Annotated in this window: 48 protein-coding genes and 3 pseudogenes; 24 read left to right on the top strand and 27 right to left on the bottom strand. The window is 56.1% G+C overall.

Annotation, left to right across the window (positions count from 1 at the left end):
- The 14 genes and pseudogenes from D1646_RS09540 to D1646_RS09475 all read left to right on the top strand — a co-directional run.
- On the top strand, positions 1-1,272 hold a 1,272-nt coding region (locus D1646_RS09540), incomplete at its 5' end, for a recombinase family protein (RefSeq protein ID WP_160636239.1).
- A gap of 97 nt (positions 1,273-1,369) precedes the next feature.
- Positions 1,370-1,447 (top strand): annotated as a pseudogene (locus D1646_RS09535) (Maff2 family protein); the annotation flags it as partial.
- A 12-nt stretch (positions 1,448-1,459) separates the two neighbouring features.
- On the top strand, positions 1,460-2,326 hold the full coding sequence (locus tag D1646_RS09530) for a VirB6/TrbL-like conjugal transfer protein, CD1112 family (RefSeq protein ID WP_160636238.1): 867 nt from the start codon (positions 1,460-1,462) through the stop codon (positions 2,324-2,326).
- 53 nt (positions 2,327-2,379) lie between these two features.
- Positions 2,380-3,168, top strand: coding sequence for a septation protein SpoVG family protein (locus D1646_RS09525; RefSeq protein WP_160636237.1), 789 nt, complete (start codon positions 2,380-2,382; stop codon positions 3,166-3,168).
- A complete protein-coding gene (locus D1646_RS09520; RefSeq protein ID WP_160636236.1) occupies positions 3,158-3,952 on the top strand; it encodes a site-specific DNA-methyltransferase in 795 nt (264 codons plus the stop codon). The genes D1646_RS09525 and D1646_RS09520 overlap by 11 nt, the downstream gene beginning before the upstream one ends.
- Positions 3,949-4,504: pseudogene (locus D1646_RS09515) on the top strand (MT-A70 family methyltransferase); the annotation flags it as partial. The gene D1646_RS09520 and the pseudogene D1646_RS09515, both read left to right, overlap by 4 nt.
- Positions 4,505-4,519: 15 nt before the next feature.
- Positions 4,520-4,894, top strand: a complete 375-nt coding sequence (locus D1646_RS09510; RefSeq protein WP_160636234.1) for a PrgI family protein — start codon at positions 4,520-4,522, stop codon at positions 4,892-4,894.
- A gap of 40 nt (positions 4,895-4,934) precedes the next feature.
- Positions 4,935-7,205: a DUF87 domain-containing protein gene (locus D1646_RS09505; RefSeq protein WP_347565174.1), complete on the top strand. Its 2,271-nt coding sequence runs from the start codon at positions 4,935-4,937 to the stop codon at positions 7,203-7,205.
- Between the two features lie 79 nt (positions 7,206-7,284).
- The gene (locus D1646_RS09500; protein ID WP_347565173.1) at positions 7,285-8,883 is read left to right on the top strand and encodes a C40 family peptidase; all 1,599 of its coding nucleotides are present in this window, start codon (positions 7,285-7,287) and stop codon (positions 8,881-8,883) included.
- Between the two features lie 14 nt (positions 8,884-8,897).
- Positions 8,898-9,155 carry a DUF4315 family protein gene (locus tag D1646_RS09495; RefSeq protein ID WP_035296263.1) on the top strand — a complete coding sequence of 86 codons (258 nt, stop codon included), beginning with the start codon at positions 8,898-8,900 and terminating at the stop codon, positions 9,153-9,155.
- Positions 9,152-9,826 (top strand): CD1107 family mobile element protein, encoded by a 675-nt coding sequence (locus D1646_RS09490; RefSeq protein ID WP_160636231.1) that lies wholly within the window; start codon positions 9,152-9,154, stop codon positions 9,824-9,826. Before D1646_RS09495 ends, D1646_RS09490 begins: the two co-directional genes overlap by 4 nt.
- Before the next feature lie 174 nt (positions 9,827-10,000).
- Entirely contained in the window at positions 10,001-10,354 is a 354-nt protein-coding gene (locus D1646_RS09485; protein ID WP_160636230.1) for a cysteine-rich VLP domain-containing protein, read from the top strand.
- Positions 10,355-10,478: 124 nt separating this feature from the next.
- Positions 10,479-11,021, top strand: a complete 543-nt coding sequence (locus tag D1646_RS09480) for a hypothetical protein (RefSeq protein WP_160636229.1) — start codon at positions 10,479-10,481, stop codon at positions 11,019-11,021.
- Between the two features lie 2 nt (positions 11,022-11,023).
- On the top strand, positions 11,024-11,374 hold the full coding sequence (locus D1646_RS09475) for a plasmid mobilization relaxosome protein MobC (RefSeq protein ID WP_160636228.1): 351 nt from the start codon (positions 11,024-11,026) through the stop codon (positions 11,372-11,374).
- A 145-nt stretch (positions 11,375-11,519) separates the two neighbouring features.
- Here the strand turns inward: D1646_RS09475 and D1646_RS09470 are convergent, their stop codons facing one another.
- The gene (locus tag D1646_RS09470) at positions 11,520-12,281 is read right to left on the bottom strand and encodes a hypothetical protein (RefSeq protein WP_160636227.1); all 762 of its coding nucleotides are present in this window, start codon (positions 12,279-12,281) and stop codon (positions 11,520-11,522) included.
- A 192-nt stretch (positions 12,282-12,473) separates the two neighbouring features.
- Between D1646_RS09470 and D1646_RS09465 the strand changes: the two genes are divergently transcribed.
- Entirely contained in the window at positions 12,474-13,820 is a 1,347-nt protein-coding gene (locus tag D1646_RS09465) for a relaxase/mobilization nuclease domain-containing protein (RefSeq protein WP_160636241.1), read from the top strand.
- A gap of 186 nt (positions 13,821-14,006) precedes the next feature.
- On the opposite strand, the gene D1646_RS09460 is transcribed toward D1646_RS09465, so the two are convergent.
- On the bottom strand, positions 14,007-14,363 hold the full coding sequence (locus tag D1646_RS09460; protein WP_160264207.1) for a helix-turn-helix domain-containing protein: 357 nt from the start codon (positions 14,361-14,363) through the stop codon (positions 14,007-14,009).
- A 207-nt stretch (positions 14,364-14,570) separates the two neighbouring features.
- On the opposite strand from D1646_RS09460, the gene D1646_RS09455 reads away from it, so the two are divergent.
- The 6 genes from D1646_RS09455 (at position 14,571) to D1646_RS09430 (ending at position 20,661) form a co-directional block, all read left to right on the top strand.
- Complete coding sequence (locus D1646_RS09455) at positions 14,571-15,245, top strand: response regulator transcription factor (RefSeq protein ID WP_160636226.1); 675 nt, start codon at positions 14,571-14,573, stop codon at positions 15,243-15,245.
- Positions 15,223-16,677: a HAMP domain-containing sensor histidine kinase gene (locus D1646_RS09450; RefSeq protein WP_160636225.1), complete on the top strand. Its 1,455-nt coding sequence runs from the start codon at positions 15,223-15,225 to the stop codon at positions 16,675-16,677. The genes D1646_RS09455 and D1646_RS09450 overlap by 23 nt, the downstream gene beginning before the upstream one ends.
- A gap of 154 nt (positions 16,678-16,831) precedes the next feature.
- Positions 16,832-17,260: a hypothetical protein gene (locus D1646_RS09445; RefSeq protein WP_160636224.1), complete on the top strand. Its 429-nt coding sequence runs from the start codon at positions 16,832-16,834 to the stop codon at positions 17,258-17,260.
- A gap of 481 nt (positions 17,261-17,741) precedes the next feature.
- The gene (locus D1646_RS09440; protein WP_160636223.1) at positions 17,742-18,164 is read left to right on the top strand and encodes a sigma-70 family RNA polymerase sigma factor; all 423 of its coding nucleotides are present in this window, start codon (positions 17,742-17,744) and stop codon (positions 18,162-18,164) included.
- Between the two features lie 428 nt (positions 18,165-18,592).
- Positions 18,593-18,859 carry a DUF6870 family protein gene (locus D1646_RS09435; RefSeq protein WP_044919915.1) on the top strand — a complete coding sequence of 89 codons (267 nt, stop codon included), beginning with the start codon at positions 18,593-18,595 and terminating at the stop codon, positions 18,857-18,859.
- Positions 18,860-18,975: 116 nt separating this feature from the next.
- A complete protein-coding gene (locus D1646_RS09430; RefSeq protein ID WP_160636222.1) occupies positions 18,976-20,661 on the top strand; it encodes a recombinase family protein in 1,686 nt (561 codons plus the stop codon).
- A gap of 72 nt (positions 20,662-20,733) precedes the next feature.
- Here D1646_RS09430 and D1646_RS09425 read toward each other — a convergent pair whose 3' ends face one another.
- The 17 genes from D1646_RS09425 to D1646_RS09345 form a co-directional block, all read right to left on the bottom strand.
- A complete protein-coding gene (locus tag D1646_RS09425) occupies positions 20,734-20,943 on the bottom strand; it encodes a hypothetical protein (protein ID WP_160636221.1) in 210 nt (69 codons plus the stop codon).
- Positions 20,944-20,955: 12 nt separating this feature from the next.
- Positions 20,956-22,050, bottom strand: coding sequence for a DNA polymerase III subunit beta (locus D1646_RS09420; protein ID WP_160636220.1), 1,095 nt, complete (start codon positions 22,048-22,050; stop codon positions 20,956-20,958).
- On the bottom strand, positions 22,047-22,820 hold the full coding sequence (locus D1646_RS09415; RefSeq protein WP_160636219.1) for a ThiF family adenylyltransferase: 774 nt from the start codon (positions 22,818-22,820) through the stop codon (positions 22,047-22,049). Before D1646_RS09415 ends, D1646_RS09420 begins: the two co-directional genes overlap by 4 nt.
- Positions 22,817-24,208 carry a hypothetical protein gene (locus D1646_RS09410; RefSeq protein ID WP_160636218.1) on the bottom strand — a complete coding sequence of 464 codons (1,392 nt, stop codon included), beginning with the start codon at positions 24,206-24,208 and terminating at the stop codon, positions 22,817-22,819. Before D1646_RS09410 ends, D1646_RS09415 begins: the two co-directional genes overlap by 4 nt.
- Before the next feature lie 280 nt (positions 24,209-24,488).
- On the bottom strand, positions 24,489-25,241 hold the full coding sequence (locus D1646_RS09405; protein ID WP_347565172.1) for a Fic family protein: 753 nt from the start codon (positions 25,239-25,241) through the stop codon (positions 24,489-24,491).
- Between the two features lie 62 nt (positions 25,242-25,303).
- Entirely contained in the window at positions 25,304-26,884 is a 1,581-nt protein-coding gene (locus D1646_RS09400; RefSeq protein ID WP_160636217.1) for a hypothetical protein, read from the bottom strand.
- 69 nt (positions 26,885-26,953) lie between these two features.
- Complete coding sequence (locus D1646_RS09395; RefSeq protein ID WP_160636216.1) at positions 26,954-27,232, bottom strand: DUF4160 domain-containing protein; 279 nt, start codon at positions 27,230-27,232, stop codon at positions 26,954-26,956.
- On the bottom strand, positions 27,225-27,494 hold the full coding sequence (locus D1646_RS09390; RefSeq protein ID WP_160573385.1) for a hypothetical protein: 270 nt from the start codon (positions 27,492-27,494) through the stop codon (positions 27,225-27,227). The genes D1646_RS09395 and D1646_RS09390 overlap by 8 nt, the downstream gene beginning before the upstream one ends.
- 86 nt (positions 27,495-27,580) lie before the next feature.
- Positions 27,581-28,036, bottom strand: coding sequence for a single-stranded DNA-binding protein (locus tag D1646_RS09385; protein ID WP_160636215.1), 456 nt, complete (start codon positions 28,034-28,036; stop codon positions 27,581-27,583).
- A gap of 22 nt (positions 28,037-28,058) precedes the next feature.
- Positions 28,059-28,577: a hypothetical protein gene (locus tag D1646_RS09380; RefSeq protein WP_160573358.1), complete on the bottom strand. Its 519-nt coding sequence runs from the start codon at positions 28,575-28,577 to the stop codon at positions 28,059-28,061.
- Positions 28,578-28,634: 57 nt separating this feature from the next.
- Entirely contained in the window at positions 28,635-29,972 is a 1,338-nt protein-coding gene (locus tag D1646_RS09375) for an AAA family ATPase (protein ID WP_160636214.1), read from the bottom strand.
- The gene (locus D1646_RS09370; protein ID WP_160636213.1) at positions 29,962-30,489 is read right to left on the bottom strand and encodes a hypothetical protein; all 528 of its coding nucleotides are present in this window, start codon (positions 30,487-30,489) and stop codon (positions 29,962-29,964) included. The genes D1646_RS09375 and D1646_RS09370 overlap by 11 nt, the downstream gene beginning before the upstream one ends.
- A gap of 9 nt (positions 30,490-30,498) precedes the next feature.
- On the bottom strand, positions 30,499-30,858 hold the full coding sequence (locus D1646_RS09365) for a sigma factor (RefSeq protein WP_160636212.1): 360 nt from the start codon (positions 30,856-30,858) through the stop codon (positions 30,499-30,501).
- Positions 30,859-30,862: 4 nt separating this feature from the next.
- Positions 30,863-31,048, bottom strand: coding sequence for a hypothetical protein (locus D1646_RS09360; RefSeq protein WP_160636211.1), 186 nt, complete (start codon positions 31,046-31,048; stop codon positions 30,863-30,865).
- Entirely contained in the window at positions 31,045-31,443 is a 399-nt protein-coding gene (locus tag D1646_RS09355; RefSeq protein ID WP_160636210.1) for a zinc-finger-containing protein, read from the bottom strand. The genes D1646_RS09360 and D1646_RS09355 overlap by 4 nt, the downstream gene beginning before the upstream one ends.
- Positions 31,444-31,456: 13 nt before the next feature.
- Positions 31,457-32,599, bottom strand: coding sequence for a hypothetical protein (locus tag D1646_RS09350; protein WP_160636209.1), 1,143 nt, complete (start codon positions 32,597-32,599; stop codon positions 31,457-31,459).
- A 14-nt stretch (positions 32,600-32,613) separates the two neighbouring features.
- Positions 32,614-35,706, bottom strand: a complete 3,093-nt coding sequence (locus D1646_RS09345; RefSeq protein ID WP_160636208.1) for a helicase-related protein — start codon at positions 35,704-35,706, stop codon at positions 32,614-32,616.
- Between the two features lie 427 nt (positions 35,707-36,133).
- Here D1646_RS09345 and D1646_RS09340 point away from each other — a divergent pair, with 427 nt between their 5' ends.
- Positions 36,134-36,451 (top strand): helix-turn-helix transcriptional regulator, encoded by a 318-nt coding sequence (locus D1646_RS09340; RefSeq protein WP_160636207.1) that lies wholly within the window; start codon positions 36,134-36,136, stop codon positions 36,449-36,451.
- 31 nt (positions 36,452-36,482) lie between these two features.
- Here D1646_RS09340 and D1646_RS09335 read toward each other — a convergent pair whose 3' ends face one another.
- Complete coding sequence (locus D1646_RS09335; RefSeq protein ID WP_160636206.1) at positions 36,483-37,520, bottom strand: hypothetical protein; 1,038 nt, start codon at positions 37,518-37,520, stop codon at positions 36,483-36,485.
- 146 nt (positions 37,521-37,666) lie between these two features.
- Between D1646_RS09335 and D1646_RS09330 the strand changes: the two genes are divergently transcribed.
- Entirely contained in the window at positions 37,667-37,972 is a 306-nt protein-coding gene (locus D1646_RS09330) for a helix-turn-helix domain-containing protein (protein WP_160636205.1), read from the top strand.
- A 38-nt stretch (positions 37,973-38,010) separates the two neighbouring features.
- Here D1646_RS09330 and D1646_RS09325 read toward each other — a convergent pair whose 3' ends face one another.
- The 3 genes from D1646_RS09325 to D1646_RS09315 are packed head-to-tail and all read right to left on the bottom strand — an operon-like array spanning position 38,011 to position 40,875.
- Complete coding sequence (locus D1646_RS09325) at positions 38,011-39,306, bottom strand: hypothetical protein (protein ID WP_160636204.1); 1,296 nt, start codon at positions 39,304-39,306, stop codon at positions 38,011-38,013.
- Between the two features lie 25 nt (positions 39,307-39,331).
- Complete coding sequence (locus D1646_RS09320) at positions 39,332-39,865, bottom strand: hypothetical protein (RefSeq protein ID WP_160636203.1); 534 nt, start codon at positions 39,863-39,865, stop codon at positions 39,332-39,334.
- A 2-nt stretch (positions 39,866-39,867) separates the two neighbouring features.
- A complete protein-coding gene (locus D1646_RS09315; RefSeq protein ID WP_160636202.1) occupies positions 39,868-40,875 on the bottom strand; it encodes a replication initiator protein A in 1,008 nt (335 codons plus the stop codon).
- A 96-nt stretch (positions 40,876-40,971) separates the two neighbouring features.
- Between D1646_RS09315 and D1646_RS09310 the strand changes: the two genes are divergently transcribed.
- Positions 40,972-41,166, top strand: coding sequence for a hypothetical protein (locus D1646_RS09310; protein WP_160572318.1), 195 nt, complete (start codon positions 40,972-40,974; stop codon positions 41,164-41,166).
- A gap of 49 nt (positions 41,167-41,215) precedes the next feature.
- Here D1646_RS09310 and D1646_RS09305 read toward each other — a convergent pair whose 3' ends face one another.
- From D1646_RS09305 to D1646_RS09290, 4 genes and pseudogenes are all read right to left on the bottom strand, one after another.
- Positions 41,216-43,294 carry a VirD4-like conjugal transfer protein, CD1115 family gene (locus D1646_RS09305; protein WP_160636201.1) on the bottom strand — a complete coding sequence of 693 codons (2,079 nt, stop codon included), beginning with the start codon at positions 43,292-43,294 and terminating at the stop codon, positions 41,216-41,218.
- Complete coding sequence (locus D1646_RS09300) at positions 43,224-44,357, bottom strand: hypothetical protein (protein WP_160636200.1); 1,134 nt, start codon at positions 44,355-44,357, stop codon at positions 43,224-43,226. The genes D1646_RS09305 and D1646_RS09300 overlap by 71 nt, the downstream gene beginning before the upstream one ends.
- Before the next feature lie 273 nt (positions 44,358-44,630).
- Complete coding sequence (locus D1646_RS09295) at positions 44,631-45,311, bottom strand: hypothetical protein (RefSeq protein WP_160636199.1); 681 nt, start codon at positions 45,309-45,311, stop codon at positions 44,631-44,633.
- Positions 45,308-45,665, bottom strand: a pseudogene (locus tag D1646_RS09290) (type IV secretory system conjugative DNA transfer family protein); the annotation flags it as partial. The pseudogene D1646_RS09290 and the gene D1646_RS09295, both read right to left, overlap by 4 nt.

The following is a 45,665-nucleotide window of genomic DNA, read 5'->3' as shown; positions in this document are numbered from 1 at the left end:
GTTGAGAATGAGATAACCCCGTTTCGCTCGCTCCTGAACGAGATGTATAGCCGGGATGTGAGCAAGAAAGTCCATTCCTCCTACCTGACAAAAGCCAAGTCCGGCAAGTTTACCGGCTGTCTGGCCCCGTTCGGCTACCGCAAAGACCCGGAGGACAAAAACCATCTTCTCATTGACGAGGACACGGCCTGGATCGTCCGCAGGATTTTTGAGTGGGCGAAGAACGGCAGCGGCCCCAACCGCATCCGCCGCAGGCTGGAAGATGAAGAAATCCCCTGCCCCGCGTGGTGGAACCGTCAGAAGGGATTGCGCGATCACATCACCAAGTTTGAGCGCGAGAACCCGGAGCGCGGGCGGTTCATGTGGGACTTCACTACCATCAAGGAGATTCTGGCTAACCCTGTTTACATCGGCGCTATCGCCTCTCAGAAGGTTAATTACCGCTTCAAAATCGGCTGGATGGGAGACAAACGGCGCGAGGACTGGATCATCGTTGAGGGGATGCACGAGGCCATCATTGACCGGGACACCTACGACATTGTGCAGGAGAAGGTCAAGAGCCGGAAACGTGCCGATGCCTGGGGAAATTTCAGCCTGTTCGCTGGACTGGTAAAGTGCGGACAGTGCGGCAGCACCATGAACATCCGCCGCGCCAATCAGAAGGGTAATGACAGGATTTACACCTGCTCCCGGTACAACAAGTACGGCAAGGCCCACTGTACCCAGCACCGCATCAAGTACGACACCCTCTATGGCATCGTGCTGGAGCAGATTAGAAGCTGTGCGGAAAAGGCCCTGGCCGATGAACAGGAGGCCGCCGCCCAGCTTCGGGAGAACTGCCAGGCGGACGAACAGGCCGAGCGGCTTCTGATTGAGCAGAGCATAGCCGAGGACAGCGAACGGATTGACGCGCTGGAACGCATCATCAGCCGTGTGTATGAGGATATGGTTGCGGGCCGCATCACCGAGGACAACTTCAACCGTATCTTGGAGCGCAGCCAGACAGAGCAGACCACGCTGAAAAACCGTGTAATGCTCAACCGCCAGCGGCTGACCCAGCAGAACCAGGAGCAGGAGGACAACACCCGCTGGCTGGAAATCATCAAGGACTATGCGGACATTCAAGAGTTGGACGCTGTGACGCTGAACCGGCTTGTGCAGAAGATCGTCATTCATGAGGACATAGATAGTGATACCACCCGGCAGACTGTGGAGATTCATTTTAACTTCAACAACCAGGCGGACAAACGCCGGATTGTGCGAGAAAAGTAACTAAATATCGCCTTTTTCACCTGGACAGCAGGGGAATCAAGGGTAAACCGTAAGGGTCATGCCGCCGCCCGCCGTGGGCTGTTTCATTAACTTTGAGATGAAACAGCTCATGGCCGGGGGCGGCATCATCGTCATCGGCACGACCCTCATCCCCCTGCTGTCGGGGCTGTTTTAAGGGCGGCGGCTTATGGACTTTCTCACCGACTGGCTTGAGGACTGGCTGCGGGAGCTGCTGATCGGCGGCATCATGGGGAACCTTGAGGGGCTCTTTGATACCGTCAACGCCAGAGTCGGAGAGATTGCGGTGCAGGTAGGGACGACCCCGGCGGCATGGAACGCCGGGGTTTTCTCCCTCATCCGCCAGCTTTCCGAGACGGTGATTTTACCCATCGCCGGGCTGGTGCTGACCTTTGTAGCCACCTATGAGCTCATCCAGATGCTCCTTGAAAAAAACAATATGCACGAGGTTGACGTGGCGAACCTCTACAAATGGATGTTCAAGACCGCGTGCGCGGTGCTGATACTTTCCAACACATTCAATATCGTGATGGCCGTCTTTGACGTGTCGCAGAGCGTGATTTCCCGTTCTGCCGGGCTGATACAGGGCTCCACGGCGGTTTCCCCGGATATGTTGAGCAACCTCCAGACCACGCTGGAGGGGATGGATTTGGGGCCGCTTCTGGGGCTGTGGCTCCAGTCCTCCGTTGTTGGCCTTACCATGCAGGCGCTGGGCATCATCATTTTCGTGCTGGTGTACGGAAGAATGATAGAAATATATCTGCTGACCAGCCTTGCGCCCATCCCCGTTGCCACCCTCTCCAACCGGGAGGTGGGCGGCATGGGCCAGAACTACTTAAAATCCCTTTTTGCCGTGGGCTTTCAAGGGATGCTGATTTTAGTCTGTGTCGGCATCTATGCGGTGCTGGTGCAGGGCATCGCCACCGGGGGCGACCCCATCGGCGCGATATGGGGAACCGTGGGCTATACGGTGCTCCTCTGCTTCATGCTGTTTAAGACCGGGACAATCGCCCGGAGCATCTTCGGGGCCCACTGATTTAGCGGCACTTCGGGACATTTTGTCCCAAAGGCCCGGAGGGGAGGTGTGCTGTGCCAAGGCGTTATAAGCTGGGCCCGGAGGGTGAGATGCGCCGGGCATGGGGCGGAAAGCTCCCGGAGGAATTTGACCAGCGGGATATGCTGGCGTTCATGGCTGAAACCGACCTGCAACTGCAAGGGGCGGTATCAGCGGAAACACTGTCCGCGATACACGCGGCAGGCTATGACTATGAGGGCGGGGCGGTCATCCCCCGGCCCGGAAAGGAGGATTTATCTATGGCGAACACACAGACGGCGGTGCAGACCGCTGAAATGGCGGAGGCCGCCCAGGAGGAAATGCGCCGTCTGATTTTCGAGGCCCCCATCGCGGAGCTGGCCGAGCACCAGGGCATCACCATTGACGAGGCCGTGGCCCTGCGGGTGGAGCAGAACCTTGCCGCCGCCACTATCCCCATCGAGGTGACGGTGCGCCCCATTGAGCCCCAGAACAAACTGATAGGCTTTGCCAGCGTCAATTTCGGCGGCGTGGTGGTGGACGATTTCAAGGTGGTGAACGGGCAGAACGGCATTTTCTTAGGTGCGCCCTCAAAACCCGACCCCACCAGCAGGACGGGCTACCGGGCCACGGTGCGTATCAATGACCGGGCCACCCAGGAGCGGCTGAACGCGGCGGGGGTGGAGGCGTACCATTCGGCGGTTGAGAAACTTATCGCCCGGGCCGAGGCGGTGCGCCCCGCGCCCATCCGGGAGCAGATGGACAAGGCGGGAAAGGAGGCCGCTCAGAAAAATGCCGCCCGCTCCGCCCCGGCAAAGGGAAAGGAGGGACGGGATGGCAGATAGCCCGGCTTTGGGACAAAATGTCCCGAACCTTAACCCGGAACCCTCCGGGCTCTACCTTATGGACGGCATCGCGGGCCTGCGCTCCCTCCCGGAGCACTCGGTTGATATGCTTCTGACCGACCCGCCCTACGGCACGACCCGCAACTACTGGGACGTGCCTTTGCCCCTCCCGGAGCTGTGGGAGGCGGTGCGCTGGGCGGTCAAGCCCTCCGGGGCGGTGCTGTTCTTCGCACAGTGCCCCTATGACAAAATCCTCGGCGCATCCAACCTCTCCATGCTCCGCTATGAATGGGTGTGGTATAAGAGCCGCTGTACGGGATTTCTCAACGCCCGCCGCGCCCCGCTGAAAAAGACGGAGAACATTCTGGTATTTTACCAAAAGCTCCCCTTATACAACCCGCAGTTTGAGCAGGGCAAGCCTTATAAGAAAATCGCATCCCACCGCGACCAGAGCCCCAACTATGGGAAGTTCGTCCGCTCCGGCAGCGGCTCGGAGGACGGGCGGCGGTTCCCGGGGAACCTGCTTTCATTCCAGACCGTGGCCCATACCGTCCACCCCACCCAGAAACCCGTGGAGCTGTGCGAGTATCTGATAAAGACCTACACCAGCCCCGGCGAGGTGGTGGCAGACATCTGCGCGGGCTCTGGCACAACGGCCATCGCCGCGCTGAATACGGGCCGGGAGTTTATCTGCTTTGAGACGGCCCCGGCCTTTTTCGGCCCGGCCACGGAGCGCATCTCGCAGGCGCGGGCGGCTGTGGCCGCTGGCGGAAAGGGGGTGTGACTATCGGTAAATATAACGTGATATACGCCGACCCGCCGTGGCGGTACGCCCAAAAGGGCCTGCAAGGTGCGGCAGAGCGGCACTACCCCACAATGGGGATTGAGGAATTATGCGCGTTGCCCGTGGCGGATTTGGCCGCCCCGGACAGCGTTCTTTTTCTGTGGGCCACGTTCCCCCAGCTCCCGGAGGCCCTGCGGCTCATCAAGGCGTGGGGCTTTCACTATAAGTCCGTGGGCTTTGTCTGGCTGAAAAAGAACAAAAAGGCGGACAGTTGGTTTTACGGGCTGGGCTTTTGGACGCGGGCCAACGCGGAGGTGTGCCTGCTGGCGACCCGTGGGCATCCCCGGCGCAAGGCCCCCAACGTCCACCAGTTCATCATCTCCCCTATCGAGGGCCACAGCAAAAAGCCGGACGAGGCCCGGGAGAAAATCGTGGCCCTTATGGGGGACGTGCCCCGGGTGGAGCTGTTTGCCCGCCAGACGGCCCCCGGCTGGGACGTGTGGGGGAACGAGGTGGAGCCCACGGCGGGACTTCGGGACATTTTGTCCCAAAGAAAGGAGGCTTGAAATGCCCTATGTGAATGTACCTAACGACCTATCCAAAATCAAGACAAAGATTGCTTTCAATCTGACGAAACGCCAGCTTGTGTGCTTTGGCGGCGCGGCCCTTGTGGGAGTCCCCTCCTACCTGCTGGCCCGGAATACCTTTGGGAACACGGCGGCGCTGTTTCTGATGCTGGGCATCATGCTCCCGGCGTTCCTGCTGGCGATGTATGAGAAAGACGGCCTGCCGCTGGAAAAGGTGGTGAAGAACATCATCCGGGCCCGGTATCTGCGGCCCGGGGTGAGGCCCTACAAGACCGGGAATATCTACGCGCCCTTTACCGGGCAGGCGGGAAAGGAGGCAGTGAATGGAAAACCGAAAAAGCAGGCGAAAGAATAAGGCGGCCTTATCCGCCCAGCAGTCCATCCCCTATGTGGCGATGCACCCGGACGGGGTGTGCCAGCTCCCCGGAGGGCTCTACACAAAGACCGTGGAATATGAGGACATCAATTATTCCGTGGCATCCACCGAGGATCAGTCCGCGATTTTCAGCGGGTGGAGCTCGTTCCTCAACTACTTCGACAGCGCGCTCCCCGTCCAGCTCTCCTTTATCAACCGCCGCTCCCACTCCACCAGCCGCTACCATGTGAACATCCCCGCCCAGGCGGACGATTTTGACAGCATCCGGGGCGAGTTCGTGGGGATGCTCAAACGGCAGATTGCCCGCTCCAACAACGGGATTGAACGCTCCAAATATATCACCTTTGGCGTGCCCGCCGAGGGCATCGCCGCCGCCCGGCCCCGGCTTGACCGGGTGGAGGCGGACGTGATGGGCAACCTCCACCGGCTGGGCGTGCCCTCGTCCCCGCTGGACGGGCGGGAGCGGCTGGCCCTCTTACACGGGCAGATGCACCCCGGACGGCGGGAGCCGTTCCGCTTTTCATGGGGCGATATTTCCAAAACGGGCATGGGGACAAAGGACTTCATCACCCCCAGCGGCGGCTTTGACTTTAGGGGCTCCCGGTTCTTTAAGGTGGGCGGCTTCTGGGGCGCGGCGTCCTATCTCCAGATTTTGGCGTCCGAGCTCTCTGACCGTCTTTTGCGGGAGGTTCTGGAGCTGGACGCGGAGCTCACCGTCACCATGCACATCCAGACCGTTGACCAGTTAAAGGCAATAAAGACCATCAAGGGGAAAATCTCGGACATTGACAAGATGAAAGTGGAGGAGCAGAAAAAAGCCGTCCGCGCCGGGTACGACATGGATATTCTTCCCCCCGACCTTATCACGTTCAGCAAGGACGCGGCGGAGCTCTTGGGGGATTTGCAGTCAAGGAATGAGCGGATGTTCCTTTTGACGTTCACCGTCATCAACCTCGCCCCCACCCGCCAGCGGCTGGAAAATGACGTGTTCACCGTCTCCGGCATCGCGCAGAAATACAACTGCGCCTTAAAGCGGCTGGACTGGCAGCAGGAGCAGGGCTTTATGTCCTCGCTGGCCCTCGGCTATAACGAGGTGCAGATACAGCGGGGCATGACAACCAGCTCCACCGCGATTTTCATTCCCTTTATGACGAGGGAGCTCCGCATGGGCGGGCAGGCCCTCTACTACGGCATGAACGCCCTTTCCCACAATGTCATCATGGCAGACCGGAAAAAGCTGAAATCCGCCAATGGGATGTACCTCGGCTCCACAGGCTCCGGCAAGAGCTTTGCCGCCAAGCGGGAATTGATAAACGTCTTTCTTGCCACAAGTGACCGCATCGTTATCGTTGACCCGATGGGGGAATATTCCCCGCTGGTGCGGCGGCTGGGCGGGCAGGTGATAGAGATTGCCCCGGACAGCCCCCACCATATCAACCCGATGGATATTGAAATCGGTTTGAATGACGAGGACAGCCCTCTTTCCATGAAAGCGGATTTTCTGCTTTCCCTCTGTGAGCTGGTGGTAGGCGGTAAGGACGGCCTGCAACCCATAGAGAAAACCGTCATCGACCGCTGTGTGCGGCTGGTGTACCGGGAGCTTGCGCTGGGGCTGGAGGGCGCGAAAATGCCCCTGCTCCAAGACTTGTATGAGGAGCTCTTGAAACAGCCGGAGCCGGAGGCGAAACGTGTGGCAACTGCGCTGGAGCTCTACTGTACGGGCTCCCTTAATCTTTTCAACCACCCGACCAACGTGGACTTGAGCTCCCGGGTGGTGTGCATCGTGCTGAAAGGGCTGGGGGAGAACCTCCGCAAGATTGCGATGCACGTCACCAACGAGTTTGTCACCTCGGCGGTGAATACCAACTATCAAAACGGCGCGGCGACATGGTGCTACTTTGACGAGTTCCACATCCTCCTGCGCGACCCGCTGACCGCCAGCTACTTTGTGGCGGTGTGGAAGATGCTCCGCAAAAAGGGCTGTGTGCCCTCGGCCCTCACCCAGAACGTGAAAGACCTTTTGGCCAGCCGGGAAATCGAGAACATACTGGATAACACCGATTTTCTTGTTCTGCTCTCCCAGGCCCAGAGCGACCGGGCCATCATCGCAAAACAGCTCGGCATTTCCGAGCACCAGCTTTCCTATATCACCCACAGCAACAGCGGCGAGGGCCTGCTGTTCTATGGGAATGTGACGATACCCTTTGTTGACCGTTTCCCCAAGGGGGAGATTTACAACCTGCTCACCACCCGCCCGGAGGACATAGCCAATGACCAGAGGAACGAATAACGCCGGGGACAAAGGCACTTCGGGACAAAATGTCCCAAAGTCCCCGAAAGGGCCCAAAACCAAAAAATCGAAATTCCGCATGGAAAGCGAACAAGAAAAAATCAGCAAGTCCAAGCTCCGCATGGAGACGCGGGAGGACAAGCTGAACCGGGCCCGGAAAAAGCTGGAGGGCAAAAAGCCGCCAAAACCCAGGGGCCCGGTGCGCCGGGCGCTGGGGGCCGCCGGGTGGAGCGCACACGGTTTTGTGCATGGCAAGGTTTATGAGGTGGAGCATGAAAACGTGGGAACCGAGGGGGCCCACCGCTCCGAGCTTTTGGGCGAGGCCGCCCTCCGGCATGGGACGCGGTATGCGAAAAAGCGCATCCGGGAGCACCCGGCCCGGGCCGTCCACAAGGCCGAGGCGCAGTACATCAAGGCCCGGGCGGACTACCAGTTCCGCATGGCCGCCCAGGAGAACCCGGAGCTTGCAAAAAATGCAGTTACCCGCTATTGGCACAAGCAGAAATTAAAAAAACAATACGCCAAACAAGCGCGGCAGGCGGCGAAACAGACCACGAAACAAGGGGCCAAGGCCGCCGGGAAAACCGCCGCCGCCACGGAAAAGCTGGCGGAGCGGGCCGTGGCTTTCGTGAAGCGGCATCCCGTGGGGGCGCTTATCGCGCTGGCCTGCGTGGTGCTCGTTTTATCCCTCCAGTCCTGCGCGTCCTCCCTTATCACTTTGGGGAACGCCGCCGCAGGCGCGGTTGGGGCCACCACCTACCCCGCCCAGGACGGGGATATGCTGGGGGCCGAGGCCGCCTACTGTTCACTGGAGGCGGAGCTCCAGCATTATCTGGATACCTACGAAAGTACCCACGACTATGACGAGTACCATTACGATTTGGACGCTATCGAACATGACCCCTATGTGCTGGTTTCCATTCTGAGCGCATGGCACGAGGGGGAATGGACGCTGGCGGATGTCCAGCCTACCCTGCAGATGCTCTTTGACCGCCAGTACACGCTGACAGAGAACGTGGTAAAGGAGCGGCGGTACTACATCGAAACGGATACATGGACGGACGAGGACGGCAATACCCACACCGACAGCTACCGGGTGTATTACGATTACTACATCTGTACTGTGACACTGGATAACTTCAACCTTTCCCATCTCCCTATCTACATCATGGGGGAAGACAAGGTTTCCCGGTATTCCCTCTATATGGCTACGCTGGGGAACCGCCCCGACCTCTTTCCCGGCTCGTCCTATGTGGGGAAATACACCAGCCCGCCGGAGGGCTACGAAGTGCCGGGGGAATATCTGGACGATGAAACATTCGCGGCGATGCTCTCCGAGGCGGAAAAATACCTCGGCTATCCCTATGTATGGGGCGGGAGCTCCCCGGCCACGTCCTTTGACTGCTCCGGCTTTGTTTCGTGGGTAGTCAATCATTCCGGCTGGAACGTGGGGCGGCTGGGGGCCCAGGGGCTTTACAACATCTGCACCAGAACCAGCTCCCCCCGCCCCGGCGACCTTGTTTTCTTCAAGGGAACCTATGACACCCCGGGAGTCTCCCACTGTGGCATCTATGTGGGGGACGGGATGATGATACACTGTGGCGACCCCATCAGCTACGCCAACTTAAACAGCAGCTACTGGCAGGCCCACTTCTACGCCTACGGGCGTTTACCGTGAAAAGGAGGTTTCCAATGGCGATTAGCAAGAGCGCAAAAATCATGGCCGAAATCGAAAAGGTCAAGGGCAAAATCAGCGACCAGCAGGCCCGGCTGAAAGAGCTGGAACAGAAACACAAGGAGGCCGAGAACGAGGAAATCGTGGACATCGTGCGGGGCATGAGCATTTCCCTTGAGGAGCTCCCGCTGGTGCTCCAGCGCATCAAGGCCGGGGACACTTTGGGACAAAATGTCCCGAAGTCTGCCGGGCCGGAAAAGGAGGACGCGGAATGAAACTGAAAAAATATCGTGTAGTGGCGGCGGCTCTGTGCGCCGCTTTTTTGCTGTGCGGCATCACCACCACGGCCTACGCCGGGGGCGGTGAGGAATGGGAGGACGGTACGGGCGGCCCGGAATGGGAGGGGCTTGACCCCGTGGAGCCCCCGGCCACCCCGGAGCCGGAACCCGAGCCCAACCCGTTCACCCCGGACGGGCAGGGGACGATGGTGGATAACGCCACGGACGGGGACGGCAAGGAATTTTTCACTATCATGGCGGCGGACGAGTCCGTGTTCTATCTGGTGATTGACCGCCAACGGGAGACTGAAAACGTGTACTTCTTGAACGCCGTCACCGTGGCTGATTTGATGGCCCTTGCGGAGCCCTCCCCGGAGGCCGTACCCGAACCGCTCCCGGAGCCGGAGCCTGCTCCCACCCCGGAGCCGGAACCGGAACCCGAGCCGGAAAAATCCGGAGGGGCGGGGACGCTCCTGCTGGTGCTGGCGGTGCTGGCCCTCGGCGGCGGGGCCGGGTGGTATTTCAAGATTTACCGCCCCAAACAGCAGGAGGCCGCCGCTCCCGGTGAGGACTTTGACGAGGCTGGGGAATACGGCGAGGACTATGGCGGCGGTGAATATGACGACCTCCCCCCGTGGGATGAGGAAGAAACGGAGGGCGGAGAATGAATTTCACAAACAACCCTTTGGAACGGGAAATGAAACGCCGCCCACGGCCCCAGCCCCCGCGCCCGGATAAGCCCCCCGAGGGCTCCCGGTGCTGTGGCTGCCCCTACTGGCGCGGCATCCCCTGCGGCTCCTGCTTTCAGAGCCTTTTGAAAAAAACGGGCGGGAGGTGATACTTTGCGCGAGCTGACCCGTGAGGAAAAGGCCGCTATCCGTTCCCTTGTAGTGAAATGGTGCGCCAACTATGACCGGGAATACGGCTGTCTGCCCCTCGACTGTGAGTGCTATATGCTGGGGAAGTGCTGGACGGGGGCTTACTGCCGCTACTTCCGGGAGGCGGTGCTCCCCTTAAACCCTGCGCTGGAGGCCGCGCTGACTGACGGCCCGGCTCCCGACCTGCGGCCCTGCGCCGTCTGCGGGCGGCTCTTTGCGCCGGAGGGGAAAAAGGCGTTCTGTTCGGCGGCCTGCGCCGAAAATGCGCGGCGGAAACGCCAGCGCGGCTATATGCGGAAAAGGCGGCTGGACTGTTAGCTTTTGCCGCTTGAAAACCCGCTTGTATCAAGGCTTTCCGGGCGCGGTTCACGGGGGCCCGGTATGTTTCTATGTCCGGCCCCCGTTTCCCGGCCCAAAAGCTAACATCTGAGAGGAGGTAACTTTGGAAAAAGCGCAGGAATACAAGTATTATTCTACCCAGCGGCCCGTTGACATCGGCACATTCCCCAAGGATAAGGACAACCCGCCCATCCGGATCGAAAACTACGAGGGCCGGATTTGGGTGGAGCATGATACCCGGCTTGCGTGGGGCGAGCTGGCCTATGCCCGGCCGCTCTCGGAAAAGGAGCTCTATAACTACGAGCTCAAGCCCTCCCGTGATAACCCGGATATGCGGCGGCTGATGGACGCGCAGGCCCAGGTGGTGGGGAAATGGGAGGATACGGGCCGGGTTCCCGAGGCCCAACGGCTCACATGGTTTTACCCGGATTTTGGGAGCTATGTGGTGAAAGAATTTGTTTCCCCGGAACGGCTGGCCGAGTGTGCCCGTGGGGTGGAGCTTCAGCAGGAGGCCACTGGCCGCAAACGGGCCCGGCAGGAAAAGGCCCCGATTGCCGCCCAACTGCGGGAGGCCGGGAAACTGGCTGGGGAACGGCAGGCCCCCGCCGCACCCAAACGGAACGCGCCCGACCGGGGCGATAGGTAGGCATGGCCGGAAAAAAGCGCCGCCGCCCCGTCCATCTCCATGTGATGGTGTCCGAGGAAGAGCAGGAGCTTATCCGGGAACGCATGGCCCAGGCGGGCATCCGCAACATGGGGGCCTATATGCGGAGGATGGCTCTGTGCGGCTATGTGCTCCAGATTGACCTTGCCCCCGTCCGGGAGCTGGTGTCCCTCCAGCGGCGGTGCTCAAACAATCTCAATCAAGTGGCTATCCATGCCAATACCTACGGGGGGATTTACCCCGAGGAAATATCGGCCCTGCAACGGGACTACTCCGCTTTGTGGGGGCCTTTGTCTGATTTGCTGAAACAGCTTGCCGCGCTGGTGGAGCTGTGACTTTCTGGGGAGCGGTGCTGTGCCGCTCCCCGGCTTTTCGTACTTCGGGACATTTTGTCCCAAAGTCCCAACGAGAAGAAGTGCTACCACGGCCACGACCTATATCCGGTCCTATAAGAATGAAAAACGGTAGGATATTTACACCCTACCGCCTTTCTATGTCAATAATCAAATCCGATGAACCAATGTGCTTACAAAAACGGTTATAATAACTGGCAAGCCATCCATATTTGCTATAAATTCTATCATTTGCTTTGTATTTTTCCAATGCTGAACAAATCGCATTTCTATAATTGCCCATATATGAAAGAAATTTCTCATGTGGTATGGGGTTTTCCTCATTATGATGATCGCACAATAGAGCATACCCTAATGTTAGATAATCTGCATACCAAATTCCATCTTCATCTTGAGCCCATCCAACCAGTATAGGTGATGGTTTTAGACAAGTATCAATAATAATACGAGGATATATTGCAACATTACTTTCTAACTCATAAGCTCGAATTAAACCTGTCCCAAAAACAAAATGTAGCTTTTCATCATAAAAAAGTTGCCCTGCTGTGATAGCTCCTCTAAAGAAAATGTTGCTTTTTGTGTATTGAAATAGAAATTGGCTTAGACCATATACAAGGTTATTTGCCAAATTCAACATATCTGTTTCTGAGTCATATGGGGCAAAAAATAGAATATTATCAGAAAATATCATAGACTTAAATCTCGAAAGATTTAAGCGATTTTCTGTTTTTTCGTCAACCCCTTGATTATATATTTCAATGTACTTTGACAGCAGCGACATGAGGGTGTGAACATTACCTAAATAATCGTTTTCATTTGTTACAGATGCTATCATATTTTTATAGCCGAGAATATCTAAAAACATTATAACGTGTGGCTTAACTCCCATTAAAAATCCCCTCCGTTCTTGTCGTTTTCTAAAGTTTAATACTTTGTAAGAACAATGTCAAATACTATATTAACTGTATTTAGCTACTTCGGGACATTTTGTCCCAAAGTCCCAACGAGAGGAGGTGCTACCACGGCCACGACCTACATCCGGCCCTACAAGCAGGCGGCGGGACTGAGCGCCGTCCAGACGATGGAGGAGCGGTTTGCCTACGGGCTCACCCCCCAAAAGCTGGGGGCCGTGTCCTCCCACCTATGCGACCCGGCCACAGCCGCTGCTGAGTTTCTGCTGGTGAAAAGTGAATACCAGGCGGCCACGGCCCGGCCCGTGGAGCGCGGGGCGCTGTTCTTCCAGATCCGGCAGGCGTTCCCGCCCGGCGAGGTGACGGCGGACGAGGCAAACAAAATCGGTTATGAAACGGCGATGCGCTGGACGAAAGGCAAGTACCAGTTTTTCGTCTGTACCCATACCGACAAGGGCCACATTCATAACCACATCTATTTCAATTCCACGGCCTTTGACTGTTCCCGGAAATTCCATAACTTCCTCGGTTCCAGCTTTGCCCTGCGGCGGCTGTCTGACCGGGTATGTCTGGAGCATGATTTGTCCGTGATACAAAATCCCAAACAGCACAGCAAAGGCCGTTTCCTCCACTATGGCCAGTGGGTGGGGGAAAAGCCGCCCTCCGCGCAGCAACGGGTGCGGCTGGCAATCATCGCGGCCCTTGAGAAAAAGCCCGCCGACTTTGCCGCGTTCCTCCGGCTGATGGAGGAGTCCGGCTTTGCCGTCAAGCGCGGGCGGGGCGGCGTGGTGTCGTTCCTCGCGCCGGGGCAGGACAAGTACACCCGGCTCCGGGCATCCACCCTCGGCGCGGGCTTTGACCCCGAGGACATCCGGGCGGTGATTGCCGGGGAGCGGCCCCTCCCGGAGCTCCCCAAGGACGCGCCGCCCCCGCCCCGGCAGGTGGGCCTTATCGTTGACATTCAACAGCGCATGGCCGAGGGCAAGGGCCCCGCTTATGAACGCTGGGCCAAGGTCTACAATCTGAAACAGATGGCCGCCGCCCTCCAGTTCCTGCAGGAAAGCAATCTGACCGACTATGACGCGCTGGCGGCAAAGACCACGGCGGCGGTTGACCGGGCCCACGCGCTGGCCGGGGAGCTCCAGACCACCGAGGCCGCCCTCTCCAAAGTCTCCGGGCTCATGGGGGCCGTGGTGGACTATGCAAAGGCCCGGCCCGTGTTTGACGGCTACAAGGCGGCCCGATATTCAAAAAAATATCTTGCCGAGCACGAGGCGGAGCTTGCTACCTACCGGGCGGCCCGGGCCGCTATGAATGAATTGTTAGGCGGTGAAAAGCTCCCCAAAATGGACGCGCTGAAAAAACAGCGGCGGGAGCTGGTGGACAAGAAAAAGGCCCTCTATGCCGAGTACCGGCAGGCCCAGCGGGATATGCGGCAGGCCGTGGCGGTCAAGGCCAACATCGACCATCTGCTCGGACTGACGGACGGGCGGGACGATAAGGAACAGACGCGATAGCGGCGGTGACGCAGCCAACCTCTTTGGGACATTTTGTCCCAAAGAGCCGGGTTTGGGGAGGCTCCCCAACAAGCATTTTTGCGGGCCTGCGGCCCAGCAAAAATTTCGGAGTGTGGCCACACCCGAATTGCTTGCCGTTTGTGCGCTCCCCTATATATGGCGCGAAAAAACGGAGGTCGCGTTTTCTTACGTTCCCTCCGTTTCTCTGGCTTTTCTGATACCCTCTGCGGCTCCCTCTATGATGATAAGCTCCTTTTCGTCCATTCCGTTCAGCATCCGGTCAATGTGTTTCCGGCGCTCACTCTCGCCGCCCAGCTTGTCCGGGTAGAAAAATTCATCCACGGAAATATCAAAAAGGGTAACGAGTTTGTAAAAGGCGTTGAGACTGGTGTGCTGGCCCCGGTTCTCAATATACATGATGGAGCGAGGGGTAAGGTCCACAAGCTGGGCCAGATGCTCCTGCGTCCAGCCTTTGGCTTTTCGTCTGCGCTTGATTTCTTGGCCCAGGGCATGACAGTCCAGGCGTTTTTCATATTGGTACATTCTCACATCACCCCTATATTATTCTACATTTCGGGGTGGAATATGAGAACGAAATAGAATTTTATATTTTAGTAGTATTTATTTTCGTGTTACATGATTGCAAGTTGAAATGAGCAGAGATATAATAGTTGCGTGGAAAATTTATGGAACTCCACAATAAATACATAATTCTCTGCTACAATAACGCTTGGAAGGGAGTGTGGCAATATGCAAAAAATCTTGATTGTTGAGGATGATTCGGATATTCAAGAGTTGTTAGAAAATCATTTAATAGGTGCGGGTTATAGTGTAGTTTCTGCCAGTGATGGAGTGGAGGCACTTTCGCATTTTTCACAACACGCAATAGACCTTGTGCTATTAGATATCATGTTACCCAAAATTGATGGATATGGTGTCTGCGAGTTAATCCGAAAGCAGTCTCAAGTTCCCATAGTCATGCTAACCGCATTAGATAGTGAAACAGACCAAATTAAAGGACTTGACCTGCAAATTGATGATTACATTACAAAGCCATTTTCTATGCCTATACTGAAAAGAAAAATTGCGGCAATCTTACGAAGGACATCAGGGCATACAGAAACAGAGAAATATCTTCGCTACAAAAACGTCACGCTTGATTTAGATGGATACAAAGCCTTTGTTGATGGAAATGATACAGATTTAACTGCAAAAGAGTTTGAGGTTTTGCGAGAGTTCCTGCTCAATCAAGGTCGAGTATATACACGGCAAAACCTATTAAACATATTATGGAATTGTGATTTTTATGTCGATGAGCGTATTATTGATACTCACATAAAGAATATTCGCAAAAAACTTGGAGTTGATATAATCGAAACAATTAGAGGGGTGGGATATAGAATTGCAAAAGAAAATAAGTCATAGCTTGACAACAAGAATATTCATAATTACTTTGTTTCTGCTGGTGTTAATGAGCGGCATAACCTATGCACTGATTGGGATTGCTATGCCAGCATCCTACCGCATGGAATTGGATAGCGATTTAGAAACACAAGTATTTCAACTTATCGAACAGTTGAAACAGACAACTTTTGAAAAAAGTAATTCGCTTTTTGACAGATTTTTAATGAACACCAACGCAACATTGTTAATTCGGCTACCAGACAATACAATAATTTCGCCCCCATCAAGTGTCATATTCGAAGATAGTGAAAATGATAATGTCTCTACTATCAAAGAAAATGAAAACAAAATCTTGGTTGGTAATGGAAATAACTTCTCAGACACAGTTTATGACTTGTCGAACGCAAAAGAGTATTCCTTTTCGTTTTCGGATATGGAAAAAGATTGCAGTTTGATTGTGATAGGTGGAACAAAATCTGTTAATCAAGTAGTGACTACGCTCTTGCAGATTTTGCCTTGGATAATAGGTGCTATTGTTTTTATTTCTTTATTAGCAGCTTTTTTCTATTCCCATTACATTACAAGGCCGATTGTTTCGCTTAGTATATTATCAAAGAAAATGGCCGGCATGGAACTTGATTGTCGATGTGACGAAAGCCGTGATGATGAGATCGGCGTATTAGCAAGCAGTTTGAACGAATTGGTACAAAATCTGGCAAAAAGTCTTGAAGAATTAAAAGTTGCAAATGGTTTTTTGCAACTGGATATTGATAGGGAACGGGAATTAGATAGACAGCGCATGGCATTTTTTTCTGCAGTATCACATGAATTAAAAACTCCTATTACAGCTTTGCAAGGGCAGTTAGATGGAATGCTACAAAATTATGGAAGTTACAAGGATAGGGATAAGTACCTTGCAAAATCGCTTGCTATTGCACATTCAATGGAGCGTACTATTCAAGAGATTGTAACAATTTCCCGCCTTGATGCATCAGATTTTTCATTGGGTAGAGCAGACTTTGATTTTTCCGAGTTAGTACGAGTAATAGCGGCTGAATATATTGATTTTATCGAGCAAAAAGATATGGAACTGGATATAAATATTTCAGAACATATCACAGTAAATGCAGACGAAAAAATGATGAAAAAAGTTCTAAGTAATTTATTCAGTAACGCAATTCGACATTCTCCGAGAGGAGAACAGATAGTGGTTACTTCGTTTCTTAAAAATGGATGTGTTTATTTTTCCATTCTAAATACAGGTGTTCAAATCAAAGAGGAAGCAATATCACATCTCTATGAGGTTTTTTATCGGGCTGATGATTCCAGGAGCAGGAGAACTGGGGGAAGCGGATTAGGTCTATATATTGTAAAGCGTATCTTGGAACAACACTCTGCGCAATTTTCTATTCAAAATCTAAATGACGGTGTAGAATTTTGGTTCTCACTATAATTTCAGGCCACAGAAAAGAGCTTGCTTAACGCAGGCTCTTTTTATTGGTGTAACTCCACATAAACTCCATATTCACTCCAGAACTACTCCATTTAAGAACTGTATTCTGTATTTGCAACAGGAAAAACCGCGCCATGACAGAAGAGGTGATTTTATGAAATATCAGAAAAAAATGATTGTTCCTGCTTTGGCATTGACGATGCTGCTTTGCGGGACGATGACCGCATTTGCTGCCAACGCTAATCCCGCCAATGCCGAAAATCTCCGGGAAGAAGGCGAAAGCGCCATCGTTTGGGATGTTACCGAGCAGCCGTCTCCCGAAAATGACAAGAATGAGTATTGGGCATACGATGAGTACAAAGCCTACGCTGAAAGCATCGAGCGTAGCCTTATGGAACTGCTCGCCACTGGTGAACCCGATTTAACGCAGCAGGATGTTCAAGCCTGCAAAGATACGTTGGCAAGAACGCTTGATTTTATCAAAAACGGTGGGCATGTGTCCAAGAATATGGTCAACGGAGATAGCCTCTTGATGGTATCTCCTCTTGACAGTTCCCTTGTGGGGAGTTCTTCAGAAAAGTAACTTTTAAGAAATGCGGTTTTCCTGTTGCCATACCGCAATTCTAACAACTGTTTAAGCAAGTGAATAACTGGGAATGAACGGTATGTTTTAACGGCGGTTTTGAAATCACAAATCAAAGCCGCCGTTTTCTTTTGAAAACAGAGGGGTGTATTAAAGTCACCCATTTTAAGGACAGGGCGGTATTCGGGAGGTATCGCCATGTCTTTTTTAATTATTGTTCCACCTAACTTGTCAAAAAAAGTATAGCTCCACCACCGGATAACTCCGACCATAAACGCGAAATTTGCAAGTACATAAAGAACTGCGTCATTTCATGCGCCCGCACAGTACAACGCTGTGCGGGCGTTGTCGTTTCTTGTCGGCTCCACTTTGAGACAAACAGTCCCAAGGTGAGGAACGGCTCCCCTGGGTGTCGCTCCCCGCCGCCCTCCATATCGTTTCCCGGCAACCCAACCACAAAAACGATATGGAGGTACATACAATGACTATCATCAACTTGCGCGACTTTTACTACTGGTACACCCAGGATGAATATATGGAAGTTTCTGACGATGTGGCCGAGGCGCTCCGGGCCAGTGTCCGCTATGAGGCGGCCTATACCGAGCGGGCCCGCTACAACAAGGCGTACTATTCCTTGGATGCGGATGACGGCATCGAGTATTCCGCCTGCCTGCACGAGCTCACCCCGGACGAGGTTCTGGAGCTCAAGGAGCGGTTCTGCCGTCTGTGGAACGCGCTGAACAGCCTGCCGGAAACCCAGGGCCGGAGGGTAGATGCTCACTTTATCCTCGGCATGACCTACCGGGAGATTGCCCAGGCCGAGGGCGTGGACAAGAGCTCCGTCCGTGAGTCCGTTTTGAGCGGCTTGAAAAGCATGAAAAAATATTTGCAAAAAAATTCTTGATTGCCCCCTCCATTTGCTCCGCTTTTCTGGTGGTATATGAGAGGAAGTTTTTTCTTCTCCACAACTGAATAGCGGGCGGCCCCGGGTGAACGCGGGGAGCCGGGCGGCGGGTGCGCGGTGACTTCTCCCACGGGAGGACGAGCGACCAACACCACCGCCGCGCGTGGGGAGCCTGCCACCCCCACGGCCACGATCCGCGAGGGACAAGCTGGCCGCTTGCCGCTTGGGGCCGCCGCACAAAACAAGGGAACGCCGGGCCGCTACCTGCTGTCTTTTGACGGGCCAAACATACGGGCCCGGCGTTTCCTCTTTCAAACAAGTTTGAGACAATTTGTCCCAAGGTAGGGATAGGCCAAAGGGCAGCACTTTTCGGAGTGCTGTCCTTTCGCGTTTCCCCACCAACCCAAAACGCAAAAGGAGGTTTTGCCGTGAAACTGACCGCACAAGAGCTGGAACAAATGAAAAGCGTGAACATCGGCGCGGTGAGCGCGGATGCGCTGGCTGACGTGAGCGGTATGGCCTTTGACCGCACCCTCCCCCGGGAGGAGCGGCTGGCCCGGTTTGTGAAACGGGCCGTCAATCCGTACTGCTTTAGTGTGGGCGGCGTGGGCGTGAAAATCGAATTTGCCGAGGGCGGCCCCTCCCTGCAGGAGACGTTGACCGCCTTTCTTATTCGGCAAAAGAGCGGGCTGTAACTGCTGTTGCGGCCCGTTCTTACTTCGAGACAAACTGTCCCAAAGCATCGACATCCTTGTTGATTGCCCCGGACAGAGGTATAATATAAGTGTAATGTGATAGGGAAGGAGGAACAATGGCACGAACAAAAAACAGAGGGTATCAGCAGACTTTGACCCCTACCTATACGGCCCGGCTCTGGAAAATGGGCGGCTACATCCGGCTTTCCCGAGAGGATTTACAGAAAATCAACCGGGGGCTTGACGATAGCAACAGCGTGAAAAACCAGCGCGACATTCTCAATGATTTTCACTTCAACCATGCGGAAGAATTTGAAAGCTACACCGAGTATGTGGATGACGGCCACACGGGAACCGATACGGAGCGCGAAAGTTTCCAACGGCTTTTGGGGGATGTAATGAGCGGGAAAATCAACTGCGTTGTGGTGAAAGACCTTTCCCGTTTCGCCCGGAATTATAGCGATGCCGGAAGTCTGATTGATAACCTTTTTGTGCAGATGGGCGTCCGCTTTATCAGCTTGGCCGAGGGCGTGGACAGCTACCTAAACCCGGATAGCGTGAACAGCATCATCGTTCCGATAACAAACGTGATGAATGACCAGTATTGTTATCAGACCTCAAAGAAAATCCGGCAGGTTTTTGATAATAAGCGGCGCAACGGCCAGTACATCGGCTCTTTCGCCCCCTACGGCTACATAAAAGACCCCAAAGACAAACACCAGCTAATCGTTGACCCGGAGGCCGCTGAAATCGTCAAGAAGATTTACGAGCTGTGCCTGCAAGGAACCACCAAACACGCGATAGTGCTTTATCTGAACGAACACGGCATACCCAGCCCCACGGCATACCGGATAGAAAAGGGCCTGCCCTATTCCCCCGCCGTGGCCGACAATCCCATGTGGGGAAACAAGATTGTCAATGACATTCTGAAAAATCCCATTTATACCGGGGATTTGGTACAGGGCCGCCGCCGGGTGAAAAGCTACAAGGTACACCAGATTGAGGCTGTGCCGGAGGAAGAATGGGTGCGCGTCCCCGATACCCACGAGGCCATCATCACCCACGAAACCTTTAACCGGGTGCAGGCCCTCCTGCTCCGGGATACCCGGACAACCCCCAAGGGCCGGGAGCTCCATTTGTTCAGCGGCTTTCTGAAATGTGCGGACTGTGGGAAATCCGTCACCCGGAGCCAGAGCGGGAAAAATGTATATTATGCCTGCTCCACCTACAAGAACCGCTCCCGGACGGCCTGCACCATGCACTCTATCAAGCACAACCGTTTAGAGGCCGCCGTTCTGTTCGCTATCCAGTATCAAGTGAGCACCGCCGTTTCCTACTCGGAAATAGTAGCCCGTATCAATGCGGCCCCGCTGAAAAAAAGTCAATCCCACCGCCTTAACGACCAGATAGCCGCAAAGGAAAAGGAATTGACGAAAATCACCCGCTATAAGCAGTCACTGTATCAAGACTGGAAAGATGGGGAAATCACCCAGCAGGAATACCGGGAAATGAAAGCCGATTATGAACGGCAGGCCGCTGGGCTCTCGGATTTGCTGGCCCGGCTGATGGCTGAACGGAAAGAGCTCTTAAACGGCGTTGACCAGCAGCATCCCGCGCTGGTAGCTTTTGCGAAATATCAGAACATCGAAAAGCTGACCCGCGAAATTCTGATTGAGCTGGTAGACCATATCAAGGTTTACGAAAACGGCAATATCAGTGTTCACTTTAAGTTTGCGGACGAGTTCCGCAAGATTGCCGAGTACATTGAAATCAACACCACTGACACCGCCGAGGCGGGCTGACCCCCGCCAAAGCATAAAATCCTTTTGACAGTGTGTTTTCCTAATAAAACGCAATCTTAGTGATACACTCCTTCACGTTTCTCTCGGCGGTACCGGGCGGCTATCGCCCAGCCGCACATCCTGGTGGCTGTCGAACACTTCCCGATAGACCTCTTTTCCGGTCGCTCCGCAGTCCTGACAGGTCCAGTCTACCGAGCCATTCTTGCTGGAAACGGCATTTTCCCCGTAGATCAGGGGCCCGCCGCAGACGGGGCAGACACCCGCAATGTCCTTGAATTCCATGCCGGCCTCCAATCACGCCGCCGCGGCCTGTTTCATCCGGACAGGCAGGACCATAGCGAAGTCGCTACGGCCCTCGGCCTCCAGAATGATTGGCGCCACAGGGTTGATGACCTTCAACTTCACCTGGGGCTCCCCCCGGAACTGCCGGAGGGCGTCGATCATGTAGCGCAGTTCAAAGCCGAAGTCGATACTGCTCTCCCCGTCGATCTGAATCTGCGTGCAATAACCTCCGCTGGGCGTTAACATTGACAGCTTGCCGCCGGAAAAACGGACGCAGGCACCGCCTATGCTGCGGGTCAGATTTTTCAGATAGTCCAGTTCTCTCAAGAACTCTTCGGGCCAGACGCAGAACTCCTCCTTAAATTCCTTGGGAACGGCACCGTCCACATTGAACACAAGCGGTCCTCCGATCCGGGTCTGAAGCTCTGTTGTACCATCCGTTACCTGGAGATACCACTCACCCACGCTGGCAGTCACTTCCTGATTGCCGAACATTTTCAGGTATTTCAGTGCTTCAGGCAGGACCATAAATGGCTGACGGACAGCCAGACCTTCATCCACATCCCAGGCCAGCCGGTAGCCGTCCACGGCGAACACCTTGTTGCCATCGAACTGCACATGGGTGCGCTGGGCCTCCAGCTTATCATCGGGTTTTCTCAGTGCGTATTTGACATGCTCCACCCGCTCCAGCAGCCGGGCGGCGTTGACTGTGTAGGTGTGCCGCGTCTGTTCCTCCCGCATAGCGGGGTAGTCCTCGGGCAGGAAGGCGTCCATCTGCGCGGCCCGGGGGCCGCAAGACATGGTGAGCTGGATACAGCGGGTTTTATGATTGCTTTTTTCCTCCGCCTCCAAAATCAACTCACCCTCAAAGTGGCCACAGGCCCGGGCGGCGTCCTTGGGACGCTGAAACACGAAGCTCAGATCATCGCCTCGGGCGGGAATCGTCGTGGTCAGCCAGGTGGTAAAGTCGGTGGCAGTCAGGGTACAGCGGTCATTGCTGATGCTTATCAGCACCCCCTCCAATTCGGGGATGGACGCCTGCTTGATCACCTTGATTACCTTGTTCAGAGCCTGGGAAAATTCCTTCGCGTCTACGGTTGCCTTCACGCTGCGCTCCTCCTTTTTGTTTTTTGAATCTCTGGCCGGATATTGACGGTACGGGTGGAAAAGGTGATTTTCCGCACCGTACTCTCGCCCACGGCCAGAATGTTGTAGATCATGTCTACCACAGCGGTGGCGGCGGTGATGTTGGCCGCCATACTCTGGGGAACCGACACCGACGCCTCGGCGCAGGACAGCTCCGTGGGAAACTTATCCGTATCTTCCAGCACGTCCGGGTAGACCACACCGATGGGCGGGTAGTATGTCTTACCACTCCGCCGCACACCGCAGACTACCTGGCCGGTGTACTCCCCGTTGCCGCTGTCAATGTAGATCAGCTCCTTTGCCTGGGTGAACACTCTGTGGCACAGCTGCCGGGACTTGTTGTTGTCCACAGCTCCCAGCAGGATGACCATCTCCTCCACAATTTCCTCGCGGTACGAATTGGGCCGTCTCTGCCGGAACCGCATGGGTATCAGCAGGTCCTTCAGGCGGTCCTCATCCTCCACGAAATCGGGGACGTACTCCGTCTCCATGCCGAACACGGAGGAGTACCGCTCCGCCAGCACCTGCGCCTTGTTCTCTCCCAGGTCGGCGGGAGTAAAGTTCTGCCGCACCAGGTTTTTCTGCTCCACCACGTCGCCGTCACAGGTGATATACCGCACCGGACGGTCCAGCGAGTACAGCAGCCGGTACAGGTGGGGCGCAATGTGGCCCCCTGTGCCGCCGGCGCCCAGCTGAACGATCTTCACGGGGCGGGTCCGGGAGAATCTCATAACTCACCCTCCAAAAATGTCCCAGATAACAGAACTTCGCGCAGCTGGGCTTTGGCATCCTTTATGGCTCTTGTCTCCCCGATTTTGACGTTATCCCGCCATTCCCGGGGAAACACCTCGTCCAGACCTTCAAAAATCAGGCCGGGGTCCAACTCGCAGTAGGTGCCGCCGCAAGACATCCGCACCGTGATCTCCGGGAAAAACCGGTCCAACCGGCCCAACACGGTATACAGCCGGGTGGCCCGCTCATCCTGGTCGTCCACAGGAGAGAATTTCGCCGCCATGCTGTTGTGGCTGTGGATGTCCATGTAGTGGAGATACCGCGTTTCATCCAGACCATCCCGGCTCAGATCGGCGTTGACCCTGGCCTTGGAGACCTCCTGGGGCGGGATGCGGACCACATACTCCTCCGACTCCTTATCCCAAAGGATGTGGGCCAGGGCCTCAAACTCCGCTGTCTCATTCATGTAGCAGCGAAAAAAAGCGATGATCTGGCTCAGCAGGGAGGCGGGAATCAGGGGGAGGGCCGGGGTGAACCCGGCCCTGATGCGTGAAAACTCCACCACATTGTCTTTGGGGGCGACGAACTCGCCCAGCTCGGTCTTGCGCAGCTCGTAGACCCTGCCGTCCCCGGAGGGAAGCAGGCAGATGGTCTTGTCCGAGGCCTGGGCCTCCTCCAGGGACTGGAATACCCCCTTGTAGGCGGCGATCCCCTTGCTCTGGGCGGTGACCCTGGGCTTCACCAGACAGTCCGGGCTCTTATCCTTGGATTTCTTCAGGCCGTCCAGAAACGCCTTGGACCGCTCGATCTCCTCCTTGACGGACTGGATGGTGGTGCCCTTGGGATCGGTGATGGCCTTGGTCACCTTGCCGTACTCCACCGACCAGGATACCCGCTTGCCCTCGCCCAGCTCAGGGAAATCGTCCGACTTGGCGATGCGCAGCTCCTCAAAGGTCATGGCCCCGTCGGTGATCTCATCCTTGGCGCTGCCGTAGGAGAAGATGGGGGCCTTCTCAAAGAGGGATTTGGCCGCTGTCTGAGCCGCCTGGATCTCCTGCTTGTCAATGGCCGCCGCAATGGGGTTGGCGGGCTCGCTGGCAGGCGCGGGGTTCTGTGTTTTGGCCTGGGGAACAGGCTGGGGCTTGGGTGCGGGCTCCGGCTGAGGCGCAGAGGCCACGGGGGCCACAACCGGCTCCGCCGGTGCCGCGGGAGCTTCCGGCTTGGGCTGCTCCGGGGGAGCGGCAGGGGTTTCCGTCCGCGCCGCCGGAAGGTCAAAGGGATTGACGTCATCTGTGGGAGCGCCGCCGCCAAAGATGGCGCTGACGTCCAGTTCTTCGCTGTCCTCCATGCCGGAGAACGGGAATCCGCTGTTGATAGGCTCACTCATAATGCTGGCTCCTTTCAATTTTTGAACAAAAAAAGACCACAACCGCCCAAAAGGCAACTGTGATCTTCTTGTTCGTCTATTTACTTCCAGGTCGATTCGGTTTGGTGCGTTAGGGCATACTACGCCCCTGGCCGCGTTCCATTCCTCCCTCACTTACTCCGCCCTAAACTTACTCCGCCCTGAAATACACTCTTATTTTAGCATTGTGAAAAGAAGCTGTATAGTTGAGGTTTTCTCAACTAAAAAAGCGGCGGTCCGAAGGCCGCCGCTGAGATATAAATTATGTTCTGTTTCTTCCACGCTCAAAACGGGCTTGCCAGGTCTTTACGGTTTGAGACTTCAAGAAATCCACCAGGCTGTCCAGCTTCTGATCGCTGTCAAACTGTTCCAGTGCGTCATAGTACGCCCTCCGGTCCTCCACATGGATAATGACGGGCGGATGGTCCAGCAGAAGCAGCAGATAGTTCATCAGCAGCCGCCCGGTCCGGCCATTGCCGTCGGCAAAGGGATGGATATTCTCGAATTTGGCGTGAAAATAGGCCGCCGCCGTCAGGGCCTGTTCAGGGCGGACATCCGCCAGCTCACGGACCAGCTCACCCAACTCCTCCGGTACATCCTCGGGGAGCGCGCCGACCTCCTGGGCCCCGGTTACATAGTCATTTTTCTTATAGACGCCGGGCCGCTCGCCCTTCTGGTAGCGCAGAGTGTCATAGGTTCCCTGGGTGAGAAGCCTCTGAAGCTCACAGATCAGTCCCTCACTCAGGGGCTCCCGCTTCTCAAAGGCGTCCAGCATCCGGTAATAGGCCGCAACAGAGTTTTGAATCTCAAACAAGGAGCGTACATCCCCGGTGTAGCCCGTCACGCCCCCGTGGTCGAAGATCTCCCGGGTGTCGTGGTAGGTGATCCGGTCGTTTTCAATCTTGGCGGAGTGGTAAATAAACGCCACACCGTTCCCGTTCATCTCACAGGCAATATCGGCGGCGGTTTTGATCTGTTTGCTCTGCCAGATGGCGACAATATCCTGATAATTCACCCAAAATCACCTCACTAAGACTTTAGCATATTTTTTGACAGTGCGCAAGCCATTTGACAGATTCAGACCCGCTTTGACACCAGTTCCCGCACAATATCATCTCCCAGCAGCTGGCTGGTGCGGTAGATGTCCTGGCAGAACGCCTTCAGGCTGAAATCCATGTTGGGTTCATCCTTGTCCAGCAAAATGCCGGTTACCTTGAAACGGTGGGCTGTCTGCTCCTGTTTCAGTTCATCCAGGTATTCCTGGGGCAGCTCGCACTCGCCGTCCGTGATAAACACAATATCAGCGTTTTCAAAGCCTTCCTCCTTCATCAGCCGCATGGCCTCCTCCATAGGTGTCTGGAAGTCGGTGCCGCCATTGAGAAAAGTCTCGGCGGCGGACAGTTTGTCTCCCATGGTGTACTCGCCCGGCCGGAACAAGTCGGTCTTGAACTCGCCGCTGCTGGCAAAATGGATCAGCGCGAAGCCGCGGCCGCTGCCGGCGGCGATCTCCAACAGGGTCAGGGCCACGGCCTTGCCCCATGCGGCGGGGTCGCCGGCGGTGGAGATAGACTCATCCAAGCAGCAGATGATGTCCCCCATGCCTTTATAAATGGGCTCCCGCCGCTGGTACTGCTTGATCTGCTTGCGCTGATACTTTTGCAGGAACAGCAGAACAGTTTTCGACGAGGCCAGCATGGCCAGCTCCGAGGTAAGGGCCCGGGAGAGGTTGCAGCCCAGTTCCAGGGAATACTTTTCGCCCCGGCCATAGGCGTAGCCGTTGCGCTTGCCCTGGGCGAATATCTCACGGAACCGGCCCAAATATTTGGAAATGTCCTTCAGTACGTCGCTTTTCCGTACCAGGTCCAGCAGACCGGTGTTGACCTTGTTCTTCTCCAGTTTGCCCGGTTCATCGCTCCAGGCCCCGATGATGTTCTGCACTTCCTCAGCCTTTTCCACCGCCGCGCTGACAGCCTGGGCAACGCTGGCGGTCAAATCGTCCTTATTTTTAGCGGCTTTGGCGTCGATCATCTTGCCTACGGCCTCCACCTGACGTTGCTTACTGTCCGCCCGGTTGGCGGCCTCCACCACGGACTGCTCCAGCTGTGGGTCGCGCTCCTTACACCGCTGCATCCGCTCCAGCAGGCCGGCCAGGTCCCGTTGGGCCTGTTCCTCACCCTTTTCCAGCTTCTCCAGGGTGTTCAGGGCGTTATTCTCGCCGCCCAGGTCTGAAAGAAGGCCGTCCAGCTCCCCAGCGGTCTGGGTAATAAACTCCGATGCCGCCTCGTAGGCGGGCAACTCCCGGCCCTCGCAGATGGCTTTCAGTGTGGGAAAGTCCTCGCTCTGGGTGATACGCTCCAAAATAGGGGCGTTAAACTTTCGGGCCGCCACGGAGAGAGTGTTTTCATCGTTGTGCCGGGGCAGCAGGGAGTAGAAGGACTGGAACACGTCCCGGGACAATGCCGGGAACGAGGCCAACTTCTCTGCGGCAGTCTGTTCAACCTGGTCCAGGCTGCCGTCGTCTGCTCGCAGGTCGGTGTAGATGCTGTCCTCCAGTTTTGTGGAGCGCAGCACCCGGTCGGTGGTGTTGATCTTCGATGGAGCAACAACATTCGCCAACGGAGAATTGAGAACTGCGCCAATGGTACGATATTTTTTCATATAAAATCCTTTCATAAAAGAATCGAAGCGGCACAGCGTACCGCTTCGATTCTTAGGTTCGGATGGGACTCAGCAGAAAAACTGAATCTCCTCCACACAAAAATGTTCTTTCCATTTCCGGCAGATCAGGAAAAACTGCGCCGAAATAATCTCCATCAGCTCGTTCAGGTCGCTTTGGGGTATCCGACCAGCATTGTTGGCCACAACACAGCCCCCCGAACGGGTCAGCCATATTTTAGTGGCGCCAGGTGATGGTTTTCCTTTGGCGATATGGACATGGATCGGTTCCCCGTTCTCATTTGACCAGAAAAATACCAGATATCCACCGACACGGAATAAACTAGGCACAGTGAATCCCTCCCTGCGCCGCATAGCGGTAGAGCAGATGGGCGTTGCTGTGCAGAAATTCGTTGAAAAAATCCATTTCTTCCGGGGTGAATCCTTCCGAAAATTTCCACTGATAGGATGGGAGCACACATCGAGCCGAGTCAAACCCGGTCTCTGTGGAACGCTCAAAATGGACTTCCACAGTCTGGTTTCCATCCGCTTCGATCAGATGGGAGTGCGTAATTTCAGTTTCATCCGCCAGTGTAATATAGGGATACATCATTTTGTAATCCACCCTTCTGGTATTGATCTTTGTGCTTATCTTATCAGATTTAAGGTGAAATATCAATGATTTCAGCGCCTGTAATTTCAGAACGGCAGTGTGCTTTCGTCAGGCTCCCCAAAATTCGGAGCAAAACCGCCCGGCAGGCTGCCAAAGGGGTCGCCGCCGGCCGCCTCCACGGGGCCGCCAGTGCTGGCCGGGGGCTCCTGATCCTCCTTGGACTTAGAGTCGCCGAAGTAGACGCTGTCAGCGATGATCTCAGCGGAGCGGCGCTTGTTGCCCTCCTTGTCCGTCCAGTCACGCATCTGCAGGCGGCCGGAGACCACAGCCATACGGCCCTTGGTGAAGTACTTGCTCACGAACTCGCCGGTGGTGCGCCAGGCCACAACGTCAATAAAGTCGGTGGTGCGCTCGCCGGTGGCCTTGTCCTTATAGTCCCGGTCGCAGGCAATGGAAAAGCTGGCAACCGGAGTGCCGCTCTGAGTGCGGCGCAGCTCCGGGTCGCGGGTCAGGCGGCCCATAACAGTGATGTGATTCAACATAATAGTCTTTCTCCTTTTGTTTTTATTTCTGTGCTATGGAAGGATCAAAGGTTGGCGCAGGTACAAACCTTGACCAACTCAAGCAGTAAAAGAAGTAGGGGTGCAGGCCATCGTCGATCTCAACGACTTCTCCCAGGGAGATATCGGCTTCCATCAGGAAATCATCCAGGTCTCCGTGGCTTACCCGCTCATAAAATGTCCTGGCATTGATGCCCAGGGACGTTTCAAGCCGCAGCTTGTAGCGAGAGGGTGACGGATAAATGTACTGGTCGTGTTTGTGGTCAAAGTTCCTGCTGGTAAGGAAGTCCAAATCCCTGCTCTGTTCATCGGCGAAACCATAGACCCGGCACACCGGCGGCGAAATACGTTTGGGGCACCATTTGGGCGCTTTGATTTTGGGGTCGGAGGCCCAAAACCGCCTGGGAGCCCTCTTTTTCGGAAACCCTCCGCAATAACGGGTACCCAGGACGCTGTTGCCCGCATACTGCAAGTGCTGGCAGCTTCCACATCCAGGTTCCGGGAAGGAATACTTTTTTGCCATCTTATCACGCTCCACGTTTTATCAGTTCCGGCCCCCTCGGGGGCCGAAAAGTCTGTTTTACTGCAAGGCGGCCAACTGTTCCAGCGGCGTGTAGGTAAAGCCCACCGCCTCATGGGCCTGACGGCTGATACTCTCCAGGTCGGTCAGAAGTCCGTCCGTCATCTGGCGCTCGCTGTCGGACTGGGCTTCACCTGCCAGCTTCTGCTGGTCGCTGTATAGACGGATCAGCTCGCCACGCAGCTTGATCAGGGCCTTGCTGCCCACCTGCTCCTTGGCCGCGTCAAATTCCTCCTTGGCCTCAACTGCCATGCCCCGGATGTTATTTACCTTGTCCTGCATGGGATTGATACACATACGGTTCAGCTCCGACTCCACAACAGCCCGCTCCCCCGGTTTCTGCCAGAGGTAGTTTTTCAGCGCAAGCAGATCCTGGGGCTCCACCTGAGTGTGGCCGGACAGCCACGCCCTGGCCTGGGCGATGGGGTAGTAGTTGAGGTACTTGCGGTCGGACACGGTGATCTCGTTCCTGCGCAGCTGGCACAGGATGTCGTCGGCCAGCTCGTTAATGGCCTCCGGAACCGGAAGATTTGCAGCTTCCTCCTGCATCTGCTTCAACTCATCCAGAGTGACGGAAGCAGCAATTTGTCCGGTGCGGCCAGCCTGCTTGTCCCGCAGGACGGCAAGCCGCTTGTCCCGATTCTCGATGTTCGCCGTCACCACCTTCAGCTCCAGGCGGTCGTACAGAGCCTCCAGAATCTTCTCCTGGGGGTCGCTGAAATTGGGCACTTCATTTGACGCCGCAAAGAAAGAGATGGTGGGGATGGGGTATGTACGGCCCTCATTGGTGTACTTGCGCTCATTCAGTGCAGTGAGCAGCGAATTGAGTACCCCGTCGTTGCATTTAAAAATTTCATCCAGAAAGCAGATGTCTGCTTCGGGAATTTTGCCGGCGGTATTGACCTGGGGATCGCCGCCATAGAGTTCACCCAAGGCTTTCCGCTGGCGCTCCATCTGCTCAGGCAGGTCGCCAACATCCCCGCCGCTGGCAAGCCGGGCTTCCAACCGGCCATACATATCCTGGTACTGGGGGTTCTTCTCCAGCACATCCCTGGGTACGCTGCCGGGAATCAGGCTGGACAGGTCAATGCGCCCAAAGAGCTGTTCCTCATCGGTCTGCTTGGACAGAAGCCGCTCAAACTGCCTTGCACCGGTAATCCGGCTGCGGAAGGCATTGATGGCGTAGCTCTTGGCCTGGCCGGGAGCACCCAGGATGAACAGGTTTTTCCCGGTCAGCAGGGCGATGGCGATCATTTCCACCAGCTCCTCCCGCTCGGCCACCTGGGCGTTGACATCGGCAATCACGGCCAACATCTGGTCTCTCAAATTACTCGGCATAGAGATCAATTCCTCCTTCAAGTTGTTCTGACATATATTCCTGATAGCATTCAGCGCAGGCGACATTGTGTGGCGGCTGATAGCCCACCGCCTTCAGCAGCGCCGCAAACAGCAGCGCGTCCCGTTCCGATGGAAATGGGTACACATCCATGTCACAGCCGCCCAGGCAGCAGAAGCTGGTCACAGCTTCCCAGCCAGGGACGGATTCTGACCGACGCACCGAAAACCGGGAAGCTTTCCGGAGTTCTTCATCGGACATCAGAAGAATCCTGGAGACAACGTCTCTCAGCTCCTGCGGCCGCCTTTGGAGCTCATAGAGGTCCGCTCGTGTCTTGGTCAGCTGTAATTGCAGGAATTTATTGTCCAGCTTCACATGATCCAGCTTATCCTCCAAAGCAAGCTCCCGAAAGCTGCACCGCTTTATTTCCTTATCTTCCGTATATGTAGCCAAATGGTCATAAATCCTCTCGAAAAAGGCGTCTATTTTCTTCTGGCACACTGAGAAAAAATCTTTCATTTGCTACCCTCATGCCACAGCCAGCTCATCAGAAAACAGGCTGTCGTCATCCCGGAAGGCGTCCAAGGAGATCACCGCGCCCCGCAGGTCACGGGGAGCGGCGGTAAAGCCGTACCGGCGGCGGCTGTCCTTGCAGTTGAGCATCTCATACTGGAGCTGGCACATGATGTGCTGATCCAAATTGCCCTTTTCGGGGTCGAAGTTCTCCACGCACTGGATCAGGCGGATGGCCAGGTCCTGGTACACATCGTCGTAGTCCAAATGGGCGGCCCGCATCAGAGCAGCGTTCCGTTGGATGATCTTGTCGATCCAGTGCAGGTTTTCCTCCACGATACGGTTGCGCTCGGCGATAGAATAGTTGTTTTTCATAATGTTATCCTTTCTGTATTTGGGGGGTCCAGAAGCGGCAATAGCCCTGTCCCCAGTCTTTCATGAGTTCATCATGGGTATAGTTTGGCGAGTTGTACTCCGGGCTGCGGCACTTCTGCCGCAGATGGAAGCGTTCGCACTCCATGTAGGAGTGCAGACAGTTGCTGCAATTCTTTTCGCTTTCGCTCAAGCGACCGCCTCCTTGTTCAATTCTTTCTCACACAAGTCAATAACCTGCTGGCACTGATCCATCTCAAAGCCGCCGATGTGGGCGTCTTTTTCGGACAATCGCATCTGACCGGCCAGCCACTTGTAGGCTTGGGTCCGGCTCATCCCGCTGCTCTGCCAGAAGTGATCAAAGACCTGGTGGGTCTCCCGCCGCTTGAGCCGCAGCACCTCATTGGCCACGTTGCCCAGGGGACGGTTGGTCCCCTTATGGCAGCCTACCCGGGCGTTGCAGTTCTGGCAGAGGTAGATGTTCTCACCAGCCAGCCCAAGCCGGTCGGTGGAAGCACCATAAATCTTCCGGGCAGGCACCAGGCGGATCACACCTCCGCAGTAACGGCAGATGGTGGGAATTTTCATCTGTGTCCACCCCCTACGCCGCTTTCTTCCCGGCAGCCGGTTTCTTGGCCTCTTTTTGGGGAACGGACTGTGGCGCTCCAGGCCGCACACCGGCCTGCATGTAGAAGGCGTGCTCGGTATCCAGCGTCAGCATCCCGCCGGCGGCGATCCCCAGGGTGGCTGTCCCGGATAAAGACCGCAGGCAGTTGTTCAGCCGCTTGGTGAGATACCAATACTCACCTTGGGGTATTCCGGTCAGCGGGGCCACTGTAATAGCGTTCTGGGCGCTTCCGTGAACGCCGCCGCACCGGAAGGACAGCGTCATGCCCTCAAAGGATAACTGCACCTTCCCATCGGGCTCCACACAGGACACATTGTCCAGCGCCCTGCGCAGCTCCGCCACATCGGTGAGTACAGTAAACTGATTTTTGAGGGAGCTGGTCAGAAAGTCCGTATCAATGTACTTCTCCTGGATCAGCCGGGCGGAGAACAGAAAGCCCTCCCGAACAAAAACAATATTCTTGCCATTGGCTCCGGCGCGAAATTCGTCCTTGTCCTCGCACATCTGGGCCAGACGGCTCAGAGAGGGGGCGGGAATCAGGACGCTGAAATTGCCGGTGCTCTTGTCGTCCCCTCTGGCTGTGACCACGCAGGTTCCGTCACTGCCGGCGGCCCGGAGGCCGTCCTGGGTGACCCGGAACTGAACGCATTTCAGCATGGGCTTCTCGTTGTTTTCATCGGCGGCAAAAACCGTCCGCTTTGCCATGGAGGGGATGCCGCTGATTCGGACCAGATTGGTCACAGAGGGGATCTCCGCCTTGGGGTAGCTGCCCCGCTCCCAGATGGACACATTGTATTTGGCACCGCCGCTCCAGACGGCCAGCCGGCTGTCTCCAGGCTTTCGCCGCAATTCCACGGTGTTGCCGGGCAGCTTCTCCAGCATCCCGGCCAGCAGCCTGGCGTCGATGGCCAGGGCGTCGTCCTCCGGGGCGGCGCAGGCCAGCTTCTGCTTCAGGGTGACCTCCAGGTTTGTGGCGGTGAGAACGAGCGACTTGCTGGCGACGCTCACCTCCAGGAGCACGCCTTTCAGCGCCTCCAAAGGCGAGTTTGCCGGGGCGACCGCTGCCGCACGCTTGACAGCGTGCAGCAGTTCGGCCCGATTCATGGTAATGTTCAAAGAAATTCCTCCTTCTACGCAACAAAATCGAAGAAAGACAGCTGGTTTTCGTCCACCGGCTTCTTCTTCGACTTCTTTTTTCTGCGTTCTTCCAATGTCCGTTGCAGCAGCCCATCGTAGAGGGCCTGCTTGTTCTCCGCATCCACAGTACGGATTTGAATTGGTGCGGCAACAGTAACGGGCGTTTCTTCCACAGCGGCCGTCTCCTCAACTGCCGCAACAACAGGCAGGGCCGCGGTCCGGACCCGTTCACGGCGGGGATTGATGATCGCCATTTTCTTGAATGTTGCGGCAATATCCTCCACGTTGTCCTTGATACCCAGGGCCAGCTCCTTCGCCATCTGAGAGGTCAGGTCCTTCACATCGCTCATAGCGGCAAGGCCCTCCTCTGAAAGGTTGCCCTCAATGATCCCGGCTACAGCCAGCTTGGAGGCCATCAGCTTCATAGCCTTGGCCTGCATGGTGTCAACGTAGTAGAGCATATAGACCTCTACCCGGGGCGCCGTCTGGTTGATCCGCCAGCTCCGGCGGGCCGCCTGACGCAGGGTGAACAGGTTGTAGCCCATGCTGTAGAAAATCAGGGTGGTAAAGGCGTTGAGGTCCAAGCCTGTCTCCACACAGCGGGGGTTGGTGATCAGCACCTGGCAGCCAGAGCGAATGCGCTTCTCTACCCAAGCCTCCCGTTTCTCTGGTGAGATAGTTGGGCTGAGAATTTCAGTGCGGAACCCCTCCCCGGTGAGCAGCTTCACCAGTTTCTGCTGGGAGTCAGTTCGGGTCCAGCTGGTGTAGATCATGACCCGCTCACCGGCGGCGATCTTCTCCCTGACGATCTCCAGCACTTTTTCTTCCTTTGGCAGAATGTCGTCAAAGCAGGCCTTATTGCTGGGGTGGGCAATAATATGGCCGTCGATGGGATGGACGATATCCGGCTGGTCATAGGGCTGGTCCGGGTAGACGGTGAGCAGATTCAGATAGGCAGACAGCAGTTTTTGGGCCGCTTTCCGGTCCGACTTCAGCACCGCACGAATATCCCGTTCCACCTCCTTATAGGCGTCATACACATCCTCCGACATCTCAACAGGAATGGGTATCTCCTCATAATCGGGGAGGTCCTTGCCCATATCGTTCAGCGAGAGAAAAGCGGTGTATTCCAGCAGGAACCGGGAAAACACCAGGGGAGATACTCCGGGAAGCTGGCGGGTTTTGGTTTTGCGCTTGCTGGCCCGGCGGTTGGCATTGTAGGCGGCGTCGGTGGTTTCGTAGGTGTTCTCCACCACCCCGTACTCTGCGTCAAAGGTCTGGGGACTGCGGTAGCTCTTGCCGTCCTTGCGCATCAGACCGGGCACCAGCCGGTACAGCAGATGGAAAATGCCCGAGCTGTAGCCGTTGATGAGGGTGGCCGTCATGCCCACAAACCGCTTACTGACGCTGAAAATCTCCGCCATTGCGTCCCCCTGGCCGCTGTTGTTGTTGTACTCATGGAGCTCATCGGCCAGGAAAGCGTCAATTCGTCCCTTCATCTTCTTTTTGATGTAGGTGCTCAGGGGAAAACGGCGGCAGGCTCCCTTGACCGGGAAACTGCCCTGGGGATTTTCGGCGATCTCACGCAGACGCTCCAGAATTACGTCATCTTCTGTGAGAGACTGGTAGCTGGCGGCGAAAGACTTGTAGACCCAGCCAAAATGCGATATTTTGGTCCAAAGGATATTTCTGCCTGGATTGACCGGGGCCCACAGCATGGAGCCGCACTCCCGGCAGACACGATTTTTCTTATGTTCCCGCAGGAAAAATTGCAGGTCTGCATTGACCAGGTAACGGGAGCCGTCGTCGCTGTACTCCATCTGGATGGGCTTGCCGCAGTCGGGGCAGAGGAACGCCCGCTTGCGGTCATTCCAAGTGACGGCGGGATAGCGCATATAGCCGTCCCGGGCCTTCTCCTTGCTGAATATCGCATAGACGCTTTTGTCTCCGGCCTGGTACATTCCGTACAGCCGCTCCAGCTCTGTGATACTCTTGACCACCATGGCATAGGTGTTGGGCAAGGTCTCCCCAATCTCTCGCACCCACTTCTTGGTGATATGGGAGGGGCACATGACCAGCCCAAAGGATTTTTGGGCCACGCCCCGGCTTTGAGCTGCCCACATACCATGCAGAGCGCCCAGGGCCGTGGAGCCGATTTTCGTCTTTCCACTTCCACATTCGGCAATGATGAGCGCGACACCTTTCCGATCCAACTGGCGCTTGACCGCCTCGGCCACGGCCAGTTGTGCGTCGTAGAGGGAGTACCCCGCTTTCTGCTGGATGTAGTCGTTGACAGCCAGCACCTCCTCGGACAGCGGCTCGGAGGCCGGGTCGAACAGAGGTGTGAACTGGTCCCGGATGCGGTCGGCCACGGTGACGCCGAAGGTGTTGAGGTAGCCGGTGATATTCTCCACGCCCTCAAAGCCGTCCGGCTGGTCCGGGCTGGCCCCGGGAATGGAGATAGCTCCGCACTCCAGGCCCCGCTCCAGAATCTCCACCACGTTTTCATCGTTGGGCCGCAGCTCCAGCACCCAGGCGTCCAGCTTCTCCGTCAGGGAGAAGACCTCCAGCGGCCGCAGCTCGCCCCGGTCGATGAGGGCGTCCAGAACAGCGTCCCGGAACTCCGGGATGAGGGGTGCTGCGGTCTTGCGGTCCAGCTCCTCAAAGAGCCGGTCCCTGTCCCCGGCGGGGACGAAGATGTAGCACTTCCGGGGCTGGATGGTCTGCTGTTCGCCGGCCTCGTCTGATTCATCTTCATCGTCCGGGGAATCAGCGGCCTGGGGGTCGTCGTTCACCATGAGAGTACCCACCGCGTACTGGCCGTCGTGGGACATCTGCCGCCGGTACTGCTTGGGGATTGCTTTCAGCTGGCTGGTCTGGCCGTTCAGGGGCATTTCCAAGGTTGATCCGCCGTAGATGGCGTCCGACATGGCCTTCACCATTTCCGGGTAGCCGCCAAAGCGGACGGCGCTGATGACACTGCCCTCTCCGCTTCGGTCCAGAATGATGGTATCCGCGTACACCGTCAGGCGCACTTCTTTGCCGGGGTCATAATAGGTCAGCGGGATCAGTCTGCTCTGTGACATTCATTCAAAAACTCCCTTCTTTTTGAACAAAAAAAGACCGTGTCCGCCTCTGAAAAGGCAAATACACGGTCGTTCTTGTTCGTTTGTTGATTTCAAGGTCGATGCAGTCTGGTACGTCGGGGCGCACTACGCCCCTGGCCGCGTTCCATTCCTCCCTCACTTACTCCGCCCTAAACTTACTCCGCCCTGAAATACACTCCCATTTTATCATTGGGGAAGGGAGCTGTATAGTTGAGGTTTTCTCAACCAAGCCGATATTGTTCGATCATACTGTCCAGGGAAAACTCGATCTCCTTCACTGCTCTGTGGGATAGCTTTTGACCCATAAGCGCTCTTTCAATTTGCTGGACTTTTCGGAGCGTCCGGCCGGCGGTCCCCCAAAGCACAACGCCTTTGCGAAAAGAAATCTTTTTCTTTTCTAAGGACATTGAAAGATATCAACATAGAGGTGGGGACACGGATCAAGGAAAAGCGGCTGGCCCAGAAGCTGACCCGGGAGGATCTGGCGCAGCTGTCCGGCTACACCGCCAACTTCATTCAGGAGGTGGAGCGTGGCCGTTCCGGGCTGTCCTCCGAGTCCATCCGGGCGCTGTCTATGGCCCTGAAAGTTTCTGCGGACAGTCTGCTGTTTGGCGACGCTCCAGTGGAATTTTCCTATATCGTTCAGAAGTTGAAAGAAGTTCCACCGCAAAAACGGGAGCATATCATCCGAATGATAGAAGAGGCTATTGCATGCACACAATAATCAAAGCCCCTGCGCCGAAGCGGCACAGGGACTACTCCGCCGGGTCCATTTCTTTTATCAGTTCCTCCAGCTGTTCAGACTGCCAGAGGGGTTTGAAATCCAGGTTCACCAGCGCGTCCCGGAACGCCATCAGCGTTTCATTCCACAAAGATTGATCCTGCGACATGTCGGCCAGAAAATACTCCCATGAGTAAGCCTTTCCCATAGCAAGCTGCCGCTTGTACTGAACAATTTCCGCGGTCAATAAAATGCTTTCCACCTGCGCACGCCCTTCTTCGGCGGGAAACAACTGGGAAGAATATATATTGCCGTCTTTTCTGTCGGCCATGTCACTGTCGTCAAGGAACCGCGCCACGTTCTCCGCCTCAAAATTGAAGTGCCCTTTGCGCCGAAACTCCTTTATCGTCTCTTGAAGCACAATGATCGCCGCAAATCTGAGTCGCTTCCAGTGGCGTATGTCCCAGACAAATTCCTGCCACGAAAGTTCGCCAATCTTTCCGCCTTCTTGGCACAGCTCATACAGATCCCGCTGGACCCGATAGGTGAGGTAGCACACATAGGCGTCCAGCTCCTTTTTGTCTTCCAGGGTCATATAGAGATGGCTTTCCACGATGATATCATCCGCTGAGGATAAAATGTCTTTCAAATTCTCATCCCTGCTTTCGATTGCGTTTCGCAGATAATAAGCCCTGTTCTCTTGAACCAGCGCCTCATAATTCTTGACAAAATCGAAAAATGATTCGCAGAGCAATTTAATCGCTGTACTGGTATCGGGTGGAGTGTCCGCACTCCAGCCGGTATATTTTTTCCACTCCCAGCTGAAGCCCTGCTTCCAGCCATCCTCTACATATCGCTTGATGGCATGCCGCAGGGCCTCTGGGGTAACACTCTTTTCGTCGGCAACCTGTGAGATGAGTAGTTTATAATTCCACTTGTCCGACGAGGGAGCATCCAGCACATAACGATTCAAAATTTGCACCAAAATGCCAGCACCCTTGAATCTAATTCGTCCGAATTGGTGGATGTAATAGGGGATATATGGCTCTACTTTTTCTACTTGCCCTCTCATAGCTTTCTCCTTCGGTTTCTATATTGACTGTTCTGTCTTCCTTATATCAATTTTATATCGTTAAATATTATACGGTCTAACGGACTAAAAATCAAGTTTTTAACGAAGTATAATTTACGCTATAACGAAGCGGCAAGGAGGAAGACATGAAAGATATTTTGCAGGAAATTACAAGACTGCGTTTGGCGCGTGGCTGGTCAGAATATGAGTTAGCCCAAAATTCCGGGCTGACGCAATCAACGATTTCCACATGGTATCGCAAGAGCCAAACGCCAACCATCCAGACTTTGGACAAGGTGTGTAGAGGACTCGGAATTTCGTTGTCACAATTTTTTGCTGAAGGCACTGACGCAGTATACCTCACTGATGAACAAAGAGAAATGTTGGACAATTGGGCAGCACTAAACAATGCTCAGAAGCGAATTGTGCTGGAATTGCTCAAAAATATGTAAAAGTGGCCCCGAACTTTAAAAGTCCGGGGCCGTTTTGTTTACCACTTACTCATGATTTTCCCGTACATCTGCCGCTTTTCCTCCGCAAACCGCTGAACCAGGACAATCACGGTGTCGCCCACCATGAAGTCGGAGTCCTCGTGCTGGTAGGAGTAGTTGCACATACAGACAGTGCCGTCGGGCAGGTTGCAGAATACGCCGCCGCCGTACTTTCCGGCTATGGTGGCATACCGGCGGCTGCCGACGGGGTGGCGCTGTTCCGCGCCGTCGAAGGGGTTGGACTGGGTGGCCTTCACCGAAATCTGGAGGTCGTCCTTCTCCGGGTCGAAGCCGGTGACAACGCACTCCAGCTCCTCCCCGGGGTGGTACTCCTCCCGCAGGTCGGGGATGGCGGTGTACCGCAGCTCCCGCTGGGTGAGGTTGATGTCGTGGCCGTAGCACTCCACCAGGCAGCGCCGGGGGCCCACGGACAGTACCCGGCACTTGACCTGAGCGCCGGTCTGGCTCAAGTTGGGCCGGTGGGCGAAGAAGTACCGCTGGGACCGGGCAGCCAAACGCCGGGAGGCTACCGCCACGCCGTTTTCTCTGTCCACCTTGATGATGATGAAGTCAATGGTCGCCCCCACCATGTTCTGGAGCACGAAGTCGGGCCGGGCCTGTTCCTGCTCCCACATCTCGGTGTCGGGGATGACCACCCGCACCCGGTAGGGCACCACGATGGCGCAGTACATGGTCTTTTTCTCCATCGCTCCGGTCTCCTTGTTCCGGACGCTGATGTGGAGGGGGTCCACGCCGATGATGGTCCCGGTGAGGGCACTGCGGCCCCGGTAGGAGGCGTAGATGGAGTTCCACTCCTGGCGCTCCTCCGCTGTCAGGCCACGATCCAGGGCGTTGAAGTCCAGACCGTAGAAGTTTTGCCGGTCGCTTTTGGGGAGAGGGGGCGTAGGCTCAGGGTCGGGCGGCTGCTCTGCCGCAGGCGGCGGGGACGGCGGGGTGCTGGGCTCCATCCAGAAGGGCTGCATGGCGGAATGTTCCTCCGGGACATCCACGGGTTCCTCTAGGGGCGGCGGCTCAACTTGGGCGGCCGGTTCTCCGTCCTGTCCGGTATCCTGATCCTCCGCAGGGGGCTCGGCCGGGGGTGTGTCCATGTCCTCGGGCGGCTGGTCAGACGGCGGGGCCGCCTCACTGCTGGCGGGCAGGGCCGTGTCCTCCTGAAGAACATCGGCGGCAGGCTGTTCCAGTCCCTCCGTATTTTCCTCCTGGGCCTGGGGTTCCAGTTCCATGTCGTTGACCTGCTCGGGTTCCTCTACGGGATTGACTTTCTTTCTAGGCATAATGCTACCTCCAAAAATGTATTTTTTACGGCCCGTTGGAGCCATAAAAGCGATGTGAGCCGTCCGTCTGCCGGGCGGCAAAGAAGTGTTTGGGCGGCAAGGCCAGCCCATCCGGGGGCGTGCCGCTGTCGCTGATCCAGACGATCCGCTCCGACCGCTCCCGCTGGAGCAGCTGGGTGTCGGAGACATGGGACAGCATGGCCACGGAAAACAGCTTCAGCTTGTCCCCGCCCAGGGTGAAGCAGAGCAGCCGGGGGCTGTCCACCTTCACGGTGAACTCCTGGGGGGCGCCCTCGCTCAGCTCCAGCATGACGTCGATGGCCTCCAGGCGGGCGGTGTCGGGCTGGCCCCGGGCCAGGTAGACAAAGCCGCCGTCCACATGGAAATCACCCAAACCGGAACGCAGCTGCCGCAGCATGGCGGACATATGCTCCTCCCTGACCGCAAAGCCAGGACGCTGGAATTTGCCCCGCACCAGGGCGTGGAGCTGATCTTCCCGGACACAGCCCAGCTTCCGCAGGGCGTCCAGGATGTATTTCTGCTGGTTGGACAAAAGCATTGCTACCACCTCCCCGAGGGCACATTCATCCGGTTGAGCTCCGGGTCCACTATCAGGTCGCTCTCACTCTCGGCGATGCAGTTGAAGATGGTGGCCATGGTGTAGGCGGTGGAGTTCCTGACCTCCCGGTCCAGGTTGGCCCGCAGCTTCCGCTCCGCGTCCCGCAGGATCATCCCATCCAGCAGCTTCAGCCGGGCCCGCACCCGCTTCTGGGGCAGGGTGGCCCCGCCCACTCGGAAGTGATCCAGGTAGAACAGCCGCTCGATAGCGTTCTCGAACACCCGGGCCACCTCCGGGGAGAAACAGGAAAGCTCACAGGCGTCCAAAATGCCCATGAGCTCCTCCTCATCGTCCGCCGGTCCGTCCGCGCCCCCGGCGCTGACTGGCTGACTGACATCAGTATAGCTGGATTCAGTATGACTGGATTTAATATAACTTGGCCGCATTTTTTGAGGTTCTGCAACCGCCGGTTCTGCGGTTCTTGAAGCTCCATTTTGGAGATTCTTGCCGCTCAGATCCTGCGGTTCTTGTTTGGGCATGGGAAAGCCGGCGCCGTCAAGACCGTCAGAATCCGCGGTTCTTGAATCGCTGTCCGGTTCCGGAACGAATGGGGCGCTGGAGTAGCCAGGGTTGTCCAACGGCTCCACGCTGGCCAGGTAGATCTGGTTGGCGTCGCCCCGGCCGCAGCGCTTCTCCCAGACCAGCTTCAGCTCCACCAGTCTCTTAAAGGCCGCCGTCACCCGCTGCTCGCAAATGCGCAGCTCCCGGGCCAGCTCCTTCCGGGGGAAGATCACAAAAACCTCGCCGTAGTCATTCACCCAGCCGTTCCTGCGGGAGAGCTGGAAGCGGTTGAGCAAAAAGGTGTAGGTCACCTTGGCGTCCAGGCTCATGTCGGCATATCTAGGATCGGAGAACAGCCAGCGGGGCATCTGCATGTGGTATATGGTTTGCACGTCCGTCTGCTTCATCAGGGAGAAGCCGGGGCGTTCTTTCATCTGTGCGGCCCTCATGGGGGTCACCTCCATCTGTTGAATTTTTCTTGAAATTAAGGAGTCAATCGTTTATAATTCGTTTTGAAAGGGGATGTCCATATGTCCGGAGGCCCAATGTTTAATATTTTTCCAAGTTCCGCAGAGGAAGCGGTTGCAATGCTGTATGTCCAGAGACAAGATCTGACGGGCAAAAGTCCGTCCGAAATTTATACGATGTTTCAAGAGGCGTACTACGAGGTTCGGAAAGACCGGCGGGAAAAGCAGAAATCCGGCTGGTTTAAGGATAAAAAAGATGACCTGCAAGTGTGATCGGCTCGCTTGCCTATCATAACGTCTGCAACAGCGCAGCCCGCTGGGATCACCGTCCCGGTGGGCTGTCCGCTTCTTCATCGGGCTCATCGTCACCGACCACATCCCCCAGGTCAATCAGCCCAATCCCGCCGGCGGTTTCCTGTTTGGTGTCCTCAATGTTGTACTCCAGGTCCTGAGCGGGATTGACTTTCTCCTTCGGCGGCAGCTGTTCTTTTGGAGCACGCTCCGCCGGTTTGGTCTGCTTACTGGCGGCCTTTTTCTTTTGCGCCTGCTGTTCCCGCCGTTTCCACTTGGGGATGTACTTGACCACCCGGCGGGATTTCAGCGAGCCATAGTCTGGAAGCTCCTCCGGGGCCAGCTTGTAGAGCAGGGCGGGTTTGTGGCCCTGGAACAGGGCGATACACTGGCTCCGGTCCAAGCGGAGAATTTCATCCGGCTGCATAAGCTCCCGCTGGGTATTGCTCCGGGTCTGGGAGTAGGGCCGGGTGGAGGTATAGACCGGGGAGAACAGGGGCATGAGGGGCATCTGATTATTGGTCACGGAGATGGTCACCTTGCCGCATTTCTTGGAGATGTAGTCCGCTGTGGTCCAGTCGTTGGCCCCCATGTAGAGGGTCTGGTCGAAGGTAGCCAACTGGTTCTCCCACTCCTTGCCGGGGTACTTTTCCTGCCATTGGCTCAGGCTCTGCACCACGATCTGGCAGCTCATGTTGAAGCCCCGGATGCTGTTCAGGGCATCGGCAATGCCGTCCATATAGCCAATGTTGCAGTATTCGTCCAGGCAGAAGTTGACCAGCACCGGCAGACGGCCGCCCTTGCCCTTCAGCCGGGCGTAGTCGGACAGCCGGGGCAGGGCCAGGGAGAAAAACAGGGAGCTGAGGAAGCGGTAAGCGCTGTCCTGGGCGGAGATGATGACGAAGTAGGCGCAGGGCTTTTGTCCCGGGAGCAGCAGATCGACATCGTGGTTTCGGGTGATGGTGTCCACCAATTTATTTTGAAAAATAGCCAGCCGGTTGCCCAGTCCAATGGCGATGTTGCCCCAGAGATTTTCCCGGGCCTTGAGGAACAGGCCGTGGTGGCCCTTGGCCGGGTGCTCCGGGGGCAGCTGGGCCAGGGTGCGGTTAATCTCCTGGATGCTCTTGTTGGCCAGCAGCTGGTACACATCCCCCAGCCCCCGCTGTTCGATGGGGAGCAGCTTGCCGTTGGCGTCCTTCAGATTGCAGACATAGTGGATGAGGGCCATAAGCAGGTTCAGCTCCGCCCGGCTCCAGAAGTCGTCCGCCTCCTTGGGGCCGGAGGTGTTCTGGATAATGGTGTTGGCCACCGTCTGCACCAGCTGGGTCTCCTGATCCAGGGAGTACAGGCAGTTCCAGCCGTCCGAGTGGGCCATGTCCAAAAAGTTCACTGCCCGGACGCAGTAGCCGTGTTTGGTAAAGTAGGGGGCCATTTTTTCAAAAAGCTCGGCCTTGGGATCGGTCACAAATACTGACTCCCCCCGCTGGGCACAGCCCAACAGGAAGGGGATGATAAAGCCCCTGGATTTTCCGCTGCCTGGCGCTCCGATGCACAGCAGATTGTTGTTGTCCCCGGGCACCATCCGGTGGGCCACATAGGCGGCATATTTGTCCAGGTCGTCCGGTCGCTTTTTCCACTTTCCCAACATCATGCCCCTGACCTTTGCGACGCTGCCCAGCTCCAAAAACTCCTCCAGCTCCTTTTTCGTCAGGAAGCCGGAGGAGCCGTGGGTGGCGTCCGGTAGGATATCGAAGCCCCGGGGGTCATGAATGAATTTGTATCCTGAAAACCAAATGTACCCTTTTTTAGTGATAAGGCAGATCAGCAGAAGGATGACGATGGTGAATCCAAGTCCAAAGGGTGTGAAGATTACAAGCCAGTTGCGCAGGGGGTTGAATACCCAGATACTGCCCACCTCCTCGCCCTCGGTGTGGAAGGTGGCGGCAGTGCCCAGGCGAATGGAGTTGAGGAACATTCCGTAAATGTACCAGCCCAGCAGCCCGAGGGGGATGTAGACAGGAAATTTAGCTTTGTGCCGCTCAAACCAGGGGCCGAGCTTTTCCACCAGCCTGTCCTCCAGCTTTGCCAGGTATTCGGATGGGCGGAGCATCGACAACATCTCCTTTCTCAGTGAGGAATTGAGTGCGGGGCGGAGTATAGGGAACAGGCGGCCGGTCGGTGACCTCCATGATTGCTTCTTTGGTCAATGCGAACACCCTGGCCTGACCAGCGGCCTGATAGCGGGGAATCAGCACTGTCCTGGCCTGCCCCTCCAAGGCAGCAACGGTGATCTTCTTTATCCCCCGGCCCCGGGCGGCCTGAATGGCGGCGTCCAAGCGGCGCAGATCCATGTCGGCGGCGATGACAAGAGGGCGGTCCCGATAGATGGCGTCCCAGACAGGCACATCCAAGGGCGGAGGCTGGTACTCCTCCTTCAGCGCGGCCCGGGCCAGCCGGGTACGGTAGTCAGGCTGTGCCATGATTTGAAGCTGCACCGCCCCGGTATCGTCGCAGGAGAGAAGGTGGACCGGAAGCTGAAGACACTGGTATGCACCCCCGTAGGAGATCAGCTTGGAATCGGCCTGGGTGTCGGCTTCCAGCTCGGTGAGGATATCCTTGTAGCTCTCACCGGCGAAAAGAAAAGCCCGCTTGCTGCCCGGAAACTGGGCGGTCTGGTTGGAGAAAGCAGTCAGTTCATCTGTCAGGGCCACTTTACCGATACCGGGACAGACATAGTGGACGGCGCAGATTAAGTCCCCCAGGTGAGCGATGGCCGCCACCCGAGTGCTGCCCCAGGGATTGGAACCACGGCCTCGTGTAATAGCAGATAGGAACAGCGAAGGAGCGTCGCTTAATTCTTCCGGTGTTGTCGTAAAAATATTGATGGCCCCCTTATAGGCAGTAAGTGCCAGATTGGTCAATCTCAGACGGCGGTCAACCGTGTCTTTGTGATAAGATTTGGTCAGGTCGGGGAGCGTAAAAATCTTCTGTAAAAAAGAACTTCCCTTTTTCGTGAGGGTAAATGATTCGCTCTTTTTGTGGAACTGAATCAGCCCCATATCGAACAAATTATCCCGCTCTACTGGAGTGGATAGGCTGTTCAAAGACTCTGGCTTGACAAATTGACACCAGCAAATCAGTCGCAGAATATCTATGTCACTCTGGCTGAACATCACCAAAATCCCTCCTTCCTTTACATTCCTGCGGGCACCGAAACCGCCTTTGCGCCGGTTCCGGCGCAAAGGCAATTTCGGCGCTTCCCAGGGCCCTATGTGGGGTCAAGCTGTTGCCCCCACATAGAGGACAGATGATGTAGAAAATTTTGGAGCGCCTATGAATAAAAGGCCCTTGTGCCACAAGACTTTCAAGGGCTAGACCCCCAACAGCTGGCCGTTTATATCCAAAGAACGAAAAATGTGCATTTTTTCATAGCGGCCTGTTGGGTGTCAGAGCCCCCAACTGCCGCTATAGAAGTCAGGGACAGCGTAATCTCCGGAGCGGTAGGCAAAGAAGTCAGCCACATCCACCATGTCCAGCAGGGTGATATGGCAGACATCTAGCTCGCTCTTGGTAGACAGCAGTGCCAAGGCCAGAGTGTGCTGGTCGTCATCAGGGATCAGCCTGCCCTTGATGGCGTTGCTCACCGCCTTATAGCCCTTATTATCTTGGTCGAAGATGTGCCGGCCCTTGACTGCGCAATGTTCGTCGATGACCAGCATGGCCTCCTTGAAAAAGGGCAGCTCGCTCCCACCGCTCTCATATTCGTCCAGCAGGCGGCGGATGGTGTCGCTGAGCCAATCCGATGTTTGATACCGGCAGTGGGGCAGCAGGGTGTTCAGCTGGATGTGGAGCCAGCCGTAGCCAAACCGCTCCACAAATCCGACCGTCTCCATCCGGGGGAGCACTGGCCGGTTGCCGTATCTGCCCACCCCGGGGCTGTGGCGCTCACACAGCTTCCGCATCTCCAGGGCGGAGCGTTCAAACTGCCCGGAGGCCTGTTCCAATGTCCGCTGCAATTTCTCCGGATCCATACCGCTGTCCGCTAGGGCCGAAAGGATACCCGCCTGCCGGGCGGCGTCCACCACCAGCTCCTGGATGCGGTTCATATCGTCTTTCATCGCGTTCATGTCTCTTCCTTTCTCCGGGCCCGCAGATCGGTGGGCGAGGTGGTAATAGCGTCGTATTCTTTCTCAGTAGCGTGAAATTGGACGGGTACGTGGTTATAGCCGATACATAATAGCCCCTCTCCCCGGCGGAACCGGGTGATTTGCCGGACCTCATCCTCGGACAGGTTGAGCACACCCTGGATGAGCCGGGCCTCCTGTTCCTCCATCTGCATAACCAGCTTGATCCGGCTGGAATCCAAAATCCCCTTGCCGTACTTGCCGCCGTCCAGGCCGAAGAGGTCCTGCATCCCCTGGGTGGAGGTGACGGCGATCCCGCCCAGGCCCCGGATGGTCTTGACCATCTCCTGGACAAAA

This window comes from Pseudoflavonifractor sp. 60 (assembly GCF_009911645.1).
In the GTDB taxonomy this organism is placed as follows: Bacteria; Bacillota; Clostridia; order Oscillospirales; family Oscillospiraceae; genus Lawsonibacter.
The sequence above is the reverse complement of the archived record's forward strand: the minus strand, read 5'-3'. Positions and strand labels throughout refer to the sequence as shown.

Coding starts and splice junctions, on each gene's coding strand:
- D1646_RS09530 (WP_160636238.1), top strand. CDS start 1,460: ATGGACTTTCTCACCGACTGGCTTGAGGACTGGCTGCGGGAGCTGCTG.
- D1646_RS09520 (WP_160636236.1), top strand. CDS start 3,158: ATGGCAGATAGCCCGGCTTTGGGACAAAATGTCCCGAACCTTAACCCG.
- D1646_RS09510 (WP_160636234.1), top strand. CDS start 4,520: ATGCCCTATGTGAATGTACCTAACGACCTATCCAAAATCAAGACAAAG.
- D1646_RS09505 (WP_347565174.1), top strand. CDS start 4,935: ATGCACCCGGACGGGGTGTGCCAGCTCCCCGGAGGGCTCTACACAAAG.
- D1646_RS09500 (WP_347565173.1), top strand. CDS start 7,285: ATGGAAAGCGAACAAGAAAAAATCAGCAAGTCCAAGCTCCGCATGGAG.
- D1646_RS09495 (WP_035296263.1), top strand. CDS start 8,898: ATGGCGATTAGCAAGAGCGCAAAAATCATGGCCGAAATCGAAAAGGTC.
- D1646_RS09490 (WP_160636231.1), top strand. CDS start 9,152: ATGAAACTGAAAAAATATCGTGTAGTGGCGGCGGCTCTGTGCGCCGCT.
- D1646_RS09475 (WP_160636228.1), top strand. CDS start 11,024: ATGGCCGGAAAAAAGCGCCGCCGCCCCGTCCATCTCCATGTGATGGTG.
- D1646_RS09470 (WP_160636227.1), bottom strand. CDS start 12,281: ATGGGAGTTAAGCCACACGTTATAATGTTTTTAGATATTCTCGGCTAT.
- D1646_RS09465 (WP_160636241.1), top strand. CDS start 12,474: ATGGAGGAGCGGTTTGCCTACGGGCTCACCCCCCAAAAGCTGGGGGCC.
- D1646_RS09460 (WP_160264207.1), bottom strand. CDS start 14,363: ATGTACCAATATGAAAAACGCCTGGACTGTCATGCCCTGGGCCAAGAA.
- D1646_RS09455 (WP_160636226.1), top strand. CDS start 14,571: ATGCAAAAAATCTTGATTGTTGAGGATGATTCGGATATTCAAGAGTTG.
- D1646_RS09445 (WP_160636224.1), top strand. CDS start 16,832: ATGAAATATCAGAAAAAAATGATTGTTCCTGCTTTGGCATTGACGATG.
- D1646_RS09440 (WP_160636223.1), top strand. CDS start 17,742: ATGACTATCATCAACTTGCGCGACTTTTACTACTGGTACACCCAGGAT.
- D1646_RS09430 (WP_160636222.1), top strand. CDS start 18,976: ATGGCACGAACAAAAAACAGAGGGTATCAGCAGACTTTGACCCCTACC.
- D1646_RS09425 (WP_160636221.1), bottom strand. CDS start 20,943: ATGGAATTCAAGGACATTGCGGGTGTCTGCCCCGTCTGCGGCGGGCCC.
- D1646_RS09415 (WP_160636219.1), bottom strand. CDS start 22,820: ATGAGATTCTCCCGGACCCGCCCCGTGAAGATCGTTCAGCTGGGCGCC.
- D1646_RS09410 (WP_160636218.1), bottom strand. CDS start 24,208: ATGAGTGAGCCTATCAACAGCGGATTCCCGTTCTCCGGCATGGAGGAC.
- D1646_RS09400 (WP_160636217.1), bottom strand. CDS start 26,884: ATGAAAAAATATCGTACCATTGGCGCAGTTCTCAATTCTCCGTTGGCG.
- D1646_RS09390 (WP_160573385.1), bottom strand. CDS start 27,494: ATGATGTATCCCTATATTACACTGGCGGATGAAACTGAAATTACGCAC.
- D1646_RS09385 (WP_160636215.1), bottom strand. CDS start 28,036: ATGTTGAATCACATCACTGTTATGGGCCGCCTGACCCGCGACCCGGAG.
- D1646_RS09380 (WP_160573358.1), bottom strand. CDS start 28,577: ATGGCAAAAAAGTATTCCTTCCCGGAACCTGGATGTGGAAGCTGCCAG.
- D1646_RS09375 (WP_160636214.1), bottom strand. CDS start 29,972: ATGCCGAGTAATTTGAGAGACCAGATGTTGGCCGTGATTGCCGATGTC.
- D1646_RS09370 (WP_160636213.1), bottom strand. CDS start 30,489: ATGAAAGATTTTTTCTCAGTGTGCCAGAAGAAAATAGACGCCTTTTTC.
- D1646_RS09365 (WP_160636212.1), bottom strand. CDS start 30,858: ATGAAAAACAACTATTCTATCGCCGAGCGCAACCGTATCGTGGAGGAA.
- D1646_RS09355 (WP_160636210.1), bottom strand. CDS start 31,443: ATGAAAATTCCCACCATCTGCCGTTACTGCGGAGGTGTGATCCGCCTG.
- D1646_RS09345 (WP_160636208.1), bottom strand. CDS start 35,706: ATGTCACAGAGCAGACTGATCCCGCTGACCTATTATGACCCCGGCAAA.
- D1646_RS09335 (WP_160636206.1), bottom strand. CDS start 37,520: ATGAGAGGGCAAGTAGAAAAAGTAGAGCCATATATCCCCTATTACATC.
- D1646_RS09330 (WP_160636205.1), top strand. CDS start 37,667: ATGAAAGATATTTTGCAGGAAATTACAAGACTGCGTTTGGCGCGTGGC.
- D1646_RS09325 (WP_160636204.1), bottom strand. CDS start 39,306: ATGCCTAGAAAGAAAGTCAATCCCGTAGAGGAACCCGAGCAGGTCAAC.
- D1646_RS09320 (WP_160636203.1), bottom strand. CDS start 39,865: ATGCTTTTGTCCAACCAGCAGAAATACATCCTGGACGCCCTGCGGAAG.
- D1646_RS09315 (WP_160636202.1), bottom strand. CDS start 40,875: ATGAGGGCCGCACAGATGAAAGAACGCCCCGGCTTCTCCCTGATGAAG.
- D1646_RS09310 (WP_160572318.1), top strand. CDS start 40,972: ATGTTTAATATTTTTCCAAGTTCCGCAGAGGAAGCGGTTGCAATGCTG.
- D1646_RS09305 (WP_160636201.1), bottom strand. CDS start 43,294: ATGCTCCGCCCATCCGAATACCTGGCAAAGCTGGAGGACAGGCTGGTG.
- D1646_RS09300 (WP_160636200.1), bottom strand. CDS start 44,357: ATGTTCAGCCAGAGTGACATAGATATTCTGCGACTGATTTGCTGGTGT.
- D1646_RS09295 (WP_160636199.1), bottom strand. CDS start 45,311: ATGAACGCGATGAAAGACGATATGAACCGCATCCAGGAGCTGGTGGTG.